This is a genomic window from Marinilactibacillus psychrotolerans (assembly GCF_900101525.1).
Lineage (GTDB): Bacteria > Bacillota > Bacilli > Lactobacillales > Carnobacteriaceae_A > Marinilactibacillus > Marinilactibacillus psychrotolerans.
This window is the reverse complement of the sequence record NZ_FMZD01000009.1, coordinates 57,483-101,974: the sequence shown is the minus strand read 5'-3', so window position 1 is coordinate 101,974 and position 44,492 is coordinate 57,483. Positions and strand designations below refer to the sequence as shown.

Annotated in this window: 42 protein-coding genes, 1 tRNA gene and 1 pseudogene (1 of these 44 only partly in view); 36 read left to right on the top strand and 8 right to left on the bottom strand. The window is 33.9% G+C overall.

Annotated features, from left to right (window positions below; all coding sequences use genetic code 11):
• Positions 1-199: pseudogene (locus BLT22_RS06750) on the bottom strand (IS21 family transposase); the annotation flags it as partial.
• A gap of 699 nt (positions 200-898) precedes the next feature.
• Between BLT22_RS06750 and BLT22_RS06740 the strand changes: the two are divergent.
• The 17 genes from BLT22_RS06740 to BLT22_RS06660 all read left to right on the top strand — a co-directional run bounded on the left by BLT22_RS06740 (position 899) and on the right by BLT22_RS06660 (position 16,359).
• Positions 899-1,510: an ABC transporter ATP-binding protein gene (locus BLT22_RS06740; RefSeq protein ID WP_091761864.1), complete on the top strand. Its 612-nt coding sequence runs from the start codon at positions 899-901 to the stop codon at positions 1,508-1,510.
• Positions 1,503-2,024 carry a hypothetical protein gene (locus tag BLT22_RS06735; protein ID WP_091761861.1) on the top strand — a complete coding sequence of 174 codons (522 nt, stop codon included), beginning with the start codon at positions 1,503-1,505 and terminating at the stop codon, positions 2,022-2,024. The genes BLT22_RS06740 and BLT22_RS06735 overlap by 8 nt, the downstream gene beginning before the upstream one ends.
• A gap of 832 nt (positions 2,025-2,856) precedes the next feature.
• Entirely contained in the window at positions 2,857-3,531 is a 675-nt protein-coding gene (locus BLT22_RS06730; protein WP_091761859.1) for an ABC transporter permease, read from the top strand.
• A gap of 1 nt (position 3,532) precedes the next feature.
• On the top strand, positions 3,533-4,441 hold the full coding sequence (locus BLT22_RS06725) for an ABC transporter ATP-binding protein (RefSeq protein WP_091761857.1): 909 nt from the start codon (positions 3,533-3,535) through the stop codon (positions 4,439-4,441).
• 701 nt (positions 4,442-5,142) lie between these two features.
• The gene (locus tag BLT22_RS06720) at positions 5,143-5,673 is read left to right on the top strand and encodes a hypothetical protein (RefSeq protein ID WP_091761855.1); all 531 of its coding nucleotides are present in this window, start codon (positions 5,143-5,145) and stop codon (positions 5,671-5,673) included.
• A gap of 23 nt (positions 5,674-5,696) precedes the next feature.
• Positions 5,697-6,245: a hypothetical protein gene (locus BLT22_RS06715; protein WP_091761853.1), complete on the top strand. Its 549-nt coding sequence runs from the start codon at positions 5,697-5,699 to the stop codon at positions 6,243-6,245.
• Positions 6,246-6,265: 20 nt separating this feature from the next.
• Positions 6,266-7,501, top strand: coding sequence for an efflux RND transporter periplasmic adaptor subunit (locus BLT22_RS06710; protein ID WP_091761851.1), 1,236 nt, complete (start codon positions 6,266-6,268; stop codon positions 7,499-7,501).
• Positions 7,494-8,168 (top strand): ABC transporter ATP-binding protein, encoded by a 675-nt coding sequence (locus tag BLT22_RS06705; RefSeq protein WP_087056934.1) that lies wholly within the window; start codon positions 7,494-7,496, stop codon positions 8,166-8,168. Before BLT22_RS06710 ends, BLT22_RS06705 begins: the two co-directional genes overlap by 8 nt.
• 4 nt (positions 8,169-8,172) lie before the next feature.
• The gene (locus tag BLT22_RS06700; protein ID WP_091761849.1) at positions 8,173-9,378 is read left to right on the top strand and encodes an ABC transporter permease; all 1,206 of its coding nucleotides are present in this window, start codon (positions 8,173-8,175) and stop codon (positions 9,376-9,378) included.
• A 37-nt stretch (positions 9,379-9,415) separates the two neighbouring features.
• Entirely contained in the window at positions 9,416-9,646 is a 231-nt protein-coding gene (locus BLT22_RS06695; RefSeq protein WP_087056932.1) for a hypothetical protein, read from the top strand.
• 269 nt (positions 9,647-9,915) lie between these two features.
• On the top strand, positions 9,916-10,248 hold the full coding sequence (locus tag BLT22_RS06690; protein ID WP_087060256.1) for a PadR family transcriptional regulator: 333 nt from the start codon (positions 9,916-9,918) through the stop codon (positions 10,246-10,248).
• Positions 10,245-11,081 carry a DUF1129 domain-containing protein gene (locus BLT22_RS06685; protein WP_091761847.1) on the top strand — a complete coding sequence of 279 codons (837 nt, stop codon included), beginning with the start codon at positions 10,245-10,247 and terminating at the stop codon, positions 11,079-11,081. The genes BLT22_RS06690 and BLT22_RS06685 overlap by 4 nt, the downstream gene beginning before the upstream one ends.
• 665 nt (positions 11,082-11,746) lie before the next feature.
• Positions 11,747-11,908, top strand: a complete 162-nt coding sequence (locus tag BLT22_RS12335; protein ID WP_176935370.1) for a hypothetical protein — start codon at positions 11,747-11,749, stop codon at positions 11,906-11,908.
• A 783-nt stretch (positions 11,909-12,691) separates the two neighbouring features.
• Positions 12,692-12,883, top strand: coding sequence for a hypothetical protein (locus BLT22_RS06675; RefSeq protein WP_087059341.1), 192 nt, complete (start codon positions 12,692-12,694; stop codon positions 12,881-12,883).
• A gap of 20 nt (positions 12,884-12,903) precedes the next feature.
• Positions 12,904-13,431, top strand: coding sequence for a hypothetical protein (locus BLT22_RS06670; RefSeq protein ID WP_143020638.1), 528 nt, complete (start codon positions 12,904-12,906; stop codon positions 13,429-13,431).
• A gap of 488 nt (positions 13,432-13,919) precedes the next feature.
• On the top strand, positions 13,920-15,089 hold the full coding sequence (locus BLT22_RS06665) for a hydroxymethylglutaryl-CoA synthase (RefSeq protein ID WP_091761841.1): 1,170 nt from the start codon (positions 13,920-13,922) through the stop codon (positions 15,087-15,089).
• A gap of 52 nt (positions 15,090-15,141) precedes the next feature.
• Entirely contained in the window at positions 15,142-16,359 is a 1,218-nt protein-coding gene (locus tag BLT22_RS06660) for an acetyl-CoA C-acetyltransferase (protein ID WP_091761840.1), read from the top strand.
• A 65-nt stretch (positions 16,360-16,424) separates the two neighbouring features.
• On the opposite strand, the gene mscL is transcribed toward BLT22_RS06660, so the two are convergent.
• Complete coding sequence (mscL, locus tag BLT22_RS06655; protein WP_171034437.1) at positions 16,425-16,811, bottom strand: large conductance mechanosensitive channel protein MscL; 387 nt, start codon at positions 16,809-16,811, stop codon at positions 16,425-16,427.
• Positions 16,812-17,180: 369 nt separating this feature from the next.
• On the opposite strand from mscL, the gene BLT22_RS06650 reads away from it, so the two are divergent.
• The 5 genes from BLT22_RS06650 to BLT22_RS06630 all read left to right on the top strand — a co-directional run bounded on the left by BLT22_RS06650 (position 17,181) and on the right by BLT22_RS06630 (position 22,216).
• Positions 17,181-18,239 carry a phosphate/phosphite/phosphonate ABC transporter substrate-binding protein gene (locus BLT22_RS06650; protein WP_091761838.1) on the top strand — a complete coding sequence of 353 codons (1,059 nt, stop codon included), beginning with the start codon at positions 17,181-17,183 and terminating at the stop codon, positions 18,237-18,239.
• A 104-nt stretch (positions 18,240-18,343) separates the two neighbouring features.
• The gene (gene phnC, locus BLT22_RS06645) at positions 18,344-19,123 is read left to right on the top strand and encodes a phosphonate ABC transporter ATP-binding protein (RefSeq protein WP_091761836.1); all 780 of its coding nucleotides are present in this window, start codon (positions 18,344-18,346) and stop codon (positions 19,121-19,123) included.
• Between the two features lie 12 nt (positions 19,124-19,135).
• Positions 19,136-19,963, top strand: a complete 828-nt coding sequence (phnE, locus tag BLT22_RS06640) for a phosphonate ABC transporter, permease protein PhnE (protein WP_091761834.1) — start codon at positions 19,136-19,138, stop codon at positions 19,961-19,963.
• Between the two features lie 16 nt (positions 19,964-19,979).
• Positions 19,980-20,795, top strand: coding sequence for a phosphonate ABC transporter, permease protein PhnE (gene phnE, locus BLT22_RS06635; RefSeq protein ID WP_091761833.1), 816 nt, complete (start codon positions 19,980-19,982; stop codon positions 20,793-20,795).
• Between the two features lie 113 nt (positions 20,796-20,908).
• On the top strand, positions 20,909-22,216 hold the full coding sequence (locus BLT22_RS06630) for an MATE family efflux transporter (RefSeq protein WP_091761831.1): 1,308 nt from the start codon (positions 20,909-20,911) through the stop codon (positions 22,214-22,216).
• A gap of 71 nt (positions 22,217-22,287) precedes the next feature.
• Here BLT22_RS06630 and BLT22_RS06625 read toward each other — a convergent pair whose 3' ends face one another.
• A complete protein-coding gene (locus BLT22_RS06625) occupies positions 22,288-23,577 on the bottom strand; it encodes a hydroxymethylglutaryl-CoA reductase, degradative (RefSeq protein WP_091761829.1) in 1,290 nt (429 codons plus the stop codon).
• 122 nt (positions 23,578-23,699) lie between these two features.
• On the opposite strand from BLT22_RS06625, the gene BLT22_RS06620 reads away from it, so the two are divergent.
• The 3 genes from BLT22_RS06620 to BLT22_RS06610 all read left to right on the top strand — a co-directional run bounded on the left by BLT22_RS06620 (position 23,700) and on the right by BLT22_RS06610 (position 24,859).
• Positions 23,700-23,772, top strand: a tRNA-Val gene (locus tag BLT22_RS06620).
• Positions 23,773-24,102: 330 nt separating this feature from the next.
• On the top strand, positions 24,103-24,516 hold the full coding sequence (locus tag BLT22_RS06615) for a MerR family transcriptional regulator (RefSeq protein ID WP_091761827.1): 414 nt from the start codon (positions 24,103-24,105) through the stop codon (positions 24,514-24,516).
• Positions 24,488-24,859 carry a DUF4260 domain-containing protein gene (locus BLT22_RS06610; protein WP_307723874.1) on the top strand — a complete coding sequence of 124 codons (372 nt, stop codon included), beginning with the start codon at positions 24,488-24,490 and terminating at the stop codon, positions 24,857-24,859. Before BLT22_RS06615 ends, BLT22_RS06610 begins: the two co-directional genes overlap by 29 nt.
• Before the next feature lie 351 nt (positions 24,860-25,210).
• On the opposite strand, the gene deoC is transcribed toward BLT22_RS06610, so the two are convergent.
• Positions 25,211-25,912, bottom strand: coding sequence for a deoxyribose-phosphate aldolase (gene deoC / locus BLT22_RS06605; RefSeq protein ID WP_091761823.1), 702 nt, complete (start codon positions 25,910-25,912; stop codon positions 25,211-25,213).
• A 401-nt stretch (positions 25,913-26,313) separates the two neighbouring features.
• Between deoC and BLT22_RS06600 the strand changes: the two genes are divergently transcribed.
• The 4 genes from BLT22_RS06600 to BLT22_RS06585 all read left to right on the top strand — a co-directional run bounded on the left by BLT22_RS06600 (position 26,314) and on the right by BLT22_RS06585 (position 30,866).
• Positions 26,314-26,994 (top strand): response regulator transcription factor, encoded by a 681-nt coding sequence (locus tag BLT22_RS06600; RefSeq protein ID WP_087059092.1) that lies wholly within the window; start codon positions 26,314-26,316, stop codon positions 26,992-26,994.
• Between the two features lie 46 nt (positions 26,995-27,040).
• On the top strand, positions 27,041-28,006 hold the full coding sequence (locus tag BLT22_RS06595; RefSeq protein WP_220727634.1) for a sensor histidine kinase: 966 nt from the start codon (positions 27,041-27,043) through the stop codon (positions 28,004-28,006).
• 114 nt (positions 28,007-28,120) lie between these two features.
• Complete coding sequence (locus tag BLT22_RS06590; protein ID WP_087059094.1) at positions 28,121-28,891, top strand: ABC transporter ATP-binding protein; 771 nt, start codon at positions 28,121-28,123, stop codon at positions 28,889-28,891.
• The gene (locus BLT22_RS06585) at positions 28,881-30,866 is read left to right on the top strand and encodes an ABC transporter permease (protein WP_176935366.1); all 1,986 of its coding nucleotides are present in this window, start codon (positions 28,881-28,883) and stop codon (positions 30,864-30,866) included. Before BLT22_RS06590 ends, BLT22_RS06585 begins: the two co-directional genes overlap by 11 nt.
• A gap of 223 nt (positions 30,867-31,089) precedes the next feature.
• Here the strand turns inward: BLT22_RS06585 and BLT22_RS06580 are convergent, their stop codons facing one another.
• The gene (locus BLT22_RS06580) at positions 31,090-32,715 is read right to left on the bottom strand and encodes an ABC-F family ATP-binding cassette domain-containing protein (protein WP_087059098.1); all 1,626 of its coding nucleotides are present in this window, start codon (positions 32,713-32,715) and stop codon (positions 31,090-31,092) included.
• 433 nt (positions 32,716-33,148) lie between these two features.
• Between BLT22_RS06580 and BLT22_RS06575 the strand changes: the two genes are divergently transcribed.
• Both BLT22_RS06575 and BLT22_RS06570 read left to right on the top strand, forming a co-directional pair.
• Positions 33,149-34,069 (top strand): methyl-accepting chemotaxis protein, encoded by a 921-nt coding sequence (locus BLT22_RS06575; protein WP_083540461.1) that lies wholly within the window; start codon positions 33,149-33,151, stop codon positions 34,067-34,069.
• Between the two features lie 185 nt (positions 34,070-34,254).
• Positions 34,255-35,625 (top strand): aldehyde dehydrogenase, encoded by a 1,371-nt coding sequence (locus BLT22_RS06570; protein ID WP_091761821.1) that lies wholly within the window; start codon positions 34,255-34,257, stop codon positions 35,623-35,625.
• A 381-nt stretch (positions 35,626-36,006) separates the two neighbouring features.
• On the opposite strand, the gene chrA is transcribed toward BLT22_RS06570, so the two are convergent.
• Positions 36,007-37,197: a chromate efflux transporter gene (chrA, locus tag BLT22_RS06560; protein ID WP_091761817.1), complete on the bottom strand. Its 1,191-nt coding sequence runs from the start codon at positions 37,195-37,197 to the stop codon at positions 36,007-36,009.
• Positions 37,198-37,371: 174 nt separating this feature from the next.
• On the opposite strand from chrA, the gene BLT22_RS06555 reads away from it, so the two are divergent.
• The 5 genes from BLT22_RS06555 to BLT22_RS06535 all read left to right on the top strand — a co-directional run bounded on the left by BLT22_RS06555 (position 37,372) and on the right by BLT22_RS06535 (position 42,572).
• On the top strand, positions 37,372-37,701 hold the full coding sequence (locus BLT22_RS06555) for an ArsR/SmtB family transcription factor (RefSeq protein WP_087059108.1): 330 nt from the start codon (positions 37,372-37,374) through the stop codon (positions 37,699-37,701).
• Positions 37,702-37,713: 12 nt separating this feature from the next.
• Positions 37,714-39,375 (top strand): FAD-dependent oxidoreductase, encoded by a 1,662-nt coding sequence (locus BLT22_RS06550; RefSeq protein WP_091761815.1) that lies wholly within the window; start codon positions 37,714-37,716, stop codon positions 39,373-39,375.
• A 121-nt stretch (positions 39,376-39,496) separates the two neighbouring features.
• Positions 39,497-40,552, top strand: a complete 1,056-nt coding sequence (gene arsB, locus BLT22_RS06545; protein ID WP_091761813.1) for an ACR3 family arsenite efflux transporter — start codon at positions 39,497-39,499, stop codon at positions 40,550-40,552.
• Positions 40,553-40,694: 142 nt separating this feature from the next.
• The gene (locus BLT22_RS06540) at positions 40,695-42,077 is read left to right on the top strand and encodes a flavocytochrome c (RefSeq protein WP_091761811.1); all 1,383 of its coding nucleotides are present in this window, start codon (positions 40,695-40,697) and stop codon (positions 42,075-42,077) included.
• Between the two features lie 60 nt (positions 42,078-42,137).
• A complete protein-coding gene (locus BLT22_RS06535; protein WP_307723875.1) occupies positions 42,138-42,572 on the top strand; it encodes a GNAT family N-acetyltransferase in 435 nt (144 codons plus the stop codon).
• Positions 42,573-42,600: 28 nt separating this feature from the next.
• On the opposite strand, the gene BLT22_RS06530 is transcribed toward BLT22_RS06535, so the two are convergent.
• Together BLT22_RS06530 and BLT22_RS06525 are read right to left on the bottom strand one after the other, a co-directional pair.
• Positions 42,601-43,080: a GNAT family N-acetyltransferase gene (locus tag BLT22_RS06530; RefSeq protein ID WP_087059137.1), complete on the bottom strand. Its 480-nt coding sequence runs from the start codon at positions 43,078-43,080 to the stop codon at positions 42,601-42,603.
• 696 nt (positions 43,081-43,776) lie between these two features.
• A protein-coding gene (locus BLT22_RS06525; protein WP_091761807.1) for a helix-turn-helix domain-containing protein crosses the window boundary here: on the bottom strand, positions 43,777-44,492 show its 3' portion. Its footprint extends 172 nt past the window's final position; 716 of the gene's 888 nt are visible here — the last part of the coding sequence; the start codon falls outside the window, past its right edge; the stop codon is at positions 43,777-43,779.

The following is a 44,492-nucleotide window of genomic DNA, read 5'->3' as shown; positions in this document are numbered from 1 at the left end:
CGATTTCTCCATAGGTTTGTCCTTCAAACCCTTTCGTATACATCATTCCGCGCTTTTTACTGTTTTTTTCTTTTGGAAGAACATCGTGATCTGCGTATTTTCTAACTGTACGCCAATCATAACCGGTTTCCGTGACAATTTTATTTAAAGAATAGCCTTCTTCATTTCTCATTTTTTTGATAGAATAAATTTGGTCCATTGTGAGCATCCTTTCCCACGCCTTTCTGAAGTTCTTAGTCAAACTCCATTTTAGGCGAATGGTATGGGTGGAAGCAATGGGCTATTTTATTTGGCCCGAGTTATGGATTTTTTCTTGCACTATTCTACATATTTATTCTGCCATACACAAAAAAACTTTATTATTAAATAAAACTAATTTTGAATAAGAGGTGATTACTATCTATAAAGTAACATATAGATCTTATTTTATATTTTTAATAACGATAATATTTTTTTCTCTAATTTTATACTTAAGTTTTGTCTTTTTCTTTACAAACCCAGAATTAGATACTGGAGCGATTACAGAAACATCGTATGGAACTCGATATGCAATAGAGATAATCATAAATAATTTAAAAAACTTTTCTCAATATTTCTTTTTTTTCTTTATTTCCCCCTTATTAATAATTATTGATTTGTGTAATTTAGTTTATCAAGTATGGTTAGGAATCAATGTGTACGGAGGAGAAAACACTTTTCTATTATTATATAGACATGGGATTATTGAATTTCCTAATATGATCCTTTATGTTTTTTTGTCTTTAAAATGTATGCTTATTTTTTATAAAAAATTCAATATGAATGATGTGTTTTGCTTTATCAAGTTAAATTATAAATTATATATATTTAGTATTGTTAATGTGGTGCTGGCAGGAATCATAGAAGGGATGATTACATTTTGAATTTAGTATCAATGGATAACTGTACTAAAAAATATGGGGATGAAATAATATTAACCCATATTTCTTTGTCTCTATCTCAAGGTATGTACTTTGTGAAGGGAAATAACGGTAGTGGGAAAAGCGTGCTATTAAGAAGTGTAGCTACTGTAGAACAATTTTCATCGGGTAATTTTGAAAATAAAGCTAAAAATATTTTATATCTTACTGATCAAAGTTTAACCCATAATTACTTAACAATAGAGGAAAATATTTCTTTATTATATAGTATACATAGATTGAGTTTGTCAAATAAGGAAAAAGATTTTATAGAAAGCCTTTTCACCGACACTCAAGTTAGTACTCTTACTGAAAAAGCTTCTTTAGGTATGAAATTAAAAGTAGGTTGTGCTTTATTAGCGAAAAGAAATTATTGGGATCTTATTGTGCTTGATGAGACACTTTCAAGTATTGATCATTTTAGTAGAAATTTGATTTTAGAAATTTGTGAAAAGCTAGTACAGGATAAAGCGTGTATATTAATTGTCTCACATAATGATATAGATAAGGAATATCAGCATAGTAGTAAAATTTTAAGGTTAAAAGAAGGGAGATTGGTTAGTGATGGATAAAAAAGAAATCAAAAAAAATGATAGTCTATTTTTAGTTTTTTTTATTCCTTTCATAGTCACAAATGTTTTATTATTTTTTGAATTAATAAATTCTAATGACTATTTAAAAGACTTATTACAAGATAGTCAAAATCTATTGGAAATAAACACATTTAAATTTAATTTATTTATGGGGATAATAGTAGTATTATTTAATGTTATTATTTTATTCGTTACTTTTTTATTTATAAAAATAGTCATACAATTAGTCTTGAGAAAAGAATTTTTTCATGAAAGAGATCTCCTTATAACTCTCTTATTAAGTGCCAGCCTTTCAGCAATAACGTCTTTATTATTATCAGAATTTTTTTCTATCGGTTATTTTGCTCTTTCAATCACAACTTCTATATTAGAATATGTAATGTTTGTTTTATTATATAGAGTAAATATAAAGGACAATAAAGAAGTCATTATGGTAGCGGGAGTAAAATTAATTTTATTAACAGCAAACATTATATTTGTTATTACAATGTAATCATTTGATAAATTTTGAATAAATAATGAATGATAATAATAAGTGCACTTAACCTTTCGATATTTCTATTCAAAATTTCTGTTTTTTGAAAGCATACTTATGTAAGCTTCAAGTTAGCTACGTAAGATTCTATAATCTATTAATTTTCTGGGATAATTGTTCATCTATTGTTGGATATGTAATCAGTGAGATTCAGAAACTAGATCGATAGGATTGCCTTTGAGAATAAAATGACGAATACACTTATACTGGTTCTCTCGTTAGATTCATAGGAATGACTTAAATAGAAATCTAAGGAATATTTTAGAGGACAAGTGATAGCTCACCAATTTGTCGTCAGTCCATTTTGGTCGAGGTCCATAGTTCAAACGTGAGCTGTTATAAACTGCTTGTCCAGCATCTTGGTCATAACAGTTGTATAAAAATCATAGATTTTATAGTTTTATTTTTGATGTTTGAGTTGAGCACCATTCATCGGTTTATTTCAGTATTGATTGTTTGTGGAACGTGATTCAAAACACGAGCAATATAAAGGCTAGAATAATTTTCACCTTTTAAACTGCAAATTGGGCTTTTCTGCATACGGTTAATGATTTCCAATATGCGATACTGTGGTATGGTTAGGTTGCATCATGTGCATTCATCCTGTCTATTGAGAGCTACTGGTATAGCTTCAATAGCACATGAAATTCACATGGTTTTTTTTATATATTTTAGCTTAAGCGACTAACTTCATTATAAAATCCAGTAATAAAAGAAAATGTCACAAAGAAGTAGGAGAATTTAATTATATAATATATAGCCCAGTTTTAAATCGAGAGGATAATATTAATTGATTTCAGTTGCATTGGAAGAGTTAAAACGTATTTTGAAAAGTATTAGAACGATCATAATTATTTTAATATTTGTTTTATTTAGTTATGGTATGTCATCTACTTTGTCAAATGTTGCGGGTAGCAGCGGTGATGACATCACAGCAGCCTATTCGAGTATTAGGTTATTAGTTTTTATATTAGGGTATTTATTTGTATCTATTCTGTCAAATAATTGCATCAATACAGAGATAGAAACTGGCTCAATAAAATTTGTTCTAGCCAAGATCAATAGGCCACAGTTCATAGTTGGTAAATTTATTGGCATTTTTCTCTTCTGGTTCATTTGTATTAGTACAAGTGTAACTGTCATTTTATTTTTAACCAATCAAGTTGATTTGAGTATTTTTTTCATGCTGATATGCGTAGTTACTTATTATATCTCTTTATGTATATTACTTTCAGTATTAGTTAGCAGATCCTCAATGACTAATTTTATTGGACTAATCATTGGAATTATGTTTCCAATCACTGGACTTTGGGTAACCTTGTCAGATAAATGGTATAGCTCATTTAAGTATTTGTTTCCCTATGAGTACATCTTAAAAGGCGGTTATTTGATAGTTGTGCCTGTACTCATTTCAATTATTTATTTAAGTATAGCTGTATTTAGCTTCAGTAGAAAAGAGGTATGAAATGTCTTTGCTAAATATAAAGCATGTGAAAAAAAGTTTTGGCTCAAAGCTAGTCTTAAAAGATATTAATATGACACTTGATCAAAATGATTTCTATGGATTAGTAGGAAAAAACGGATCAGGAAAAACAACCCTAATTAATCTTATAGCTGGAATAAATAGAACTGACAATGGAGATATCCTATTTTACGATCACATTAATGTAAATGAGTTTAAAAATAAGATCGGTTTAATGCCTGATTCAGAGGGGTTGTACAGAAATATTAGTGGTTATGACTTTTTGCACTATATGGGAAGGCTTAAAAAAATCAATTTATCTAAACAACAAATAATCCAATTACTTGAAAAAGTGTACCTCGAAGTTCCTAACAATCTGGATATTAAACACTATTCATTTGGTATGAAAAAGAAATTAGCTATAGCTCAAACTTTGATTGGTGATCCAGAACTTTTGATTTTTGACGAACCGACTTCAGGTGTGGATCCAGAATCAGCTATTAATATACGTCAACTTTTTTCTGATTTTCATCAAGAAGGGAAAACGATCTTACTTACATCTCATAATCTAAATGAAATTGAAAAATTATGTAATAAAGCTTCACTATTAGACGGTGGAAAACTAACTATATCCGGAAAACTAGCTTCGTTATTGCAAAATAAAGAAAACACTATAAAGTTATTGATTCAGTATAAAACGAGCTATTCAAACTCTGAGTTAATAAGGAAAATCCAAGAACATTCTTTTATATCTAATATTGGTATCAAGAATAATATTTTGGAAATAGATTGTTCTTCTTCGAGTATTAATGATGCACTGCACTCTATTTTGCAGATAAATGATCTAAAAATAGTAGATATTTCAACAAGAAAACCAGATTTAGAGCAACTATTTTTTACAAATAATGGGTAGGGATAATTTAATATACAAATAATCAGATGTGAATGTGTTATAGCTTGGTCTATGGGTTGGATTGTAGACTAATTGCTTTTGATAAGTGAGGTGTTTTGATGCTGAGAGAAATCATTACTTTGGTTTTAGTATTCTGTGTATTAGTTGTAATTGGCTATTTTGTTACAAAAAATAACAAAAGTTAAGTCATTAATAAGCATATAAATGCTAAGATTAAAGTAACAGTAAGCTGAAGATGGAAATTGTTATATTTCTAATAATAGAAATAACAAACTAATTTTAGAATTTAGTAAAAAATTAGTTTTGAAATTCATTTTTTAAATTTAAGTATATTTACATTTCGTTAGATAAAATTAGTTTTTTAGTAGTGAGTTTAAATTTTTATTACTTAGGGAAAGTTTTTATTACGAAAATTACTATATATTTTTGTTGATATAGATGGGATTTCAAGGGGGCAACGGAGCGTTGCTCCCCTAAAGCATATGTTTTAGGGTATGATGAATACTTGAAGAGCAAATTGATTTTTTTTTGGAGATGTTTTAAAAATCTTGATGTTAAAATTTTCCTGTTATACTAAGTTGTTTTTTAAAAATAATGTTGTTATACAATTATCGGTTTGTTACAATATTAATTAGTGAAAAGATTAGTATTTACAGCTTTCCTTTTTGCTTTTCTGAAATATAAGAATTGGAGGTGAAAAGGTGAATGAAGAAATAAAAGAGAAGAAGTTTCCGTGGATCGCTATGATAGTTTATGCTGTGGTTGTCATAGGATCGGAATTATTAAGAACATATATAATCGCTGCAGAAAGTCTAGAAGGAAACAAACTAAATCCAGAAGGACTATTTTTAAGTGGAATAATAGGAATTATCATTTCGGTCATCGCTGCAATTATTGTTTTAAGTATACAATACGCTTTCACAAAGTTTCCCACCCAATGGATTTCTAAAGAAGAAAATGTTTATAAATATGATATCTGGGAAGCTTTATTTTATTCTGGCGCTATAGGGATAGTGCTGAACTTGTTACTGCAATTTTTTGATTATCAAGACAACTTAGTTTCATTAGCAGTGGTCAGTTTTATAACGACGGGTCTTTTCTTGTTATTTTATTATTCAGGAGAAGAGAAGGAAAAACATATTAAAAAAGTCATTACCATTGTCCAAGTAGCTTGGTTAATATTAGGACTCATCTTGAATGTAGTATCAACAATGTTTAGTAGTAGTAATTAAATTATAAAAAAGAGGGATAAAAAATGAATGAAGAAGTAGAAGTAAATGAAAATAAAGGTTTTCCATGGAAAGCACTGGCGGTTTTTGTCGTTGTTATTATAGGAGTTACGCTGTTTAATGCTTTTACGATGGATACAACGGATCTAGGCGAACTTGAAGGCAATTCAGGAGCATTGCTCTTTGGGGGAGCTGCTGTTGGAAGTGTATTTGGAGCGATAGGAGCAATTATCGTTTTAAGTATACAGTATGCTTTTACAAAATTCCCTACCCAATGGATCTCTAAAGAAGAAAATGTTTATAAATATGATATCTGGTCAGCTTTATTTTACTCTAGTGCAATCGGAACGATTATGAATACTTTGTTGCAACAGCTTAATATGGATGCGAATTTAATCGCATCATCTATCGTGAGTATTCTGACAACAGGACTATTCTTATTTTTCTATTTCTCAGGTGAAGAAAAAGAACAGCATGTCAAAAAGGCTATTACAATTGTTCAAGTAGCGTGGTTAGTAATTGGGCTTGTTTTATCTGCTGCATCTGTAGCGCTTTTAAAAAATGTTGGATTATAAAGAAGGTAGGATAAATAATATTGAAAAAAACAAATAAAAAAGCTTCAACCCGCTCATTATTACAGCGGGTTGGGGATAAAAAAGGGTTAGTTGCGATTGGGATTATTTGTGTACTAGTAGCTGTATTGGTTATTGTTCAATTTTTCCAGAATTCCGATCTGGAAAGTAATGCAGAAGAAACGTATTCGGTACATATCGTTAGAGAAGAAGATCCGATTTTATTTGACGGAATAGTCCAAGCTTCTGAAGTTCAAGAAGAGTATTACGATGCAGCCAAAGGTGTGATCGCTGAAGTGCTTGTGGAAGATGGACAAGAAGTAGAAGCAGAAACAGAATTGTTTACTTATACAAACGAAGAAAATCAACAACTACTGAACGAACAGAACCGTCAGTATAGTCGACTAAAAGAACGTCGTTCAGAAGCAGAAACAGAACTAGCGAATGCCAAAGAGGCACTGAATACAGCCAATGCCAATATTAAAAAAAGTAATCAGAATGTGCAAGTGCCTGCTGAAACAGAAGAAAGTATGAGTGTGGATGCTGGAATCGAAACTGCGCAAACTGATTTAATGGAATATGAGACAGAAAAAGCAGAAGCAGAAGCCACAATCGAAAGTGCTGAGATGAGTATAGATGAACTGAACGATCAAATGGAAGATATCGAATATGAGATTGAAACGTTGAGAAAAGGGATTACCACAACGATTACAGCAGATTTTCCAGGTGTTATTGAAGTAAATAACACAAACGCTTCTACACTTGCATCTAGTGAACAACCAGTTGTTCGTTTATTATCTAAAGATGTTAAAATAGAAGCCACTGTTTCTGAATATGATTATGACAAAATCAAAGAAGAAAGTCCTGTAGAAATCAGTTTAATGAGTTCTGATAAAGAAATACCTGGAAAAATTACTCAAATCGGTTCGCTGCCTATGCAAGCTAGTGCGGAAGGCTCAACTTCTTCAAGATATCCATTCACGGTTATACCGGAAGAGCCAATACAATATGGATTTTCAGTTCAGGTAGGGTTTAGCGAAGGTGCTATTTATCTTCCCGAATCTGCTGTAGTTGAAGAAGACGGTAAAAAAATCGTCTTTGTAACAGTTGATGGAATCGTAGAGCGTCGAGAAATCGAAGCCCATAAAGAAAGCAATTTCTATGTGTTAGATTCTGGATTGGAAGTGGATGAAGAAGTATTGCTTGACCCGAGTCCTGAACTAGCAGATGGGGATGAGGTTATGGTGATGTATGATTAAGTTAGAAAAAATCGGGAAATCTTATAAAGCAGATAATGAATGGATTCCTGTACTGAAAAATGTTGAAATGGAAGTAAACCAAGGCGATTTTCTAGCAATTATGGGCCCTTCGGGATCTGGAAAGTCAACATTATTGAATCTGATTGGGTTTGTTGACCGAAATTATGAAGGCAATTACTTCCTGGAAGGGAATATTGTCACTTCTAAAAATGATGCTGATTTGTCTAAACTTAGAAACCAGCGTGTAGGGTTTGTATTTCAACAGTTTAATCTAATAGAAACTTTAACAATCGAAGAAAATGTAGAGTTGCCATTGCTATATGATGGATGGAGTTATCGAGAGACTAAAAGTAAAGTACTGGAACTACTGGAGAAGTTGGGCATTGGAGATAAAGGAAAGAAAATGCCGAAACAGCTCTCAGGTGGTCAGCAACAGAGAGCTGCAATTGCCAGAGCAATCATAAATAATCCTGACTTTATTTTAGCGGATGAGCCAACTGGTGCGTTAGATACACAAACCTCTAATGACATTATGAACGTGTTCAAACAGTTGAATGAAGAAGAAGGGGTTACGATTATTTTAGTTACGCATGACCCGACAACGGTCAAATATTGTAATCGTGTGGTTCACATGCAAGATGGCATATTGACTGAAGAAGTGAGGTGAAGACATGAACCCGTTAGTGTTTTTTAAAGGGGCATGGAACGCACTCCTTAAAAATAAAAAACGAAGCTTTTTAACAATGATCGGAATTGTAATTGGAATCGCTGCGGTTAGTACGATCATGTCTATTGGAAGAGGATTTGAGAACTATGTTTTAGACTCTTTGAATCCTGATGAAGGAGAACTGTTAACTGTTGATATTCAATTTCAGGCAGATGATCCAGATTGGATGCTTGAAACGAATGAAGATCTATTTACTGATATGGATATGCGAATGATTGAGAATGTACCTGGCGTTCAAAGCGTAGAGACGATTAACATGAATTCAGAATATGCCTCATTTGATACTACGATTGACGGTGAAGAGAATTATTTGGAAGCCTCTCTAATAGAAGACAGCGGTAGTCCTGTCGTAGCAGGAAGATCACTTGATTCTATCGATAATGAAAGAGAAAACCGAGTTGTAGTGGTACCTTACTCGCTTATCGAGAGCCAATATGCATCAGAAGAAGCAGCTTTAGGGAAAGGGTTATCGCTTGGGGATCAGCTGTATACAATCGTTGGAGTATCTGAAGGAGATGTTGACGCTTCGGGTATTCTCGCTGGGTTTTTACCGCAAGAGATCGAAATTCCCAAAAGCAGTTATAATCGCTATCATGAAGAGGATACCATTGAAGATCAGATTAGTATAACAGTTGCCAGAGGCTCTCTTCCTTCAGATGTTGCAGAAGAGAGTGTGTCACTATTAGAAGAAGAAGGCACGATGAGGGATAGAGGAACCTATACTCATTTTGATATGTCTGCTTTAGATGATGGGTTGTCTCAAGTTCTGAGAGGAATTACGCTATTTATCGCAAGCGTTGCTGGAATCTCCTTATTTATTGCCGGAATCGGCGTTATGAATATGATGTATATTTCAGTATCCGAACGAACAAAAGAGATTGGTATCCGTCGAGCTCTTGGAGCTTCTCAAAAGAGTATTCGAGCTCAATTTGTACTAGAAGGCGTTATGATGACAAGTATTGGTGGAATATTCGGCTATTTATTTGGCTGGTTATTCTCTTCTATTGCTTCCTTCTTTTTACCGTTTTCTACTGGATTAGATCTATTTACAATTCTTGTTTCTATTGGTGTTTCCGCACTAGTAGGATTGATTTTCAGTTATGCGCCAGCGAATGCTGCAAGTAAGAAAGAAATTATTGATATCCTTTAACCTTGAAAAACTAGATAGAGAAAAAGGGGATTTCTGAATGATGGCTTATATTCGTTTCCTAGTTAATCAATTTTCTAGGGATCTTAAAAACCAAACAAAACAGCTTACCTTTTTGTTTGTCGTTCTTATGTTTTTACTGATTTTACATGAATATCCTGACTTGTTGATCTTAACGTATGTAGTGATTTATCCAATTAGTTATATTGTGATCAACTCTATTCGATATTTTTATGGTAAAAGCAAGAATAAGCAAGCAGCAAATGAATAAGTAGTTATTTGTTTAAGTTAAAGTATTTCATCTTTTTGAGAAAAGTCTTTTGTATTGATGTACAGTTAGTAAAAATGATTAAGCGTACTGATTTAATTTCAGTCGAAACCAAGTAACCATTTGAAAAGGATCGAATAATTATTGAAATAGATTATTCGATTCTTTTTTATTTATCTAGTATGCTTTACAAACTAGTTAAGAAAAGGTATTCTATAATTAACTAGTATGTATTACAACTTAGATTAAGAAATTTGAATAGAGGTGACAAATTGAAAAAAACGCAGCTATTAAAAGGTGTGCTTGAAGGATGTGTTCTGTTAATCATTCAAGAAAAAGAAGTATATGGATATGAGTTGGTCCAGCAGTTAAAACTGTCAGGTTTTACAGATATTGTCGGAGGAACAGTTTATCCTTTGCTGCAAAAGCTTGAAAAGAATGAATTGACAACAAGTGTCAAAAAGCCATCTAAGGACGGACCAGATCGTAAGTATTATCAGATTACATCTAAAGGAAAAGAATACTGCCAAGAATTTATTCAGAATTGGCAAGAGCTAGAAGCGAGTGTTCATAACTTGATAGATAAAGGAGGAAAAGAACTATGACAAAAACGCAAGAAATGATTAAACAGAATAATGAATTGAGAGAGCAATTGAATACGGAGAATAAAGCGTACTATGAAGAAATACTAATTTATATGAGGTTAAGAAATTGGCTAAAAGATGAGGAAGATATAGAGTCAAAATTACTGGAAATCTTACAAGATATGATTTCCGCTCAAGAGGATGGTATGTCAGCAAAAGAGTATTTTGGTCAAGAACCTAAAGAAATTGCGGATGAGATACTTTCAAATGTTCCGATCAATTGGTTAGACGGGCTAAAAATATTGGGACTAGTATTTGGGATTTCAATTTTTTTCTCCATTCTTTCTGATTTATCTGCTGACCAGTATAAATTTAATTTACTACAGTTAATCGTTCATTTCGTAACGATAGGTGCAGGAGTCATCATTTGTTTATCTATTTTGAAAAAAAGCACATTTGAGAAAGAAAAATCAAGTTCTAAATTAGAAATCTTACTATTCGGTGCAACCTTTGCAGGAACAATAGGCATCTTGCTTGCATCCTCTTATTTCATTTCGGATGCATGGACAATTGCTTTGCCTAAAGAAATTGCTTTAGTAGTGACTACACTAGCAGCTCTAGGAGTAACATGGAAAGTCTTTATCCTTCCAAAAGGAGAAAGACTATTATGGTCTAGTTTTTTACCCATTATTTGGTTATTCGTTCTTTTAGCTTTCTTGAACTATTTTCCCGCAAGTTCAGATTGGATTCAATCTTCAAACGGGAAAGTAGTAGTGGTTACCGGAGTGATATTGGGACTAATCATTAATTATCTAATCGGTTTCTATGCCATTAAAAAGATGGATGTTGACTAAAAAGAATATCTCTAAAAGGATTATATCAGTCAGCTAAAGTGCTAAATAGTGAACCTGTGACGCTAATAATACTCTCTTCTAATTGGAAAATATCTAAGAGGAATATTACATTTAAGTGTAAGGATAGATTGAGGTCGTATTCCAATGCAGACGGTACATTTGTACGCCGAATGCCCAGATTAATCAGTTGATTAAAGCGAATAAAGAATTGATACAATATAAAAAAATTATTAATAGATCAATGAACGAATCTGTTAAAAGGATCAATGGACAAGATTTAGGGAAAAAATATGGAGGAAATGGAAAAACAAGCAATAATGTTGTCACATTTATAGGGCTTTAAAAATAAACATATTGATACTAAAGCTTTTTTTAGGGGGCAACGATTCGTTGCTCCCTCTTTGTGTTGTATTTATATATAATCAAATTAGTAACAAAAATAGAAATAAGGTAAAGAATTGCACAAATAGGAGGTGGGTTTATGGGGAAGTAATATTTCATGTAATTTCAGTCGCGATGTTAGGAGTACTTGTATATGTTTATACAGTATATGTTAATCAGTATGGGAAAATAATTTGGTTTCCAGGTATCTTATTGTTTATAGGACTTTGTATAAATTGGTATCTTATTTCTAAATTATTTAACAAAAAAAATGAGGATAAAAAATGAAGAAAATCGTAGTTTCATTAAAAAGAGAGAATGATGCTGTTGGACCTTATGATGTAAAGTATTTCTTGTATAAGAAACAATTCGGTGTTAATTCTAATTGCGGAACTGTTAACGGTAAAAGTAACAGATCTTTTCAGGAACCTCCAATAAGGTGTTGAGGAATCCAGTAATTATTACTTAATAATATGGAAAACAAATGAAGACGGTTATACTACAACTGGGTCTGGAAAATTTTGTAATTAAAAAATTGTAGAATCAAAGAAGACTAAAAATTAGGCTGCCTTAATTCTGTTGTTTGTTCAGGAGGTATAAAGGTTGTTAATTGATTTTAGTGGGCTTGTTCTGGTATTTGCTATTGCATTATTGATAGGAATACTTTTCTTTTTAAAGTTTAAATTTAAATGGAGCATCAATGGAAGACTACTTAAAAAGACAGTTTAAATCAATCGTATTTTTATTTTCAATTGACGAATTAAAATGATAAGTCTAATGGGGAAAAAATTAGGGAAAAACTAATAAATAGAATTAAAAGAAACTGGAAAAATCGGAAATGGATAATTTATGGAGCTGCGTTAGCGCTTTTACTGAGGAATATAAGTAGGTGTTTTATGTAAAATTGGTAGATAGCTTTTTTAAACTACTTAACCTCATAAGAGAATGTACTCCGTTATAAATTTTTTTCGTGTGCTCTGCATGAATGGCAACTTGACTTAGAAAATTTCTATACAAAAAAAGAAAATATGAGGTATAAATATAAGAGCGAATCTTTAGTTTGTTTTTTGTTTTGTTATCAATGTTATTATTTTACTATAAATAAGAAAAGTGATTTAGAAATAGCTGTTACGATAGTAAAAACAGGATGAAATTTCAAAAATAAAAATATTGCACACAGAGAACTTGTTCTATTAATTTATACAAAAGGAAAGGTGGGGCTGATTTATTTGAACAATTGGGAAAAAGTAGAAGTGTTTTGTAAGGTTCTTGGTTTGATTTTAATGCTTGTTGGTTTTTGGCTATATGGACGTACGCTGAATTTTGCTGACGGAGAATATTTTGTGCTGGCTGGTATTCTTGTACAACTTGTTGGTATGCCTGCTTATTACCATAATAAAAAAAATAAGAGATCAAAATAAAAATTATGGAAATGTTATATATGAAAACTAATAGTTTGAAGAAATTTGTTATTAAAAATTTTGCTGCTATAATCCTTTTTGTTTCATTCCTTCAGTCTGGTTCAGTAGCTGCTAGTGAAGTAGTTTCGAAAAAGCCTTCAGAGAACATTGACAAAAATTTTGATGATTTAAATAGTCCTTTAAAAAGTGTTGTCTATAAAAATATTGCTTCTGATGAATTGGTAAGACCAATGGTTAAAGAAGGTGAATCAGGAATGTACTTAATTCGTACTAAGAAAAGTAGTTTTAATGAAAATTTTGCTAATTTTAGTTTTGCAGTAACTACTCTCAGTGGTTTGTTTAATCTACCTGGATCTTTTTTCACTGGTATTGGGAGTTTCCTTGGAAGTAAGACCATAAAAAATGTATGGTATACTGAAAGAACCTATAGTGATAAAAAGTCATATAGACCAACTTATAGATATTATACACAATACTATAAGGACCCAGCTAGAACGCAATATATTGGTTATTCAGACGGTTACTTACCAACATTTATTAGTAGATAATAATAAAACAAAGATTTGTAAAATAAAATACTTAAAAACATCATCAAACCAGGATATTTATGGTTCTACCCCTAAAAAATTTAAAATTTAATATTATACAGCTAACTGGTTGGTTTGAGTTTGGTATTCTACTGGACTTAAGCCAACCAGTTTTTTTGTTTTATGCGGACAGCGTTATACCAATCAATATATTCTTTAATTTATTTTTAAAGTTGATTGTAGGAAGCTAGAGGCTCCCTGTAAAATATTTTTAGTTTCATAATTTCAAAGAAATTCTATGTTTCTTTATCCTCTTTTGAGCATATAACACAGGCGAGTTTTAAGTCATGTGGTACGATTATATTGAAGAAATATGCCTGCTGGGAACGTAACCGATCATTTTATAGATGATCGTACATATCTTAACTCTTTTTTTAAGAAGGTCATTTATAATGTAATTAAGATAATAGAAACGTTTTTGTGAGTGTATATTATAGGAGGACGATTATTTGGAAATTGGAATTGATAAAATAGGGTTTTATACACCGGATGTATATATAGATATGGAAAAGTTAGCTGAAGCTAGAGGAGTGGAACCAGCTAAATATACGATTGGAATCGGACAAGAAAAAATGGCAGTAGCGCCTTTGTCACAAGACGCAGTATCAATGGCAGCCAATGCAGCGCTTGAAGTGCTAGATGAAGAAGATAGAGATGCAATTGATTTTGTCTTGTTTGGAACAGAATCAGGGGTAGATCACTCAAAATCAGGTGCAGTTTGGGTTCATCATTTAGCGGGTATTCAAAAATATGCTCGTTCAGTTGAATTAAAACAAGCTTGTTATAGTGCTACTGCCGCAATCAAGATGGCTATGGGTCATATTTCATTGCATCCTGAAAGCAAAGTCCTTGTATTGGGAACAGATATTGCAAAATACGGACTCAATACTGGTGGAGAGCCGACTCAAGGAGCAGGAGCTGTTGCAATGGTATTGTCTGCTAATCCGAAAATTCTAGCAATTGATACAGATAGTGTGTCTATGACAGAAGATATTTCCGATTTCTGGCGTCCGTTATATTCTGATTATGCTTATGTAGATGGAAAATTCTCTAACCAAGCTTATTTAAACTTCTTAACAGATGTCTGGGGTCAATACAAAGAAAGAAATAACCGTGATTTAAGTGACTTTGAAGCATTATGCTTCCATGTTCCTTATACTAAAATGGGTAAAAAAGCATTAAAAGCTTTAACAGAAAATGCTTCAGAAGAAGATACAGCTCGTCTGATGGGATATTATGAGCCAAGTGTTTCTTACAATAAGCAAGTTGGAAATATTTATACTGGATCACTTTATTTAAGTTTGCTTTCTTTATTGGAACAAGGACCGCTACTAGAAGATAATGCGCGTATTGGTCTGTTCAGTTATGGCTCAGGAGCTGTTGGTGAGTTTTTCAGCGGAGTTGTAAAACCCGGATATAAAGAACACATGTTGAAAGAAGAACATGAAGCATTACTGAATAATCGTCGCAAATTATCTATTAAAGAATACGAAGAAATTTTACAGCAATCTTTACCTAAAGATGAAACAGATATTGAACTGGATAGTGAAGCGCCTCGTGGAACCGTGATCTTAAGTGGGGTTCGTGCGAACATTCGCGAATATAGTAAAAAGAAATAGACGATTCTGATGGAATGAAAAATTTTGCTAACTAAAAGGAGTGCATACTTTTATGCAAAAAGTATATATAGCAGGGGCAAAGCGGACGCCAATCGGTTCGTTTCTTGGTGCACTGAAAGATGTTTCAGCTGCTGACTTAGGAAAAACAGCTATCCAAGGCGTTTTAAACCAAAGTGGCGTTGATCCGACTGATATAGATGAAGTATCTTTAGGAAACGTTCTGTCAGCTGGTCAAGGTCAAGGTGTTGCCAGACAAGCTTCTATCAAAGCAGGTATTCCAGAAACTACGCCAGCTTATGGAACAAATATGGTCTGTGGGAGTGGCTTGAAAACCGTCATGAATGCCTTTATTGGTATCCGTGCGGGAGAATATAATGTAGTTGTTGCTGGTGGAACAGAGTCTATGAGTCAAGCGCCGTACCTTATTCCTAATAGAACCCGGACGGGTATTAAAATGGGGAACTTTCAGACAATAGATCATATGGTGCATGATGGATTGACAGATGCGTTCGAAGGCTATCATATGGGCGTTACTGCGGAAAATATTGCTGAACAGTATGGAATCTCACGTGAAGATCAGGACGTCTTTGCATTTGATTCCCAGAAAAAATCAATTGAAGCACTGGATAATGGGTTGTTTAAAGAAGAAGTGGTTTCAGTAGAGTATACAACTAGACGGAAAGAACAAGCTATTGTTGATACTGACGAATATCCTAATCGTAAAGCCAATCTTGAAAAAATGAGTTCACTTAGACCAGCGTTCAAAAAAGAGGGTACGGTAACAGCTGGAAATGCTTCTGGGCTGAATGATGGTGCCAGTGCAACCTTGATTGTTGGAGAAGACTATCTGCAAGAAAAATCTGTTCAACCATTAGCTGAAATTGTCGCAATTGGACAAAGTGGTGTAAATCCATCGATTATGGGAATAGGACCTGTTCCAGCTATTCAACAAGCATTGAAGAAATCTGAACTATCTTTTGAGGATATTGATGTATTTGAATTAAATGAAGCTTTTGCTTCTCAGAGTTTAGCGGTAGTGCATGAATTGTCTGAAACGTTTAAAGTAGATGAACAAGCACTTAAAGCTAAAACAAATATGAGCGGTGGCGCTATTTCCCTTGGTCATCCCATTGGAGCAAGTGGTAATCGCATTTTAGTTACTTTGCTGTATACATTAAAACGCAAAGGGTTGAAATATGGTATAGCTTCTCTATGTATTGGTGGCGGTATGGGTGCAGCTGTTATTATCAGAAATACAGATATCGATTAAGTGATATAATCAAAAAAACAGAGGATCATCAATTGAGATGACCCTCTGTTTTTGGCTTATTCAGGTTATTTTTCTGCTTTTTCAGCTAATAAATCGCGAATTTCTGCAAGATATTCTTCGACTGTCGGAGCTTCTACTGGTGTCTCTTCAGGCGCCGGTTTATTTTTTGCAGTTAACGTATTAATGGTTTTAACAACAATGAACAAAGCGATTGCGATCAATATAAAATTAATAATGGCTTGTAAGAAAAGACCATAGCCTACTTCTGCAGAAGCAATATTGATGACTAAACTTTCGACTTTTGTCTGACCAGTCATGGCTACGATCAGAGGCATAATGATATTATCTACTAATGCTCTAACAATGGCTGTAAAAGCTTGCCCCATAACGAGACCGACGGCCAACTCAATAACGTTACCTCTAGCAATAAATTCTTTAAACTCTTTAATCATAACTATTTGAATTCCTTTCTAATGAATAAATATTTCTTTTGTTCGCTTTTTATTTTACTGAATGAATATGGCTATTGCAAACGATGAGTAAAAAGTGTGAATTTACGATAACTTTACAAAAAATTGATGGAACATAGCTTAAGGAAAAGGCTATACTAAGTTGTAGTCGAATGATTAGCAAATAAAACATAAAATTCTAAGTATAGAAATCTGATAATGTTCGTTTTTTGGTATATATATTATATATAATCTCTAAAATATACTGTAGACATTTCTATTGTCGGATGTTATTATTTTTATGGAGACGAAATATGCACGTTTTTGGGAATTCCGAAATTCTATACTTAGTTAAAAATAGGAGGAAAAATTTTGTCTAAAAAATGGTTAAAAGGTTTGGGAGTAGCTTTCGCATCAACACTAGTACTAGCAGCTTGTGGAAATGGTGAGGATAATTCAGCTTCTAAAGAAACAAATGAAGATGGTAACGTAGAGATTGAAGAATTATCAGTACAATTTGTCCCTTCACGTGATCCTGAAGAAATCGTAACAGCAACAGAACCTCTAGAAGGAATGTTGATTGATGAAATGGCAGAATTGGGATATGATATCGACAGCGTAAAAATCGATGTAGGAACAGACTATGAAGCTGTAGGGGAAGCAATGTCAGCTGGATCTGTAGATGTTGGGTTTTTACCAGGCGGAACTTATGTCTTATACGATGATGGTGCGGATGTTATCTTGACATCTACTCGTGCAGGATTAAGTAACGATTCTGAAGATCCTGCTGAATGGAATGCGAACAAACCAACTGAGCCAACTGAAGAACAAGTAACGTACTACCGTTCAATCATGGTAGCAGGGCCTTCTGAAAAAGGACGCGAACTTGCGGATAAAGTTAATAACGGCGAAGAATTAACATGGGAAGACTTAGATTCAGCTTCTTGGAGTGTTATGAGTTCATCTTCATCAGCTGGGTATATTTATCCAACAATCTTTTTACAAGAAAATTATGACAAATCTCTTTCTGACTTAAGTCAAATTTCTCAAGCTGATTCTTATGGAACTTCAGTTTCTCGTTTAGCAACTGAACAAGCAGACGTAGCTGTTATGTACGCAGATGCCCGTCGTGATTACGTTGAAGACTGGGAAGATACTTTCGGAGGTAGTGGAGATATCTGGGATCAAACAGATGTGATTGGTGTAACACCTGGAATTTACAACGATACAATTAGTGTAAGTAAAAATTCTGACATTATGGATGATGATTTGAAAGCAGCATTGCAAGATGCGTTTATCAACATTGCTAAAACAGATGAAGGTAAAGAAATCATCGCAATCTATTCTCATGAAGGATACGAAAAATCTGAAAGTTCTGATTATGATGTTGAACGTGAAGCGCAAGAAGTGCTTAAAAATCTAACCAATTAATATAAGCTAATCAAACTTAATACTCAATAACCTAAAGAACAAGCTGGGAGTTTTTTTCTCCTGGCTTTCTTTTTGAGTATGTCTTAGAAAGGACAAAGTGAATTATGATCGAATTTATTAATGTAAATAAAACCTATCCGAATGGGGTTACTGCATTAAAAGATATTAATCTGAAAATCGAACAAGGTGAATTTGTTGCGATTATTGGTTTATCTGGTGCTGGTAAATCTACTTTGATTCGTTGTATCAATCGTATGCATGATATTAATGAGGGCACACTTAATGTAAATGGCGTAGATGTAAGTAACTTAAGAGGGAAACAAATTCGTAAATTTCGCCGTAAAATTGGAATGATTTTCCAGTCGTTTAATTTGGTTACTAGAACAAGTGTGATTAATAATGTATTGGTTTCGTCTGTTCCTGAACTTCCGTCATGGAGAAAAACTTTAGGTCTGTTTCCAAAAGATAAAAAAATTGCCGCATTAGAAGCATTAGATAAAGTGGGCATTTTGGATAAAGCCTATAACAGAGTTGATCAACTGTCCGGTGGACAACAACAACGGGTAGCATTAGCTCGTACCTTGGCTCAAAATCCTTCTATTATTTTAGCAGATGAACCGGTAGCATCTCTGGATCCTGTAACAGCCAAAGTTGTTATGGATGATTTCAAGCGAATCAATCAGGAAATGGAAATGTCTATTCTAATTAACATTCATCATGTTGAATTAGCATTAGAATACGCAGATCGAGTAATTGGAATTCGTAAAGGTGAAATAGTCTATGATGGTAAGTCTGAAGAAGTGACTCAAGAGGTGTTAGATAATATTTATGGAAGTGTTACTGAAATACCTCACATGAATAATCCGGAAGAAGCCAACGTGTAAGGAGGGTGCAAATTGAAAGAAACAGTTTATGATAGAATTTTCAAGCCGAGATCTTATACGCTAGAAAATGGGAAAACAGTTAAACAGAGAGCTTCTAGAACCCCACTTATACTTGTTATGGTGTTTTTAGCTATATATGCTTCATTCCAAGCAACTGGAGTAGATCTGTCATTAATCTTAACGCGTGGTAATGAGTTTTTTGTTATTATATGGAGTATGTTTCCGCCTGATTTTGAGTTTCTTCCAAATATTTGGAAGCCACTTTTTGATACGATTCAGATGTCTTTCTTAGGGTCGCTTATTGGTGCTTTACTGGCTGTGCCACTTGCACTCTTGTCTTCTAGTAATGTGATAAAAAACAGATTCCTAAATGGATTTTTCAAGCTATTTTTAAGTATTTTAAGAACTTTACCAACGTTAGTTCTGGCTTTGATCTTTACCTTCTTATTTGGTTTAGGAACCATGGCAGGAACGTTAGCTATCTTAATATTTTCAGCATCTTATGTTGGCAAGCTGATGTACGAGCATATTGAAAATGTTGATATGGGCGCTTTTGAAGCGCAAGAATCTATGGGACTGTCTAAGATACAAGCGTTTAGATATGCAATTGTTCCTGAAGTATTACCAACATATTTATCTGTTTCTTTATATGCTTTTGAAGGAAATGTACGATATGCTGCAATCTTAGGGTATGTTGGTGCTGGTGGAATTGGGTTAGTATTGAATGAACGATTAGGCTGGAGAGATTATCCGAGTGTAGGAATGGTTCTGCTTGTTTTGATGGTCGTTGTCTTCATTATTGAAAGAGTCAGTGAATACTTCAGACGTAAACTATCTTAGAGAGGAAGAGTAAAACATGAACGAAGCAATTCGAGCACAAATGGGTAAAGCGCCTAATCGCAAACTTTATTTTACTACTATTATTATTATTGTATTAGCTCTTCTAATCTGGTCGACTCTTGGTGTAGACATTACAGGATTAGACAAAAAAGGAACAGAATTAGCTGTAAATATTGTAAAAGGAATTGTAGCGCCCGATTTAGAATTTTTATTTGATTTTTCAACTCAAGGTGTTGCTTATCTATTATATCAGACGATTGCCATTGCTTTTTTAGGTACGATATTTGGTTCAATTTTGGCGATTCCTATTTCCTTTTTAATGGCACCTACTGTGGTAAGTGCTCCGGTAGCTTATATAACCAGATTATTTGTTATCTTTATCCGTACAATTCCATCTTTGGTGTATGGGATTATGTTTATCCGAGTAACTGGTCCAGGGGCATATGCTGGGGTTCTGACCATGTCTATTACCTCAATAGGAATGATATCCAGGTTGTATGTTGACGTTATTGAGAACTTGGATCGTGGTGTGTTAGAAGCAATGACTTCTATGGGCTGTACAACTTATGAAAAAATTCGATATGGAATTTTACCACAACTTTTCTCAAGTTTCTTATCTACTACGATTTATCGATTTGATATGAATCTTCGTGATGCGACGATTTTAGGATTAGTTGGAGCCGGAGGAATCGGCGCACCATTGATTTTCGCCATGAGATCCTATCGCTGGAATCAAGTAGGTGCGATTCTGATTGGATTAGTTCTATTGATTCTGTTAGTTGAAGTGATTTCCAATAAACTTAGATCAAGGTTAGTGAGCGGGACAAATTAATAGCTAAAGTAAGTCGAGAAGTTGCATCTTGAATAAGGTGCAGCTTTTTATTATATTGAAGTAGAGATACATATGAAGAATTTTTATCGGGAGTATGTTTTGGAGGCAATGATATGGGAATGAATAAATTGTTTTTTAAGTATGTGAGCTTGAATGTATTAGGAATGGTAGGAATATCTTTATATATCTTAGCTGATACATTTTTCATTGCTCAGGCATTAGGATCCAATGGTATCGCTTCTTTGAATTTAAGTATCCCAGCTTATGGCTTCATTAACGGAGTAGGATTGATGCTGGGATTAGGAGGCGCTTCAAGATATAGCATTTTAAATGCACAGAAGAAAACAAAAGCTGCACAAAATGTATATGCCCAAGCGCTTATGTTTGGTGTATTGGTTGGAGTTGTTTTTTTATTACTGGGATTATTTGGCTCAGGATTCATTGCGCGTAGTTTAGGTGCAAATAAAGAGACACTTGCGAGTACCTCTATTTATTTACAGACGATACTCTTTTTTTCTCCATTTTTTATTTTAAACAATACACTTCAGTCATTTGTTAGAAATGATGGGGACCCATCGCTTGCTATGTCGGGAATGATGATAGGCAGTCTTTTAAATATTGTATTGGATTATATCTTTATATTCCCATTAGGGATGGGTATGTTTGGAGCAGCTTTGGCAACTTGTATAGCGCCAATCAGCAGTATTGCGGTGTTATTTATCCATTTTAAACGCCCGGTAAATCATCTGAAGTTTGTTTTTCAAAAGGTAAACTGGAATGTGCTCAAAGACATCTGTTACTTGGGCGCTACAGGATTTATTAACGAAATTGCTTCAGCAGTCGTGCTGTTTTTATTTAATACAATTATTTTTTCACTTGAAGGCAATCTGGGCTTAGCGGCATATGGAATTGTGGCTAATATTTCTTTTGTAGTATTATCTCTGTTTACAGGTGTAGCTCAGGGAGCACAACCTTTATTAAGTGATAGCTATGGGAAACGGGATTTAAGTAAAATGAAGCACGTTCTGACCTTATCTATACTAACTGCGTTGATGATTAGTGCAATGGTTTATCTGACTACTCTATTATTCAAATCAGAGATCATAGCAGCCTTTAATAGTGATCAAAATACTCATGTAGCTGAAATGGCAGCTATAGGTTTAATGATTTATTTTGTTGGCTTCTTCTTTGCAGGGATTAACACTATATCCACAACCTATTTTAGTGCAACAGATCAACCAAGACTTGCTTTATTCTTCTCATTGCTTAGAGGTGGCGTTCTCATTATTCCAATTGTCTTGCTGTTTAGTTATTTGTGGGGGATGAATGGAATCTGGATGTCTTATGTTACTGCCGAAGCTATAGTAGTCTTGTGGATTTTGATAAAAATGAATCCTGAAAAGAGAATAAAAAAAATCTGATAAAAATACAAAAGTCCAAGCTTACGAATTAAAGGGTAAGTTTGGACTAGTTTGTATAATATTTAATTTATTTATGTTAAGTTCTCTAAAATTTCTTTCGCTGTCTGTAAATTCATATGTGTGGCATTTTTTAAATATTCAGCAACTTGTTCTATTTGTTCCCCTTTTGCACCAGCGCTGATTGCCAGCGAACGAGCGTGCAATCCCATATGTCCTTTTTGAATCCCATCAGTGACTAAAGCACGTAAAGCTGCGAAGTTTTGCGCTAAACCTACAGATACTAGAATACTTTCAAGTCTTTTCGCATCAGGTTCTTGTAAAAGGATTCTTGAAAGTTTTGCGGCAGGATGAATACCAATTGATCCACCAACTGTTCCAATAGGCAATGGTAAGCTTAACGTACCGACTAAATCTCCCGCATCATTTGTATGCCATTTAGATAGAGCCCGATATTGACCAGAACGAGCTGCGAAAGCATGCACGCCGGCTTCGATTGCCCGCCAGTCATTTCCGCTTGCAACAACGACAGCATCTACACCATTCATAATGCCTTTATTGTGTGTAACCGCTCGGTATGGATCGACCCATGCGACTTGAGCGGCTTCAACAATTCTATCTCTCACTTCTTCTCCGGAGAATTGACCAGATGTGAGCTTGTGAGTGGGAATGGTGCAAGTAGCCGTTGCAATACATTCGGTAGCGTAATTAGATAAGATACGTAATAATGCTGTCCCACCTGTTAACGCTTCGATGTAAGGAGCGATGCCTTCCATCATTGTGTTTACAATATTAGCACCCATTGCTTCTTGCGTATCAATGTGTAGATGGACGACTAAAAAGGAAGGGATATTTTCAGATGGGTCTGATTCTAAAAGACGAACTGAAAGGTCTTTAGCACCGCCACCCCGTTTTACGATTGAAGGATGGGCTTCATTAGCCCGATCTAGAATTTTTTGTTTAGAAGCTTTAATCTTTTTAATAGCGGTTGAAGGATCAGTGACGTCTTTTAAGATTATTTGTCCAATCATCATGCGCTCAGATACTACGGTAGTAAACCCTCCAGCAGATCCGATGATCTTAGCAGCGAAACTTGCTGCAGCGATTACAGACGGCTCTTCAATAGCCATCGGAATCACCGTCTCTTGATCATCAATTAGAAAGTTCATCGCTAAGCCTAAGGGTAAGGAATAATTTCCGATATAATTTTCAATCATATGTTCACCGATTTCTTGACCTAAATCGACACCTTCACTTTTTAAGTTATCTGCTTGTAATTCTGTTAGTAATTCCGCTTTAACTAAAGCATCGATTTTTTCTGTGTACGTTTTTTTATAAAACTTAGCTAAATAGTCTGTATTCATTTCTAAGGTCCTTTCTTGATATTTCTAACTATATTATGAAGGACGAGAATGGAAAAGGGAAGCTAAAACCTGAATAGACTTGACAATGCTTAGCAAAATAAGGATAATAGTAAAAGTGTTAAGGTTCCTTAGCTCAGTTGGGAGAGCACTACCTCGACAAGGTAGGGGTCGCTGGTTCGAGCCCAGTAGGGACCATCATAGTTTTTATTTCGGGGGATCTGCACAGAATATGTGTGGATCTTTTTTGAATATTTATTATAAAATAAGTGCAATTACTGTATTCGCATAGACTAAAATGAGTGTATCTTATTATTGTGGAAACATAAAATGACAGCGCATACAAAGTTGTTATGATAACACATATGTAGAAAATGGCTATAGAATAAACTTACCTAGGACGAACAGGACTTGAAATGTTCAAAACCTCTTTTATTTGTTTTCATCTAAGTAATTAGACAAAATTTAATGGTTGACCTTAAAGTATAGTTTAATGTTATAGTCTTTTTAAAGGGAGGCACCAGCATAATGAATATAGGAGAACTATCATCTGCTACGGGTTTAAGTAAGTCTACAATTAGGCATTATGAGGACCAGAAAATTTTAATTCCAGAAAGAAATGAAAATGGATATAGAAACTATACAATTGAAAATTTAAAAGATTTTCGTATGATTTCTGCTTTGAAAAAATCTGGATTATCACTTAAAGATATTCAGCAGATGATCTCATTAAAAAACAGAGAAACTTCTTCAGAGTGCAAGGAAGATATATCACTTTTTATTGAAAAACAAATGAATTTAGTGAGTGAATCTTTAAACATGCTGACGAAAGTTAATCAAATATTCCAAAAGATAAATGAGATTGTAACTACTAGTGACGGTAATAATGAAAAAGACATTATTGACTTACTAGATGAAATCAGTGACCTTGGAGGAAACTAACATGAAACTAATCATAAGATTAGAAAATTTTTTTTTATTCATCGCGGCTATCTATATTTATTTTTTTATCTTTCATTTTTCAGTCTCTGTACTAATACTCTTCTTCTTTTTGATTGATATATCTGCATTAGGCTACTTAATCAATAACAAAATCGGAGCAAACATTTATAATTTAGCTCACAATTTAATTATCCCATGTTTGCTTCTTACGCTTGGATTATATTTTCAAGTGAATCTCTTTATTTATAGTTCATTAATTTTATTTATTCATATTTTTTTGGACAGAACTTTGGGGTATGGATTGAAATATTTAGATAACTTTAAACATACTCATATCAGTTGATCTTATTCTCGGTATGATTAATTTGAAAATAGTCTGGAAAGTCTCTCAAAGCAAAATTCTTTTTGCACATACTTTAATATTTTCTATAAAATAAAAGTAGTAACTAACTATGTTTTTAAGTACTTCTCTCTTGTAGGATTACCTTTTCTGGAGCGCAACTTCGTAATTTTTTATGTTTCAGTTAAATCGAATCGAAAAAGTAGGGGGGCACTGTTTATAGCCCGCTAGGAATCATACTATATAATTATAGAAGTCTTATAAACGTTGATGGAAAGGCAAATTCACAACGTCTTGAGACTTCTTTTTTGCTTGTATAAATTATAAGTATTCATATGCAGTAGGAACGACTTTTTAAATAGAAATTTCTCCGTTTTCGACTTCTTTTGTAAGGGATTGAATAATTTTGATACCAGAACTTGTTCCTATTCTTGTTGCGCCTAAAGCAATCATTTGTTTAAAAGTTGCAGCATCACGAATTCCTCCGGCAGCTTTAATCTGTACTGTTTCTTTTGTATGCTTTCTCATTAACTTAATATCTTCGAATGTAGCTCCACTTGGGGCAAAACCGGTAGAGGTTTTTATAAAATCTGGCTCTACAATATTTGCAATAGTACAAAGCTCGATTTTTTCTGTATCCGTTAGATAAGCATTTTCAAAGATGACTTTTGATAGAACGCTGACTTTTCTACAAATAGTTACTATTTCTTCCATTTCTTTTTTTAAATAGTTCCAATTCTTATTTTTCACTTCAGCGATATTTATGACATAATCAATTTCATTTGCCCCATTTTTTATGGCATCTTCTGTCTCTGCTACTTTAGCTGGAATAGAAGTTTGTCCTAATGGGAAACTGATTGCTGCTCCAGTTTGGATGTCCGTTCCTGCTAATAACTCACTACAGATTTTTGTTTGTACTTGGTTGATAGCAACTATTTTAAAGTGATAAGTAACAGCCTCCTCACAAAGCTTATGCATGTCCTTTTCCGTAGTAAAGGGTTTTAAGTTTGTATGGTCAATCAAGCGAGCTAATTGATCGATGGTATAATATACCATGTAACTTCCTCCTTTTATGTAATCGTAGATATAGCTATTCTATTAATCCGCTCCAGCAGTTTGATCAGCTGATTAGAACGCGATCTACCTTTTTCTAATAGTTTATTTAAAGTATGTATAAAATCAAAATGTAAGTCAAACAGTAGCTAATAGTAAGAATTACTTAAAGGGTACTTTTTATAAATAGACGGGATTTATGATAGACTTTAACAGTGAGATCAATAGATTAAATTTGTTATGAAGATAGAACAGAAAAAAGATTCAATAGATGTCTTATTTAAATTAGTAAATTATTCAAATACTGATCAAATTTTACAATTTAATCGAAAAAAATTCGTTAGTTATGCTATATTAAAAGGAAAAGGGCACAGTTAAGTAAAGCATAGAGAAGGAGTCAGGAAATGTTCTCAATAATGATTGTAGAAGATGATGAGACGATAGCTCAATCATTGAAGCAAGAAGCAGAGCAGTGGGGGTATTCTGCCTATATAAGTGAGGATTTTAGCCAGATCACTGAGATAGTGATGGAGAAAAGTCCGCAGCTTATTTTAATGGATATCCAGTTGCCAACTTATAATGGCTATTACTGGTGCCAAGAAATTCGCAAATTTTCTGAGGTGCCAATTATCTTTGTCTCTTCTAGAACGGACAATATGGATATCGTGATGGCTATACAAATGGGGGCCGATGATTATATCCAGAAACCATTTAATTTGTCAGTTGTTATGGCGAAGATTCAGGCTATCTTAAGAAGAACATATGATTTCAATGAAACCCAAGACTTTTTGATGGTAAATGAAGTTATACTCAAGTCAAATACTTCTAGTATAGTCTATCAAGAACAAGAAGTTGAACTGACACGAACAGAATTAAAAATCATGGAAATTTTGTTTAGACAAAAAGGCGATTACGTAACTCGAGAATCAATTATGACGAGTTTGTGGGAAGATGAATCATTTATAGACGAAAATACACTAGCCGTTAATATTACTAGATTAAGAAAAAAATTAAAAAGTTTAGGACAAGATCAGTTAATTACCACAAAAAAAGGGGTTGGGTATGCTGTCGGCCGAAATGAATAGAACTCAACTACCTTTAAAATTAAGATTGAAGAGCTTTTTTATATTGATGTTACCTAAGTTCTTACTAGTATTGTTGATCCTTGGGACTTTTGGATTACTATTCTTTTTATCTCGTACACCCTTAGATTTATATTGGTATGGAGTACAACTATCTTTATTTTTTTTATTCGTATCATTTTTCTTCGAATGGCTACGATACTCTAAAAAAATACAGAGAGCTGAATCTATTCATAAAATGGGATTGGAATTAGGTAACAGCAAGCTGGATAGAGCAGATTTATCTGAAAGAATTTATCAAAAACAATACAATATATTAGCAGGAGAGTATCTTGGTTATAAGCAATCGGAAACTGAAAAAAGTAAAGAACAGATGGAATACTTTTCACTCTGGCTGCATCAGATAAAGACACCAATAGCTGCAATCAGTTTGATTTTACAACAGAATAAAGAAGTTTCAGGGCAAAAGCAAATGGAACAAGAATTATTAAGGCTAGATGATTATACCCATATGGCTTTGAATTATCTGAAACTTGAAGATGTTGGAAAAGAACTAGATCTAGAATGGGTGTCTATTGACGAGATCATAAAAGAAACATTAAAAAAATACTCGATTTTATTTATTTATAATAAAATACAATTAATTTATCAACCATTAGAAAAAAATTTCTTAACGGATCGCCAGTGGGTGCAAGTGTTGGTAGAACAGATATTATCTAATAGTTTGAAATATACAAAGACTGGTAAAATTAGTATTTTTCTAGAAAATGGACATACATTAGTGATTGAAGATACTGGGGCAGGGATTCGTCAAGAAGACTTACCAAAAATTTTTGAAAAAGGATATACTGGATTAAATGGTAGGCTGCATGAGAAATCAACTGGTCTGGGCTTATTTCTATCGAAAAAAATCTGTAATAGATTAGGTCATGGCCTGCATATTGAGTCAGAATTAGGGTCAGGTACTAAGGTATACATTGACTTTAAACGTCCGGATTTTCAATTATTCGACTAACCTTACAAAGGAATCTTACATTTTTGTAAGGTTCCTTTTCGATATGTAAGATTGGATAAATGCTGAGTCATTAGCAAAGCGGTATCCTTAAGATACAAATAAGGAGTGAGTATAATGACATTTATGGAAGTAAATAATTTGAAAAAAATTTACACACCACGTTTAGGATCAAAAGGTACAGAGGCATTGAGTAATGTTAATTTCTCAGTAGATAAAGGCGAATTTGTTGCAATCATGGGAGAATCTGGTTCGGGAAAAACAACTTTGTTGAACATTCTTTCCACGCTGGATAATCCGACTGAAGGTGAAGTGTATTTAGATGGCACACCGCTTTCTGAAATTAAAGATAAGTCTATTTCAAGATTTCGTAGAGAGCAACTAGGGTTTGTATTTCAAGATTTCAATCTATTAGATAACTTTACGATAAAAGATAATATCCTACTACCACTAGTACTTGCACGAACATCTGTAGATAATATGGAAAAGCGTATCCAGCCATTAGCTGAAAATCTAGGTATTGGGGCTTTGCTGGACCAATATCCTTACGAAGTTTCAGGTGGACAAAAACAAAGAGCAGCTGTTGCCCGAGCATTGATTACAGAGCCCAAAATTGTTTTAGCAGACGAACCTACAGGCGCATTGGATTCAAAATCTTCCCAAAGTTTATTAGAGTTGTTTGAATCTATTCATCAGGAAGGTCAAACGATTTTAATGGTCACTCATAGTGCTCAGGCTGCCAGTTATTCTAGCCGAGTATTGTTTATTAGAGATGGACGTGTTTATCATGAGATCTATCGTGGTGGACAATCAAATGAGAAATATACTGAAAAAATCACGCAAGCTCTTTTAGTGTCTTCAAGTAGAGGTGAGTACAATGAAGATTAGTTTTATTTCAAAGATGGCTTGGCAGAATATTAAATCAAACCGTAAGTTGTATATTCCTTACATGATGGCGGCAAGTACTACAGTAGCGATGTTTATTATGATGTCAGCCCTCCTGACAAATAAGTTTGTTCAAGAGCGGTCAGCCGTACTTACCTCTTTGTTTGGAATGGGAACAATTGTAATTGGGATATTTTCTTTAATCTTTATTTTTTACACAAATAGTTTTCTAATGAAGAGAAGAAAAAAAGAGCTAGGTCTATATAGTATATTAGGTTTGGAGAAAAAACATGTTAATACGATACTAGGGATGGAGACCATTATCGCTGGAAGTATCAGTATAATATCTGGAATGATCGTGGGCATATTATTTGGGAAAATGAGCTTTTTAATTTTAAATTATGTATTAAATTTCCCGGTGGAGATTGAATATAGTATTGGTTGGAACACATTTGGACTGACGATTGCTTTGTTTATAGGAATCTTCTTTTTGACTATGCTTTTCAATATTACCCAAGTAACTTTTTCAAACCCTATACGTTTACTAAAAGGTGGAAAAGAAGGGGAAAAAGAACCGAAAAGTTCACCGATTCTTTTTGTGCTTGGTCTTCTATCATTAGGAGCAGGTTACTATATCTCTTTAACGATCGCGGATCCAATGAGTGCTTTGACCCAATTTTTTGTAGCAGTATTATTAGTTATCATTGGAACGTATCTCTTATTTACGGCAGGCTCTATCATCGTTTTAAAACTGTTGAAGAAAAATAAAAAATTATATTATAAACCAGGTCCTTTTATTTCAATTTCTGGAATGTTATACAGAATGAAACAGCATGCTGTAGGATTAGCAAATATTAGTATCCTTTCAGTAATGGTTATTATTGCTGTTTCTACTACAATTACTTTATTCTTGGGAACCGAAGAGACATTAAGTACTCGATTTCCTGCAGAGAATAATTTAACTATGTCTCCCCCAGATATGTCAGGAGAAGAATTAGAACAGAATGCTGAAGTGCTTTATGATCGAGTGGAACAATATACAGAAGAACAAAACCTTCAAATTAAGGATGGTGTTAAATATCAATCTGTAAACTTATTTGGAAATTTAAAAGAAAATGTTTTCAATATAAGAGAGATAAGAGATGCTGATGGAACGATGCTATTATTATTTCCTTTAGAGGATTTTAATCAAATGAGTGCTGAGGAGTATAATTTAAAGGAAGGAGAAGCACTTATTTACAGTAATGAATCTTCTTTAAACTTAGATTCTTTTACAATTGCAGAGAAGGATTATAATGCTATTTCATTAAAAGAAGTTCCTAAGATGATCAAAGCTAATACCCAAATTGTAGATACGATTATAGCAGTTCTTCCTACGGTTCAAGATATTGATGAAGTGCTGAATTATAATAATGAATTGCCAGGTAATATAGACAGTGAATGGAATGCTGAGTACCACTGGAATACCACAGGATCAGAAGCAGTAAAAAAAGACTATGCAACTGAGATAAACGGAATTACACAAGCCGATGACCTAGAAGTGAGTGGTTTCTATGAATCTAGAGAAACAAGTCGTCAAGAATGGTACAGTATGAATGGCGGATTTTTATTTTTAGGTATTTTCTTAGGCGGGTTATTTACAATAGGTGCTTTACTCATCACCTATTTCAAACAAGTATCAGAAGGATACGATGATAGGGAAAGAATCCAAATCATGCAAAAAGTCGGACTAGATAAACAAACGACTAGACAAGCAACGCACTCTCAGATTGTCTGGATGTTTACACTGCCGATTTTGACGGCTGCCATTCATACAGCCTTTGCCTACCCGATTATCCATAAATTATTAATGATCTTTGGCATTATGCAGCATAAACTATTAATACTTTGTACAGTGGGAGTAGTGGTTGCATTTGCTTTAATTTATTGGGTTATTTATAGAATTACTTCAAAAGTATATTTAAGTATAGTAGAATAAAACAGAAAAAACCACCTCAAAATCGTTTAAAGCAAACGTTTTTGGGGTGGTTTTTGCTTTTGGGAATGATGTTAACAAAATTATATTATGATGGATTGGAATATTTGAATTTTTTATCCATCTTAAATAAACACTAATTTTGGTATAATTTGTTTGTATAAAATTAAAATAATCGAGATAATAAAAAAAGAGCCGAATACTCAAGGTACTTGGCTCTAGGAGATTATACATATAAAGACTTGATTTGATTTTGAACATCTTTATTTTCTAAAAACTCATCATAAGTTGTTTCAGAACGATCAACTATTCCGTTTGGTGTAACTTCAATGATACGGTTAGCTAGTGTCTGGATAAACTGATGGTCATGTGATCCGAAAAGGATTGCGCCTTTGAAATCAATCAGGCCGTTATTCAAAGCGGTGATGGACTCTAAATCTAAATGATTTGTAGGATCATCCATTACGAGTACGTTAGCTTTACTTAACATCATTTTTGAAAGCATACAACGAACTTTTTCTCCTCCGGAAAGGACAGAAACTTTTTTTAGTACTTCTTCTCCTGAGAACAACATTCTTCCTAAGAAACTACGTAAGAATGTATTGTCATTTTCTTCTTTTGAAGCATACTGACGTAACCAATCTACAATTGTTGAGTCATTGTTTTCGAATTCATTACTTGTATCTTTAGGCAAGTAAGATTGAGAAGTTGTTACACCCCATTGGAAGGATCCGGTATCAGGTTCCATTTCACCCATGATAATTTTGAATAGGGTTGTAATGGCAACATCGTTCATACTGGTAAAAGCAACTTTATCATTTCTACCTAAATTAAATGATATTTTATCTAGAACTTTTTTACCATCAATCGTTTTTGAAAGATTTTCGACACGCAATAAATCATTTCCGATTTCACGTTCTGGTGTGAATCCAACAAATGGATAACGTCTAGAAGAAGGTTGGATATCATCTAAAGTAATTTTATCCAACATTTTCTTACGGGAAGTTGCTTGTTTGGATTTAGAAGCGTTCGCACTGAATCGAGCGATAAAGTCTTGTAGTTCTTTGATTTTTTCTTCTTTTTTACTATTAGAATCTGCCGCAAGTTTAGAAGCTAGTTGACTAGATTCTAACCAGAAGTCGTAATTTCCAACAAATAATTTTATTTTACCGAAATCAACATCCACCATATGTGTACATACTTTGTTTAAGAAGTGGCGGTCATGGGAAACAACGATAACAGTATTTTCAAAGTTGATCAGAAAATCTTCTAGCCAGCTGATTGATTGAGCATCCAAACCATTGGTAGGCTCATCTAGGAGTAATACATCCGGTTCTCCAAATAGAGCTTGAGCAAGTAAAGTCTTAACGTGTTGTCCACCAGTTAGTTCGCTCATTTTCTGGTTATGCAAAGTTTCGGGAATACCTAGACCTTTTAATAGAGTCATAGCTTCAGGTTCAGCTTCCCATCCATTTAATTCCGCAAATTCTCCTTCAAGTTCAGCGGCGCGGATCCCATCTGCATCAGAAAAGTCCGCTTTTGTATAAATCGCATCTTTTTCCTGCATGATCTCATAAAGGCGTTTATGCCCCATGATGACAGTATCGATAACCGTTTGGTCTTCGTAATCATAGTGATTCTGCTTCAAAACAGCCATTCGTTTATCTGCTGGAAGAGAAACATTTCCAGAAGTAGGAGAAATTTCCCCAGATAGAATTTTTAAGAAAGTAGATTTACCGGCGCCATTTGCACCAATTACACCATAGCAATTGTCATTATTGAATTGTAGATTCACATCATCAAATAATTTTTGATCTGAAAAGTTTAAACTTACATCCGTTACAGTAATCATTAAAATATAGCCTCGTTTCTTTTTGATCTTTATCACAAGGCAATTAATGCCCATTAGGCTCTATTATACTTTATTTTGAAAATAATGCATTGTTTATGAGAAGGGAAAAAGAAAAAAATTGGTAAATTTAGAAACTGTCACAATTTATTCATTGCACACAATGTAATTTGTGTAAAAAAGCAGGTTTTTATATAAGAATAAGTAATATAGTCTAAAAAAATACAATGTTATGCTATAAATTTTATTAAAAAGTAGTCGATAAGTATAAGTGAAAGCGGATAAAAGGATATTTTTAAGATATTCCTAATTCGTATTAAGTGACATTTGTCTTTTTTGGTACTATAATAAGCTTGCTTTCAATCATTTACTTACTTCTGATTCTGAATCAGCAGAGGTAAGCAAAGGTGTTTTTAACAAAAGGAGACTGAGGAAGATGATGGAGAATGTAAAGGTTGAAAAAGATGGGTTACATGAAAAATTAATTATTGATGCTTTAGAACAGAACATTGCAATTATACGATTCGATATAAATAGAAGAGTCATTTATGTAAATGATAATTTTGCCAATGTACTCGGATATAATAAAGAGGAATTATATGGGAAAGAGCATAAGTTATTTTGTTTTCCTGATTTTTCAGAGAGCCCGGCTTATGAGGAATTATGGAGAAACTTATTGAGGGGTATGAGTTTTCAAGATAAGATCATTAGAAAAAATGCAAATTCTGAAATTGTCTGGCTTGAAGCAACATACTTTCCTATCTATGATGAAGCGCACAACGAAGTGATTGGCGTTGCAAAAGTAGCGACTGACATTACGGCAAGACAAAATGAAATCGAAAAAGTTACCGATGATCTAATGGAAATGTCTAAAAAGTTGACTGAGTCTTCTCAATTAGGGATTAAAAGAGGAAAGGACTTATTATCTGAAAGCCAAGAAATGAGCAATTTGTCTGCGGTAAGTACTAACAACCTAAGTGAACTTCAAAAGAAAAATAGATCCATTCAGAATATTATAGAAACCATTCAAGATATTGCTTCAAATACTAATTTATTAGCAATTAATGCTTCGATAGAAGCAGCACATGCCGGAGATTATGGATTAGGGTTTGGTGTTATTGCACAGGAAGTTAAAAACTTATCTCAAAAAGTTTCTGAATCTGCCCAAACGATTGGAAAAGATATTCTAGCCGTCACTAACAACATCAATTTAGTTGTAGAGGGAAATGGACAATTGAAAGAGCGGATTGAGATGAGTGAAAAGGAAATAGAAGGTACGATAAAAGAATTTAACCAAATAGATTCTGAATCAAATAATTTACAAAAGCAAGCAAAAAAACTAGATACGATCATTTAATGTAGATAGATTAGAAAGATTGTTAATACTGATTAACTATAAGATGAAAATAATAAGGTATCCAGCTTTTTTGATAAAATAAAGCATGAGATGCCTTATTATTTTGAATATGTCCAGCTTTTTCTATCGAAAGAATTTTTCTTATGTTACTTTAGGAGTGCGATTATTTGATTGGGAGGTATTTTATGGGGACTTATGACCAGCTACTAAAAAGACAACACGATTTTTACGAAACCGATAGTACAAAAAGTATAGAATTTCGGATACAAGCATTAAAAAATCTGGAATATTTATTAAAAGCAAATGAACAAAAGCTTATGAAAGCTATGAAAATAGACCTGAATAAATCTGCCTTTGAGTCTTATTCTTCTGAAATTGGGATTGTTTTACACGAAATCAGCTTTGTAATTAAGCATTTAAAGAAATGGAGTCGGCCAAAAAGGGTGAAAACGTCCCTAACGCATTTGGGATCAAAAGGATATGTCCATTATGATCCTTATGGAACAACCTTGTTGATAGGACCGTGGAATTATCCTGTCCAGTTGACGTTGTCACCACTTATTGGGGCTATAGCAGCAGGCAATTGTGCAGTTGTTAAACCTTCTGAATTAACACCGAATACTGCGGATGTATTAAGTCAATTGATTAGATCAGCCTTCCCGGAAGAATATATTACCGTAATTCAAGGTGATGCAGAAGTAACGCAAGAACTCTTAGCGCTAGATTTTGATTATATATTTTTTACTGGAAGTGTGCCGGTTGGAAAAATCGTGATGGAGGCAGCTGCAAAAAACTTGACTCCAGTAACATTGGAGCTTGGTGGAAAAAGTCCCGGCATTGTACATAAAGATGCTGATATCAAACTTGCAGCAAAAAGACTTGCTTGGGGGAAATTCATAAATGCAGGTCAAACGTGCGTTGCGCCAGACTATCTCTATGTACATAGAGAGGTTAAAGAGAAATTTAAAGAGGCGTTGATTGATGCCGTGAAGTCTCTTTATGGAGAATATCCGCTTAAGAATCAAGCATACACGCACATCGTGAATCAAAATCACTTTCACCGAATTGAACAGTATCTTACAGAAGGAACCATGGTCTATGGTGGGGACAAAGATTTGAACCAATTAGTCATTGAACCTACAATCCTAGAAGAGGTGGCTTGGGAAGATTCTGTCATGCAACAGGAGATATTCGGGCCAGTCTTACCTATTTTAGAATACGACGACTTGTCAGAGGTGATGGAGGGAATTGCTAGAAATCCTAATCCGCTTGCTCTTTATCTGTTTACCCAAGATCAGCAAGTGGAAAATCGGATTGTAGGATCGGTATCTTTTGGTGGAGGGTGCATTAACGACACTGTGTTTCATATTGTGACACCCTATTTACCATTTGGTGGGGTTGGAACAAGCGGTATGGGAAGCTATCATGGGAAAAGCAGTTTTGAGACATTCTCTCACCAGAAAAGTATCTTGAAACAAACGACTCTTTTTGATAATCCTTTCAGATATCCGAATGCTAAAAATGGGTTAAAGATACTCAAGTATATTATGAGATAGTATTATAGAAAGAGGTATTCCCCTAAATGGCGAATACCTCTTAGTTTATTTTCAATCTTTAAATTCCATAAGGATGCCTTTAGTATATTTAAGGGTTAAGTAACTGAAATAAACTTCTATTCCAAAAACAACTACATAAATGATCCATATATTTAGCTCTATAATGAGAGGCGTTAATAATAAAAATAGGATGACCGGGAAAAGGAAAATAAGTAGAGCAAAAAACAAACGAACCTTCTTACTTCTTTTTTCATTTCTGAAAAAGCTTTGTCCTGACTCTGATATTACAAAAACGATAAAATTAAAGACCAGTTCAAACAGATCTGCCAATTTAAATCCCATCCCTTTAGTGATAGTAGAAATCTTCATAGAAGAATTATATTATAAAAGCCAACCAATTAAAATAATGATTAAAACAATGATTGGAGCAGGGATTTTTCTACTGGATAACAAAAGTACAGTGACTGCAGTAATGAGGAGGTTATCCCAAGAGAGACCACTTTGCTGAGTTAATAAGACTGCAGCGATCGCAATCAAACCACCCGCTACAGCAGCTACTCCTCTTAAAGCAATTTTAAATCCTTTAATATGTTTAATTTTCTCCCACATCGGGTAAACAAAATAGATAAGCAATAGGCCCGGAAGAAAGATGCCGATTCCTCCAGCTATAGCCCCAATGGTTTGATATAAGGCTGAACCTGAACGTGCAGCCATCCCCCCTGCATAAGCACTAAAGCTGAACATGGGACCAGGGATACCTTGAACCAGTCCGTAACCAGTTAAAAATTCATTACTGCTCATAAGCTGATTGACTTCGACTAATTCACCATACATCACGGGAATAACCACTTGACCACCACCAAAAACGAGATAGCCATAACGATAGAAATGCTCAAATAGCTGAATCAGCTCATTATCAAAAAGGATTGCTAGTAACAAAGAACCAAAAGTGAAAAACAGAAATAATCCAAGGTATGGATAGGGTGGATTTAATTTAACATGATTCCATAATTCTTTCTCCTTTGTTGAAAGAATACTAATAAGTCCACCGGCTATTAAAACAGTGGGGAAAATCCAGGGGTCACGAATAAAGTAAGTTATGCCTGCTCCAAAAAATAATAAGAATAAAGTGAGAGGATCTTTGACCACTTTTTTTCCGATACGATAAGAAGCAACAATAATAAAACCAACTGCCATAGGACCTATATATCGCAAGATATCCGTAGAAATTTCCTGATTATTTAGAAACTGATACAGAAAAGAGAGGATGGTCATGATGACTAAGGCTGGAAGGGCCCAGATAAGCATAGTTAGAAAAGCTAACCAAGGTCCGCCGGTTTTATGCCCGATTGCAACGATTGTCTGCGTACTGCTTGGACCTGGTAAAAAACTGCATAAAGCAATTAATTCGACTAACTCTTCTTCTGAGAGATAGTGCTTTTTAGTCACCAATTGGTCTGTGAATACACTGTAGTGAGCTTCAGGGCCCCCGAAAGCCCCTAGTGAACAGATGAAAATATCCATTAGGAAAGATTTCCACTCCCTGACCGGAAGGGTCGAATGTTCTAACATAGTTTCACTCCATAACAATTAAATTTTATAGTCATATATTAAAGATACAATAAATTTATATGGACTACTATAGAAATTTATATCTTTACAATCTTTACAATTCTCTGGTTGCACCTCTTATCAAGTATTGATATACTTGCTTCATCAAAATAAATTGATTAAGGAGTTTAGTGAATGAGTCAAACTAAAAATGTTTTGATCGATGCACCTGAAATCTCCAATTATGCGAAACAATTTAAAGCATTATCAGATCCTATTCGATTGACCATTCTGCATTTATTAGCTTTGAATGGCAAATCTTGTGTATGTGACCTGGAAGAGGTTCTGGATCTCCATCAATCTAAACTTTCGTATCATTTGAAGATATTACTGAATGCTAAACTGATCAAAAAAGAAGTTTCTAAAACTTGGAGTTACTATTGGGTAGAAGAAGAAAAAATTAATGAGTTGCTATCTGATCAATTTTGCTACTTTTTAAAATCAGAAGACGATAACTGCTGTTAAAAGGAGGATATTATGAAAATTGTTGTGATTGGATCGGTCGCTGCTGGAACATCTGTAGCTGCTAAGGCGCGTCGAAATGATGAAACAGTCGAAATTGTAGTGTATGAAGAAAACCAGGATATTTCTTATTCTGTGTGTGGAATGCCTTACTATTTAGGTGGAGAAGTAGAATCGATTGAAGAATTGATTCCTAGAAATCCTAAATGGTTTAAAGATCGCTTCGAAATTGATATCCATACAAATCATCACGTAACCGCTATTCATCCACTCGTCAAAGAAATTGAAATATATGATAAAACTACAGAGAATGGGTTTAGAGAAACTTATGATAAATTAGTGTTGGCGACAGGATCTTATTCTTTAACACCTCCGCCATTCAACTTAAACACTTACGAAAATGTTTTTCACGTTAAATCGATGGACAATACGAAAGCTATTGATCAATATATGCATAATCAGGAAATCAAAAAGGTAGCAATAGTTGGTTCCGGGTTTATTGGATTAGAAATGGCTGAACAGTTCACGCAAAAAGGATTAGAAGTCTCAATTGTTGAATTGGCAGATCAAATCTTCCCTAAAATCGATGCAGACATGTCTTATCATTTGAAAGAAAAGTTGAAAGAAAACAATGTTCAATTGCATCTTGCGGATAAAGTAGAATCGATTACTGGAGATAGAAAAGCGGAGCAGCTCCACACAAACAAAGGAAAAGATATTGCTGTAGATCTAGTTATTTTAGCAATTGGTGTTAGACCGAATGTTTTTTTAGCGAAAGATGCTGATATAGCGTTAGGAGATACTGGAGCAATCAAAGTTAATGAACATATGCAGACTTCAGAAGAAGATGTCTATGCTGTCGGAGATGTCGCTGAAAGTTTTAATTTGATCACTAAGCAGCCTTCCTATATTCCATTAGGTTCTACAGCCAATAAAATGGGAAGAATTGCAGGAGATCATCTTACTGGAGGATCTTTATCTTTTAAAGGGATATTAGGTACAGGAATTTTCCGTTTATTTGATTTAACAGTTGGTTTTACAGGGTTATCTTATAGAGAAGCACAACAGTCCGGATTTGATCCGGTTGTGATCCACAACATTAAACCAGCTCATGCAACCTATGTGGGTGGTAAGAATCTGCTAATCAAAGCTGTTGCAGATCGAGAAACTGGGAGAGTGTTAGGTGCACAAATCATTGGACCTGAAGGGGTAGATAAACGAATTGATGTGTTAGCCACCGCCATCACATTTGGCGCAAAAGCGGAAGATTTATTCCATTTAGATTTAGCTTATGCACCGCCGTTTAGCACGACAAAAGATCCTGTATTATATACGGGAATGGTTCTGGAAAATGCCCGCACGGGTCAGCCAGTCCTAACACCAGAAGCGTTAGTGGAATTACAAGAGAATCAGAAAGTGGTTCAAGTTGTAGATGTTAGATCAAAATCGGCTTATGCAAAAAATCATGTTAAAGAGGCCGTTCATATTCCGATGCCAGACTTACGTAAAAGAGCAGCGGAATTAGATAAAGATAAACTTACGGTTGTTTACTGTAATAAAGGCGTAACGAGCAATACTGCCCAGAACCTCCTATTGAATATTGGCTTTAAGCAAGTGTATGTATTATCTGGAGGAAATACCAATTATCAGTATTATATAAAAAGCAAAGAAAATTAATATGTACTAAGTGGTTCTTTTAAACCATGTCTAGTTTTGATAACAGACATGGTTTAAAAGAACAAATTTTAGAATGATAGATCAAAATTATTTGATGAATGATGCAAAGTGGAGGATAAGAATGGAAAAAGAAAGTAAACAGCAAGCAGCCATTAGTATTTTCGAAAGATATTTAACAGTCTGGGTTTTATTATGTATGGCAATAGGAGTCATGATTGGACAATTCATCCCCTGGATTCCAGATGTTTTAAGCCGTTTTGAATATTATCAAGTCTCTATTCCAACTGCTATCTTGATTTGGATCATGATTTTCCCTATGATGCTCAAAATTGATTTTTCGAGTATAGTGGATGCAACCAAAAAGCCTAAAGGATTACTTTTGACAACAACCATCAACTGGGCTGTTAAACCCTTTACCATGTTTTTAATTGCTTCATTTTTCTTTTTGTTTGTCTTCAATGGATTTATTGAAGAGGGGTTAGCGAGAGAGTACATTGCAGGAGCCGTTCTTTTAGGTGCAGCACCATGTACGGCGATGGTATTTGTGTGGAGCAAGTTAACAAACGGGGATCCAGCGTATACATTAGTTCAGGTTTCAATCAATGATATTATTATATTGGTCTTGTTTGCCCCAATTGTTGCATTGCTACTAGGCGTTGGTAATGTTGTCGTACCATGGAATACTTTGATACTGTCAACAATATTATTCGTTGTCGTTCCTTTAGTACTTGGAATAGTAGTAAGAAAATTAGTAGTCAGTAAAAAGGGAAAAACTTACTTTGAAAAAAACTTTATAAGTAAGTTTGATCGAGTAACGATGATAGGATTATTGCTTACTTTGATTATAATCTTTTCTTTTCAAGGAGAACGCATTGTACAGAATCCCATTCATATCTTGTTGATATCAATTCCGCTTATTTTACAAACGTTTATCATTTTTGGCGTGACTTATTTTGGAGCTTATGCATGTAGACTACCTTATAACATCGCTGCTCCATCTGCAATGATTGGAGCAAGTAACTTTTTTGAATTATCTGTAGCCGTAGCTATTTCGTTGTTTGGTTTAAATTCAGGAGCTACATTAGCTACAGTGGTAGGCGTGCTGGTAGAAGTTCCTATTATGTTATTACTGGTTAAAATAGCAAACCGTACACAAAAGTGGTTTGATTTTAAATAACAGAATTTTTAGTCCAGAAAGGTCAGGTGTAGTTACCTGGCTTTTTTTGCGTTGTACAATATCTGAAGAAAAGCTACAATATAAATAGAACTTTTTTCACAAAATAATTAGTGATACATACAAACCAAAGGAGTGATTGCTAGTGCAGGTAATTCAAAATGATAAAGTAGATATTGTTGTGGTAGGGGCAGGAGGAGCAGGGATGGCTGCTGCTATTTCTGCAAAGTTATCTGGAGCAAATGTTGTTTTGGTTGAACAGCTTAATGAGATCAAAGGGAATACAATCAAATCTTCGGCAGGAATGAATGCTTCAGAATCAAAATTTCAGAGTAAGCAAAATGTTGAAGACTCTAACGAATGCTTTTTTCAGGAAACATATAAAGGTGGAAATCAGGCGAATGATAAAGAGTTACTAAAATATTTCGTAAATCATTCAGCAGATGCGATTGATTGGCTGGATGGATTAGGCATCACTTTATCGGATTTGACCAAGACCGGTGGGATGAGTGTGAATAGAACACACCGCCCAGCAGATGGATCAGCTATTGGTCAATATCTAGTGTCTGGATTATTGAAAAAAATAAAAGAATTGAATATTCCAATCCTATTCCAATCAAAGGCAGAAAAATTACTAGTAAAGAATAGCAAAATAGTTGGAGTACAAATAGAAGATAATTTGAAGGAAAAGAAAAAAATATTAGCAGATTGTGTTATCGTAACTACTGGAGGATTTGGTGCTAACAAGGTATTATTACAGAAGTACGCACCGCAGCTTGATGGAATCATTACAACTAATCATCCAGGAACCCAAGGATCAGGTATTCAAATGATTCAAGCGATCGGGGGAGCTGTTCGTGATTTGAATCAGGTACAAATTCATCCAACAGTTCATCAAGAAACAGGGATTTTAGTAACTGAAGCTTTGCGAGGAGAAGGTGCACTACTTGTCAATAAATGGGGCAACAGGTTTGTTGAAGAATTAGATCGACGAGACGTTGTATCAGATGCGATTTTAAAGTTGGAAGAACCCTATGCTTACTTAATATTTAACAATAAAATCAGAAAACGAGTACTCGCTGTCTCCTTTTATGAATATAAAAAAATGGTTTATTCAAAAGATTCTATTGAAGCATTAGCTCAATATTTGAAAATGACGGAAATTAATTTAAAGCAGTCAGTTAAAAAGTGGAATGATACCAATGTAAGTCAAAGTGTAAGAGATGAATCCATTGAATCCTCTATGGATGGTGGGCCATATTTTGCGATTAAAATCGCACCGGGGATCCATCATACGATGGGTGGAGTAAAAATCAATATCCATGCAGAAGTATTGAATAAAAATGGAGAAAGTATTAAGGGACTTTACGCAGCTGGGGAAACCGTTGGCGGATTACATGGACAGAATCGGATTGGCGGCAACGCAATTGCTGAAACGATTGTCTTTGGGAGGACCGCTGGAGATAAGGCAGCAGAGTACAGTAAGAAAAAACATAAAGTTTCTTTTGAACAAGATAGCTGGAAATAATGAAGAAGTATAAAATGAGCGTTTTAATAAATAGAGATTTAGAAGAAAAGGTGATTAAAACTGAAAATTGTATACAAAACAATAAAAAATATTGAAATAGAACAGTTAAACAATTTATATGAAAGTATAAGCTGGTTAGACTATGTCAGGGATCCTTCTATTTTAGAGAAAATGATTCTAAATACACGGCAAGTTTTTTCGGCATGGGATAAAGAAGAGCTAGTCGGCCTAGCAAGAGTTGTAGGAGAAGAAGCATATAAGGTTTATATTCAAGATATTCTAGTAAAAAAAGATTATCAAGGTGGAAAAATCGAATATACTCTATTAAAAAAAGCGTTAGAAAAAAATGCACAAATCCCTCAGAAAATATTATTGACGGAAAGCAGCAGGAACGTGATCCGGTATTGTAGAAAAGAAGGATTCACGGTTTCTGAACAAGAGGCATTCGGACTGATAATTAATGAATACAGTATAAAAAAAGAGGACACTTTTTAGAAGAGTGTCCTCTTTGTATTGTTTAAAGTTACTCAGATAAATTGGTTTGTTTAATTTTCGTAGAATCTACTTGATGATGATTTTTGTAAAGCATATCGTAATGCGCAATATCGTCTTCGTAATAAAGTTCTGAGATAAGTTCGAAACCGAAAGACTCATAAAAGTCTTTCAAATAAGCTTCTGCTTGGATTTGAACTTCTCTTTTAGGATAACGAACGGTGATATAATTTAAGGCTACTTGCATTAACTCTCTTCCATGACCTATATTTCTGCAGTGCTCTGGAACGAGTACACGACCGATTCGTACCTTTCCATCTTTCAAGTAAACTCGACAATAGGCATTCACTGTATCTTTACATCTTTTTAATAGATGTGTGGCGTGGAGATCGATATCATCCACTTCTTGATAAGCAGCAGCTTGCTCTACTACGAATACTTTGGTTCTTTCTTTTAAAATTAAGTGAAGATCTTTTGCGCTTAATTCTTCCAACTGTTTATATTGCCACATACGAATTGAATACTCCTCCCGGACATTGATTTTTACTTTAGATAAAATGTCCTCGAATAATGAAAAAGCTGTGATGAATAAATGAATTTTCTGTGCAGATAATTCTTGATTCACTTCAGTATACATAAAATAAAAAAATACTCAACTATGTAAAATATATGCGCTATCCTGAAAGAAATAAACAAGATATTTTTGTATAAACTAACGAAAATAAAGCGCTTTATTTGTTTTTTTAAAACGATTATAAATTTATAAAAGAATTTTCATCGATTTTGCTTAATTAAGTTAAGAGAAAACGGACAAACAAGCAGATAGATGAGAAATAAACAAAAATTATAAAGGAATTATATACAATATATAAAGGGGAATGATTTTAGGGCACAAAAATAAGTCCGCACTTTTTCAAGTAAGGACTTATAATTGGGGTTGTTCATATAAAGTTGAGAGGCAATATATGAACTACGGTAGAGGTCTATTGTTTGCTACGGATCTATCATATCGGCTTTAGCAAGGAGAAAATAGATAGGAGTTAAGCCTTGATCTCGTAACTTGAACACAGTATACTACAAACTTTTCTAAAACCTCCAAAATAGTCATATAATGGTATAAAATATATAAAAAAGGGAACGTATTGTTCGGTTTAATTCGATTTTACCTCCACAACAAGATAATCAGTTGATAAAAAAGAGGGTAATTTTAATTTATGAATGATTTTATTTCCTCTTTAAGGAGTTCTTTGAGTTCGTTTTCTTCAATAATATCTAGCATGTTCAAACCTTTATCAATCCAATCTTCTCCACTTTCATCCCCTGATTTGATCATAGATACACCTTTTCTAGCATAACAAACAGCTAACATGTCATGTTTTTTTAATTCTTTAGTATATGGAATTAAATTTTCAAGAGCAGATAGTGCCTCCTCGTATTTTTGGCTATCCATAAAGAGGTACACGAGATTGAATTTTAAATTATATCTTAACTTGGAGCTGTCGTTGAATCCTTTATATTTTTTGAGTTGTTCGATGGCTCTACTAGAAATATAGATGGCAGAATCTGCGCTGAAAAAGAACATGATATTATTGACTAAATAAATTTCAGTTAATTGCCATTCATCAAAAGCTTCTATTCTGTCCCATACTGGCTGTACATATTTTCTAGCTAGTTTAATATCATGTGTTCTTCCAAAAACAATTAGTGATTCATAAATGGACTGAATATCTTTTACCACAGTATCTTCAAATTCAGTTAAATAATCTTCGGCTTCTTTTTTTAATTTCTCTAACTCATCGGGAGCGTTGTACTTTTGGTTTACAAATGAATAAAGGATTGCCCCTTTTTTTGAGTGAGCATAGTCTCCTTGTATGAATAGAAATTCTCCCACAGACATTTCTAGACGATCCAATATTGTGAAGA

Excerpts from the sequence above, each read along its gene's own strand:
- BLT22_RS06735 (WP_091761861.1), top strand. The coding sequence starts at position 1,503 with ATGGATAAAAAAGAAATCAAAAAAAATGATAGTCTATTTTTAGTTTTT.
- BLT22_RS06725 (WP_091761857.1), top strand. The coding sequence starts at position 3,533 with ATGTCTTTGCTAAATATAAAGCATGTGAAAAAAAGTTTTGGCTCAAAG.
- BLT22_RS06715 (WP_091761853.1), top strand. The coding sequence starts at position 5,697 with ATGAATGAAGAAGTAGAAGTAAATGAAAATAAAGGTTTTCCATGGAAA.
- BLT22_RS06705 (WP_087056934.1), top strand. The coding sequence starts at position 7,494 with ATGATTAAGTTAGAAAAAATCGGGAAATCTTATAAAGCAGATAATGAA.
- BLT22_RS06700 (WP_091761849.1), top strand. The coding sequence starts at position 8,173 with ATGAACCCGTTAGTGTTTTTTAAAGGGGCATGGAACGCACTCCTTAAA.
- BLT22_RS06695 (WP_087056932.1), top strand. The coding sequence starts at position 9,416 with ATGATGGCTTATATTCGTTTCCTAGTTAATCAATTTTCTAGGGATCTT.
- BLT22_RS06685 (WP_091761847.1), top strand. The coding sequence starts at position 10,245 with ATGACAAAAACGCAAGAAATGATTAAACAGAATAATGAATTGAGAGAG.
- BLT22_RS12335 (WP_176935370.1), top strand. The coding sequence starts at position 11,747 with ATGAAGAAAATCGTAGTTTCATTAAAAAGAGAGAATGATGCTGTTGGA.
- BLT22_RS06670 (WP_143020638.1), top strand. The coding sequence starts at position 12,904 with ATGAAAACTAATAGTTTGAAGAAATTTGTTATTAAAAATTTTGCTGCT.
- BLT22_RS06660 (WP_091761840.1), top strand. The coding sequence starts at position 15,142 with ATGCAAAAAGTATATATAGCAGGGGCAAAGCGGACGCCAATCGGTTCG.
- mscL (WP_171034437.1), bottom strand. The coding sequence starts at position 16,811 with ATGATTAAAGAGTTTAAAGAATTTATTGCTAGAGGTAACGTTATTGAG.
- phnC (WP_091761836.1), top strand. The coding sequence starts at position 18,344 with ATGATCGAATTTATTAATGTAAATAAAACCTATCCGAATGGGGTTACT.
- phnE (WP_091761833.1), top strand. The coding sequence starts at position 19,980 with ATGAACGAAGCAATTCGAGCACAAATGGGTAAAGCGCCTAATCGCAAA.
- BLT22_RS06630 (WP_091761831.1), top strand. The coding sequence starts at position 20,909 with ATGGGAATGAATAAATTGTTTTTTAAGTATGTGAGCTTGAATGTATTA.
- BLT22_RS06625 (WP_091761829.1), bottom strand. The coding sequence starts at position 23,577 with ATGAATACAGACTATTTAGCTAAGTTTTATAAAAAAACGTACACAGAA.
- BLT22_RS06615 (WP_091761827.1), top strand. The coding sequence starts at position 24,103 with ATGAATATAGGAGAACTATCATCTGCTACGGGTTTAAGTAAGTCTACA.
- BLT22_RS06610 (WP_307723874.1), top strand. The coding sequence starts at position 24,488 with ATGAAATCAGTGACCTTGGAGGAAACTAACATGAAACTAATCATAAGA.
- deoC (WP_091761823.1), bottom strand. The coding sequence starts at position 25,912 with ATGGTATATTATACCATCGATCAATTAGCTCGCTTGATTGACCATACA.
- BLT22_RS06600 (WP_087059092.1), top strand. The coding sequence starts at position 26,314 with ATGTTCTCAATAATGATTGTAGAAGATGATGAGACGATAGCTCAATCA.
- BLT22_RS06595 (WP_220727634.1), top strand. The coding sequence starts at position 27,041 with ATGTTACCTAAGTTCTTACTAGTATTGTTGATCCTTGGGACTTTTGGA.
- BLT22_RS06590 (WP_087059094.1), top strand. The coding sequence starts at position 28,121 with ATGACATTTATGGAAGTAAATAATTTGAAAAAAATTTACACACCACGT.
- BLT22_RS06585 (WP_176935366.1), top strand. The coding sequence starts at position 28,881 with ATGAAGATTAGTTTTATTTCAAAGATGGCTTGGCAGAATATTAAATCA.
- BLT22_RS06580 (WP_087059098.1), bottom strand. The coding sequence starts at position 32,715 with ATGATTACTGTAACGGATGTAAGTTTAAACTTTTCAGATCAAAAATTA.
- BLT22_RS06575 (WP_083540461.1), top strand. The coding sequence starts at position 33,149 with ATGATGGAGAATGTAAAGGTTGAAAAAGATGGGTTACATGAAAAATTA.
- BLT22_RS06570 (WP_091761821.1), top strand. The coding sequence starts at position 34,255 with ATGGGGACTTATGACCAGCTACTAAAAAGACAACACGATTTTTACGAA.
- chrA (WP_091761817.1), bottom strand. The coding sequence starts at position 37,197 with ATGTTAGAACATTCGACCCTTCCGGTCAGGGAGTGGAAATCTTTCCTA.
- BLT22_RS06555 (WP_087059108.1), top strand. The coding sequence starts at position 37,372 with ATGAGTCAAACTAAAAATGTTTTGATCGATGCACCTGAAATCTCCAAT.
- BLT22_RS06550 (WP_091761815.1), top strand. The coding sequence starts at position 37,714 with ATGAAAATTGTTGTGATTGGATCGGTCGCTGCTGGAACATCTGTAGCT.
- arsB (WP_091761813.1), top strand. The coding sequence starts at position 39,497 with ATGGAAAAAGAAAGTAAACAGCAAGCAGCCATTAGTATTTTCGAAAGA.
- BLT22_RS06530 (WP_087059137.1), bottom strand. The coding sequence starts at position 43,080 with ATGTGGCAATATAAACAGTTGGAAGAATTAAGCGCAAAAGATCTTCAC.